This window comes from Micromonospora marincola, assembly GCF_056150385.1.
In genome coordinates this window covers 57,451-103,337 of the sequence record NZ_JAXCFT010000020.1, presented here as the reverse complement: position 1 = coordinate 103,337, position 45,887 = coordinate 57,451, and the positions used below count along the sequence as shown (strand labels likewise).

Here is a 45,887-nt window from a genome sequence, read left to right as displayed (position 1 = left end):
GCGCAAGGCACTCGGGTGGAGAACGCCCGGCGAGGCCCTTAACGATCTGTTATCGTCCACTCAGGACAAATGTGTTGCAACGACTGGTTGAAACCGGTCGGTCACCGCGCCGTCACATCAGTACGCAGGTCGGGCTCGCGGCCGGCACCGGCTCCCCGACCGGCTCCGGCACCCCGGTGCCGGGGTCCACCCGGAATACCCGGATCAGGTCGGCCCGTTCGTCCGCCACGTACAGGTGTCCCCCGGCCAACGCGAAGTGCCGGGGCCACTCACCGCCGGTGTCCACCTCCGCCACCAACTCCGGCGCCGCGCCGCCGAGCGCGAAGACGGCCACCGTGCCCACCCCGCGGTTGCCCACGTAGAGGAAGCGCCCGTCCGGCCCGACCGCCACCTCGGAGGGCTGGACGTGCCCGGTCCGGCCGCTGGCGTCGACCCGGGCCCCCTGGCGCAGCCCGTCCGGCGTCAGGTCGTACGCGGTGACCGTGCCGTCCAGCTCACCGACAAGCCAACAGCGCCGCCCGTCCGGGTGCCGGGCCAGGTGCCGGGGCCCGCTGCCGGCCGGCGTCCGCAGCCGGGGTCCCCGGGGCGCCAGCCGCCCCGAGTCGGCGTCCAGGTCGTACCGGTAGACCGAGTCGGTGCCCAGGTCCACGGCGAGCAGCGGCCCGCCGTCCGGGTCGGGCGACACCATGTGGCAGTGCGCCCGCTCCTGCCGCTCCGGATCGACGCCGTGCCCCTCGTGCCGGACCAGGTCGGTGCGCTCCCCCGGCACGCCGTCGGCGTCCAACGGGAACACCGCCAGGCTGCCGCCGCCGTAGTTGGCCACGAAGAGGTGCCACCCGTCCGGCGCGACCGCGAGATGGCACGGCTCGGCCCCACCGGTCGGGCGTACGCCAAGCGGCGCGAGGTCGCCGTCCGACGCCACCCGGAAGGCGCTCACCCGCCCCTCGGGGAGTTCGTTGACGGCGTACACCACGGGCCGCCCCGGATGCCGGACGAGGAACGACGGCGACGGGGTGACCGCCACGGTCCCGAGTGGCGTCAACGCCCCGGTCGCCGGGTCGCGCCGCGCCGCCACGATCCCGTCCGCCCGCCCGTCCGACTCCGCCGTGTAGCCGCCGATGTGGACGATGTCGTGCTGCCCGGTCAACGCTCCCACCTTCCGCCGTTGCTGCTGCGATCCCACCAGGATCCCACCGGAATCCCCGCGCGACCGGGTCAGCCCACCGGCACCGGCTCGCCGCGCTGCCGGGCCACGTGCTCGACCAGCGAGATCAACACCAGTTTGCCGGACTGCCGGTCCCGGGCGTCGCACAACACAAGCGGAACGTCCGGATCGAGGTCCAGCGCGTCGCGGACCGCCTCCAGGCCGAACCGCCGGGAACCCTCGAAGCAGTTCACCCCGACCACGAAGGGGATGCCCCGCTGCTCGAAGTAGTCGATCGAGGGGAAGCAGTCGGCCAGCCGGCGGGTGTCGGCGAGCACCACCGCGCCGAGCGCGCCGAAGGCCAGCTCGTCCCAGAGGAACCAGAACCGGTCCTGACCCGGAGTGCCGAACAGATAGACCTGGAGATCGTCGTTGATGGTGATCCGACCGAAGTCCATCGCCACCGTGGTGGTCGACTTCTGCTCCACCCCGGAGACGTCGTCGGTGCCCAGACCGGCCCCGGTCAGCACCTCCTCGGTCTGCAACGGGCGGACCTCGCTCAACGCGCTGACGAGCGTCGTCTTGCCGGCGCCGAAGCCACCCGCGATGAGGATCTTCAAAGCCAGCGGCACGGCCGGCTCGCGATCAAAGCGCACGGAGTCCATTGACCACCGCCTTGAGGATGTTGTCGTCGGGCAGGTACGCGGCGGCCGGGGGCCGGTGCACCGCGACGAACCCATGGGCGAGAAGATCACCGAGCAGTACCCGGACCACGCCCACGGCGAGATCCAGGTCGGCGGCGAGGTCGGCGACGGCCTTCGGCCGCCGGGCCAGCTCGACCAGGCGACGGTGCTCCGGCTGGAGACCTGGGACACCGGCCGGCTCGGCCGCCGACGTGGTCAGCACGAAGGCCAGCAGGTCGAAGCCGTCGACAGGCGGGCGCACCCGCCCGCCGGTGAGCGTGTACGGGCGCACCACCGGACCGGCGTCGGCGTCCAGCCACTCGTGCGCCGGGACCGGCGACTCAGCCCGCATCGGTCGGCTCCGCCACGATCCGGGCCGGCGCCGCCAGGTTCTCGCCGACGCGGATCACAAGCATCGCCATCTCGTACGCCACCAGGCCGATGTCGGCCTCGGCGTCGCTGGCCACGGCCAGGCAGGCGCCCTGCCCGGCGGCCGTGACGAACAGGTACGCCGACTCCATCTCGACCACCGTCTGCCGGACCGCGCCGCCGTCCAGGTGCCGGGTGGCCCCCTTGGCCAGGCCGGAGAAGCCGGAGGCAAGCGCGCAGAGGTGTTCCGCGTCGGTGCGGTCCTGGTCGGCGGAGGCGCCGAGGAGCAGCCCGTCCGCCGACAGGACCACCGCCCGGCGCGCGCCCGGCACGCGCTCCACCAGGTCGTCGAGCAGCCAGTCGAGATCGGCGTTCTGCCGCGTCGTGTGCACCACTAGGCGTCCCTCTCTGTCGCGGTTCGTTGGTCCGGCGCCGGCGGGGAGGGCTCCGTTGCCGGCTCCGGCGCGGTGGACGGCGTACCGGTGTCACCCGGCACGTCGGCGGGCTCGTCAGGGCCGGCGCCCCGGATCCGCGCGACAGTCGGACCACCGGCGACGCGCGTGCCGTCCCGACGCCCGCGCGCGGTGCCGGCCTGCAACGCGGACATGGCCCGGCGGGCCTCCTCCGGCGGGCGGAGGGCCGGAGTGTCGGCGGCGACCGCGCGGGGACGCGCCGCCGGGCCGCGCCGCCGCACCCGGCGGGGCAGGCCGTCGTCGTCGGCGGGCGGTTCCACGGTCGAGGCGCGGGCCGCCGCCAACGGGATCACCGTGGACTCCGGGCGCTCCCGGCCCGGCCGGGTGGACCGGCCCCGGGGCACCGTGGTCAGCCGGCTCACCTTGGCCATCCGCCGCCGGTCCGGACCGGCGGTGGCGTCCGAGCCGACCGGCGGCTCGTCGGTGATCAGGTCCGACGGTACGAACACCGCTGCGGTCGTCCCGCCCGGACGTCCCGGTCGGAGCTCCACCCCCACGCCGTGCCGCGCGGCCAGCCGGGCCACCACGAACAGGCCCAGCCGGGCGCTGTCGGTCGGGTCGAACTCCGGCGGGACGGCCAGCTTGCGGTTGGCCGCCGCCATCGTCGGCGGGGACATGCCGAGCCCCCGGTCGGTGATCTCGATGAGGTAGCCGCCCGGCAGGGTGCGGCCGGTGACGTCCACCCGGGTCCCGGGCGGGGAGAAGGCGGTCGCGTTCTCGATCAGCTCGGCGAGCAGGTGGATCACGTCCCCGACAGCGCGGCCGAGCACCCCGGCCGGCTGCGCCTCACCCACGTCGACCCGGTCGTACGCCTCGACCTCGGAGATCGCCCCGCGCATCACGTCCACCGCCGCGACCGGCCGGCGCCACCCCCGCCCGGGCGCGGCCCCGGCCAGGATGACCAGGTCTTCGGCGTGCCGGCGGAGCCGGGTGGCGAGGTGGTCGACCTGGAACAGCCCGGCCAGCTCGTCCGGGTCCTCGGTGCGCCGTTCCAGCCGGTCCAGCAGCGCCAGTTGACGGTGGACCAGCCCCTGGCTGCGCCGGGCCAGGTTGAGGATGACCTCGTTGAACCCGCGGCGCAGGGTGACCTCGTCGGCCGCGGCGCGGACGGCGGTCCGGCGTACCTCGTTGAACGCGCGCGCCACCTGACCGATCTCGTCCCCGCCGTGGTCCAGCTCGGGAGCCTCGCGGGCGACGTCGACCTCCTCGCCCCGGCGCAGCCGGGCGACGACGTCGGGCAGCCGCTGCTCGGCCACCTCGGTCGCGGCGGTGCGCACGCTTGTCAGCCGCTGCGCCAGCGACCGGCCGACCCGCAGCGCCACGAGCACGCAGACCACGATCGCGACCAGGCCGAGCACTCCGGCGACGGCGAGCTGGATCAGGATCCGCGCCGCCATCGGCACGGAACGTTCGGTGAGACGGTCCGCGCCCCGCAGCTCGAAGTCCCGCAGACCCGCCCAGACCTCGGTATGGCTGGTCTCCCAGGCGCGCACGTCGAAGCGGGCGGGCAGGCCGGTGGAGCGGATCAGAGTGTCCTGAAGGGCGCGCAGCCGGAGGAACGCGCCGCCCTCGGTCAGTCGCTGGTAGTCGGCCCGCTCGTCGGGCGGCAGGTCGGCGACCGCGTTCTCGGCCAGGAACCGCTGGTTCTCCACCGTCCGCACGAGCTGTTCGTGCTCGCCCTCGGCGTACCGGCCGGCGGTGACGGCGCCGGCAAGCAGCGCGTCGGCCTGGCCGAGCAGCTCACGGGAGCGCCCCAGCGCGGTGAGCGCGGACGCCTCCCGGTTGATCTGGGCGTCGGGCGTCGCGGCCATGGCGGAGAACGCCTGGAACGCCGAGCCGATCATCCCGCTGTAGAGCCCTACCGCGCCGGCCCGGTCCACCTTCCGGTCGTCGATGAAGACCCGCCCCGCGGGCAGCGCGTCGAGCGCCGCGCCCAGTTGGTCGAGCCGGGCGTCGAGGTGGTCGTCGGCCGCGTCGCGCAACTCCTCGCCGTCGATCCGGCGGCGCAGCTCGGCGACGGCCAGGTCGGTGCGCCCGCGTTGCCCGGCCAGCTCCGGCAGGACGCCGTCACCGGCGAGCTGGACCACCGAGAGCCGTCGTTCCCGTTGCAACTCGGCGACCACGCTCTCCCCCGGCCGACCCAGGTCGTAGAGGAAGGTGCGGGCGGCCAGCAGGTCGAGCGCGGGCCCGAAGGTGAGCGTGGTGGCGAAGATCCACAGTGCCAGCAGCCCGGTCACCGGGCCGATGACCAGCGCGGTCAGCTTGGCGCGGATCGGCCAGTCGCGGGTGTTCAATCAGACCTCGCCCGGGAAGGTTCGCTGGGTGGCTCCGGCAACGGCCGTCCGGTCACCGGCCACGGACGCCGGAGCCCGACCGGACGCCTTGGGCAGGATACGTAATCCCCGGCGGATGCACTACCGGCCGTCTCGACGCTCGCTACCGTCCGAGACGAGCCTGGTGGACGCCGTCAGAGCCCGACTCGTCGCCGGACGGGCGTTTCTTCCACCGCCCCGCTTTTTCCACCCCACCGGGAAAGTGCCCCGGAACGGGATTGGCGATCACCCGCAGCAGGGAATACCAGCTGCTGAAGGAGGAGCCATGTCGCCCACCCAGGTAGTCGTCATAGTCATCGTCGTCGTCATCGTCGCCGCGCTCGTCGCGTTCGCCCTGATCGCGAATCGCCGCCGGGCGCTGCGGCAACGTTTCGGCCCGGAGTACGACCGGGTCGTCGCCGAGCAGGACAGCCGGGGCGCCGCCGAGCGCGAGCTGCGGGAGCGCGAGCGCCGGCACGCCGAGCTGGAGCTGACCCCGCTCAGCCCGGAGTCCCGGGCCCGCTACGCCGCCGCCTGGGAGGAGGTCCAGGTGCGCTTCGTCGACTCGCCGACGGAAACCGTCGGCGAAGCTGACGAGTTGGTCAGCCAACTGATCGCCGAGCGCGGATACCCCACCGGGGACTTCTCCGACCAGATCGCCCACCTCTCCGTCGAGCACGCCCGCACACTCACCCACTACCGCGACGCCCACGAGATCCGGCAGCGCAACGAACGCGGTGAGGCCGGCACCGAGGACCTCCGCCAGGCGCTTGTGCACTACCGGGCCCTCTTCGCCGACCTGCTCGGCGAGGACCCGGTCGCCCAGCACACGCCGGAACAGCGCCACCCCGATCCCGACCCCGAGCACGACGCCACGAGCCGCTGAGGAGCCGCCGCCATGCGCCAGGAAGAGCAGCAGGTCACGCAGGACCACCCCGAGGCCGTACGATCCGCGCCGGTACCGGTCCCGCCACCGGACGGCCACGCCGACGATCACGCCGGCCGGGCCGGAGTGCCCGAGGACGCGCTCGACGACCGGGGCACGTTCGACGACCCGGCCGTGGGTGACGAGCGGGACGCGGAGTCCGACGAGACGCGGGCGTACGACGCCGGCGAGACGGACGACGCGGCCGACCGGTTGGACGACGGCGAGACGCGCGACGACGACGGTCGGCCCACCTTCCACGAGCCGGCGCCGCTGCCGACGGCGTTCGGCGCGGCCACGGTCGGCGACGCGGTGGCCGCCTCGGCGCTGGCCGGCGGCCGTCCGCAGGACGAGCGGGACGCGCGCGGCGAGGACACCGCCGTCCCCGGCGACGGCGCACCGGGCCGCACCGAGCCGCTCGACGACGAGCGGGCCGACCCGACCGCCGGTGACCGGCTGCACGACCGGGACCAGTGGGACGCCGAGCACGCCGACAGCGAGCGGGACGACACGGTCGTCGTCGACGGCACCGACGTCGCCCACGCGGACCGCGACGAGACCCCGGTCGTCGACGCGGACCGGGACGGCGTGCCCGGCTCGGACCGGGACGGCGTGCCCGGCTCGGACCGGGACGGCGTGCCCGGCTCGGACCGGGACGGCGTGCCCGGCTCGGACCGGGACGACGCGGTGGCCGCCGGCGCGGTCGGCTACGGCAGCCCCGAGCCGGGCCTGGTCGACCCCGACGCCGAGCCCGTCGCCGACACCACCGGACGCCACCACGACAGCGGCAACGCGGACACCGCCACCGTCGCGGCGGGTGCGGCGGGCGGCGGCGCGGCGCTTGCCGGCGCCGAGCGGCCCACGCCCGGCGCCGTGCCGGGCGACGCGGCGACGCTGTTCGCCCCGGAGGCCGCGCAGGGCTTCCGGGACCGCTGGCGCGACGTCCAGCTTCGCTTCGTGGACGACCCGCAGGCCGCGGTCGGCGAGGCGGAGTCGCTTGTCGAGGAGGCGATCGAAGCGCTCTCCACGGCGCTGCGGGAGCAGCGCACCCGGCTCGGCGCCTGGCAGGAGTCCGGCTCGTCCGACACCGAGCAGCTCCGGATGGCCGTACGCGGCTACCGCGACTTCCTGGACCGCGTGCTGGGCCGCTGACGCCCCCCACCCGTCACCTCACACGGCTGACCGTGTGAGAAGGGGCCCCTTCTCGACGCCAGGCGTTAAGAAGGGGCCCCTCCTTGCATCAAACCTCGCGATCGGGGTACATCCGGGCGCAGCATGCACCCGGATGAGGGGAGCCACAGGCATGGGCGGCGGCCTACGGTTGAACATGAACGCCTTGGACTATCTGATCCTGGCGCTCTATTTCGTCACGGTGCTCGGGGTCGGCTTCGCCGCCCGGCGCGCCATCAAGACCAGCGTCGACTTCTTCCTGTCCGGGCGCTCGCTGCCCGCCTGGGTCACCGGCCTGGCGTTCGTCTCGGCGAACCTGGGCGCGCTGGAGATCATCGGCATGGCCGCCAACGGCGCCCAGTACGGCATCATGACGGTCCACTACTACTGGATCGGCGCCGTGCCGGCGATGGTCTTCCTCGGCATCGTGATGATGCCCTTCTACTACGGTTCCAAGGTCCGCAGCGTCCCGGAATACCTGCGGCTGCGCTTCAACCGCCCCACCCACCTGCTCAACGCGATCAGCTTCGCGATCGCCCAGGTGCTGATCGCGGGCGTGAACCTCTACGCGCTGGCGCTGATCATGCAGGCGCTGCTGGGCTGGCCGCTCTGGGTCGCGATCGTGATCGGCGCGGCGATCGTGCTGGCGTACATCACGGTCGGCGGGCTCTCCGGCGCCATCTACAACGAGGTGCTCCAGTTCTTCGTGATCATCGCGGGCCTGGTGCCGATCACGGTGATCGGCCTGGTCAAGGTCGGCGGCGTGAACGGGCTGATGGACGCGGTGCGGGGCTCCAAGCTCGGCGAGGCCGGCCTGCACGCCTGGCAGGGCACCGGCAGCACCGACAACCCGCTCGGCGCGCACTGGCTCGGCATCGTCTTCGGCCTCGGCTTCGTGCTCTCCTTCGGCTACTGGACCACCAACTTCGCCGAGGTGCAGCGCGCGCTGTCGGCGCGGAACATGAGCGCGGCCCGGCGTACCCCGATCATCGGGGCGTACCCGAAGCTGCTCATCCCGGTGGTCACCGTGATCCCCGGCCTGATCGCCCTGATCACGGTCAAGGGTCTGGGCGCCGACCAGGGCGACCTGGTCTACAACAACGCCATCCCGCTGCTCATGCGCGACCTGCTGCCCAACGGCGTGCTCGGCATCGCGGTGACCGGCCTGGTCGCGTCGTTCATGGCCGGCATGGCGGCAAACGTCAGCGGCTTCAACACCGTCTTCACGTACGACATCTGGCAGGCGTACTTCCGGCGGGACCGCCCGGACGACTACTACGTGAGGGTGGGCCGGATCGCCACCGTGGTCGCGGTGGTGGTCGGCATCGGCACCGCCTTCATCGCGGCCGGCTTCAGCAACATCATGAACTACATCCAGGCGCTCTTCTCGGTCTTCAACGCCCCGCTCTTTGGCACCTTCATCATCGGCATGTTCTGGCGTCGGATGAGCGCGTTGGCCGGCTTCTGGTCGCTGCTCTCCGGCACGGTGGTGGCGATCGCCACCTACCTGCTCTACAAGATCGACGTGATCAGCTTCAACTCCGACCTGGAGGAGAGCTTCTGGGGCGCGGGCCTGGCCTTCGTCACGGTCGCGGTGGTGGCCGCGATCATCACGCCGCTGACCCGGCCGAAGACCGACGACGAGCTGACCGGCCTGGTGTACGGCATGAGCAACACCACGCTCGCCGACGACTCGCTGGCCGGCGACGCGGCCTGGTACCGCTCCCCGGTGCTGCTCGGCGTCGTCGCCGTGATCCTCGCCGCCCTCTTCTACATCCCGGTCTTCTGAGGAAGGGACCCACGTCATGGCAGACAACGCGGACCGCTACCAGGACGGCGAGGCCCACGACCCGCTTGTCGACGAGACCGAGGACGCCCGGGAGGAGCACTCCGCCGCGGCCCGGCTGTTCGACATCCGCCGGGTGATCGGTGGGCTGTTCGTCGCGTACGGGCTGATCGTCGGGCTGATGGGGCTCTTCGACTCGTCGGCCGAGATCGACAAGGCGCAGGGCGTCCGGATCAACCTGTGGGCCGGCGCGGTGATGCTCGTGTTCGGGCTGCTCATGCTGCTCTGGCAGCGGCTCAGCCCGACCGAGGCGCCGGAGATCCGGTCCGACGAGTCCTGACCCGGCCGCGCGTGTCCCGGGCCGGCCGGCATGGCCGGCCCGGCAGGGGGTAGGCCGGGGGGATCAGCGATGGGGACAGGAGGCAGCAGCATGACCGATCGTGACCCCGGTGGCGAGCGCCCGCTGGAGGAGACCCCCGAGGTGGCCTCGGCGGTGGACGACGACAGCACGGTGCCGCAGTTGCGTGCCGGCGGCGCCGACCCGGACAACCCCTCGTTCACCGAGCCGGACGGCGCGGTGGCCGACACCGGGTCGCCGGACATCCTCGGCGACCCGTACGCGGCCGGGACCGGCGCGACCGGCACCGGCACCGGAGCCGGCGGGGACGACGTCCGCACCGGCGCCGAGCAGCCCTGGGAACCGGAGGACCTGGTGCGGGCGCGTGGTCAGGACGTGACCCCGGAGAACCTGGAGCGGGCGCGCCGCGACCTGGCCGAGCTGGGTCGGGCGGCGATCGAGAAGACGGTGCCCTGACCTGGGGACAGCCGGGGGCCCCTGGTCGACGTGGGCGTCGACCAGGGGCCCGGGGAACCCGCGCGGCGGTGCCTCACTCCCGCCGCGGCGGGTGGTCCGGCCGCGGCTCTACAGCGCCGGGTAGGCGTTCTGCATGAGCTGCGTGAACTGGGCCGGGAAGAACGCACCGGAGATCGGCGCGTCCGGCAGGGCGCCGGACATGCTGTTCCCGTTGCGGGCGTTGCCGGTGTACGTCGGGTCGCACATCCGGTCGAAGCCCTTGCCCTCGTTGTTCGGGATCTCCTTGCTGGAGCCGTCCGACTCACCCGGGGGCTTCACCCAGACGTAGGCGTCGATGCCGGACTCCGGCGCCGCCTTCGGCCGCTCGCCGAGGCCCGCACCAGCCTGGTTGCACCAGTTGCCGGCGTGGAAGCGACGGTCGATCCGACCGCCGTTGACGTAGGCGTCCACGCTCGTCGACGGGCCCGGGCCGGTGGGCCGGGCGGAGCCGCCCCAGCCGTTGCGGGAGGTGTCGATAAGCATGCCGATGTTGCTGTCGAAGCCGATCGAGACCAGCTTCTGCCGGAACGCCTGGGCGAACGACAGCTCGTCGACGTACATGTTCCAGTCGACCCACTTGGACTGCCGCACGGAGGTGCCGTTCACCGAGTCGGTGATCTTGACGTACGGCTCCTTGAGCGCGGAGTAGTTCGCCGTGTTGGTGATGAAGCCCTGCACGTTGTGCACGGTGCTGCCGGACGCGACGGCGGCGGCCTTGAGCTGGTCGGCCACCGGGCCGAAGTTGCTGTCCCAGCCGAGCCAGCCGTGGTGGCCGGCATCGATGTAGTTGTAGACGTTGCCGATCGCGCCCAGCTTGGCGAGCGCGTAGCCCACGCCGTTGACGTACGCGCCGTTGGCCTTGACGGTGTCACACATCACGGTGCCGCCGGCGTTGCCCGAGGTGTTGGTCACCAGGTTGGGCAGCGAGTCGATCTCGATGATGTTGACGATGCGCAGGCTCTTGTACTTCGCGTCGCTCTGGATCGCAGCGATCGGGTCGATGTACTCGGACTTGTAGCGCGGCAGCTCGTCCGGGCCCAGCTCACCGTTCGAGGCGAGCGCGGAGCAGTCCCGGCCGGGCAGGTTGTAGATGACGAACTGGATGTAGCCGGCGCCCTGGGCGAGCGCGGCGTCCAGGTGCGCCTTGACCCCCATCGAGCCGTTGGAGCTGCTGCCGGTGGTGCCGTTGATGGCGGCGATCCGGTCGAGCCATACGGCGGTCGGGTTGTTCGACACCCGGCTACCGCCGGAGACCGACTCGGCCTTGGCCTTCCACTCCGGGTTCACGTACCCCTTGACCCCGACGTAGGGGTTGTCCACCTTCTGCCCGGGCGGGGTGCTGGTGGGCGGGGTGCTCGTCGGCGGGGTGCTCGTCGGCGGCGTGCTCGTCGGCGGGGTGCTCGTCGGCGGCGTGCTGGTGGGCGGCGTGCTGGTGGGCGGCGTACCGCCGTTGCAGACCGTGCCGTTCAGCGTGAACTGGGTCGGCTTCGGGTTGCTGCCGCTCCACGCGCCGTTGAAGCCGATGTTGGTGCTGGCGCCGGTGCCCAGCGAGCCGTTGTAGGACTCGTTCTGCGCGGTGACGTTCTGGCCGCTCTGGGTCCACCTCGCCGACCAGCCCTGCTGCACGCGCTGGCTGCTGTTTCCGAAGGTGAAGCCGAGGTTCCACGAGCTGACCGGGTCACCGAGGTTCTTGATGACCACGTTGGCGGTGAAGCCACCGGCCCAGTCGTTGGTGGTGTAGTCCACGCTGCACTGGGTCGCGGCCTGTGCCGCGGTGACCGGGAGGGTCACGAGCCCACCGGCCACGAGGACGCCGGCGCTGGTGAGCGCCAACGTTCGGCTCCGGCCGGACAGCCTTCTCCACAGATTCATACCACTGATCTCCTTGGGCGAGACCGGATCCGCGTACGGCCCGGCGGAATGGCGGCGGTGGTCGTCCTGCGGGAACGACCGCGCACGCCACGGGTCACTTCGGGGACGCCCGACCCGGACGGGCGTGAGGGTGGTGGTGCCGACCGGTCCGCAGGACCGGCCGTGGGGAGCCGGACGTCGTTCCGGTGAGACCGGCTGCCCTCGACGTCTGAGCTCGCGGTGTGGCTCCCCGAACCGCGTGCAGCGATTCTTACATGGGAGCGCTTCCATGGCAATGCCTCGATACGCCCCCCGACCTTACCCCCGCTCGGGGCACGCCCGGCGAGGGGCGCATTCGTACCACGATCTGCCGCAGGTGGCGCAGACGGTGCCGGGGGCGGCTTCCGACGCGGTAAAGCCACATCATCGGCAAACTTCTAAAAACGAATCTTTCCCCGAATATGTCGCGAAACCGTCTAACGTCGGCCTTAGCTCGACTGACGTCGGGCTCAGGACGAACAGGGATGGAGTGACGCTGCTCATGGCTAAGAAGATGCTCGGGAAGGTCGTTGCGGGTGCCGCGCTCGGCGGTGCCGGCCTTCTCGCGTTCACCCCAGGTATGGCCAACGCGGGCGGGCACGACGACGAGGGCAAGGTCATCGCCAAGCCGCACGTGGTCAAGGCTGGTGACACCGTTGAACTGCTCCAGATCTGCTCCGAACCACAGGAGCACGCCTACGTCTGGTCGAAGGTCACCGGAAAGGTCGACCTCCACCCGGCCCGCGACGGCGAGCACGGCGGCTGGGCCGACAGCGGCGGCTGGGCCGACAGCGGCGACTCGGCCGACAGCGGCGGCTGGGCCGATCGTGGCGGCGAGTGGGCCGGCCAGGGCGAGGACTGGTCCGGCCGGGGCGACGACTGGACCGAGGAGGCCGACCAGGGCCCCGACGGCAAGGACGGGCACGGCGACGACCACGGCAAGGCCCCGGAGGGCAAGGACGACCACGGCAAGGGTCCCGAAGGCAAGGACGACAAGGCCAAGGCCCCCGAGGGCAAGGGCCCCGAGGGCAAGGGCCCCGAGGGCAAGGACGGGCACGGCCCGGGCGAGGCGGGGATGCCGGAGCCGCCGGCCGACCCGAAGCCGGGCGGGGTGGGTGCCGGCATGGCCGCCGACGCCGGCGACGAGGGCCCGGACGAGTACGGCCAGGCCGCCGAGCCGGGCTGGGACGCCGCCCTCTGGGCCGACGACCAGCACGCCAAGGACGCCAAGGACGACCAGCACGCCAAGGACGCCAAGGACGGCAAGGACGCCAAGGACGGCAAGGACGCCAAGGACGGCCACGGCGAGGACGGCAAGGACGCCAAGGACGAGCACGGCGGCGACGAGTACGGCCGCGGCGAGGACGAGGCCGGCTGGGAACACGGGAAGGACTTCGTCTACTACGGCGAGGCCCGCGTCTCCGAGGACGCCCACCCGGGCCGGTACGAGTTGTCGGGCTCCTGCGGCGAGGGCGAACTCGTGGTTCTGCCCCACGGCGGTGTCGACGGCGGTGACGGCGGCATGGCCACCACCGGCATGGACCGCGGTCTCGCGTCTGGAGGTGTCGGCATGATCGGTGCCGCCGCGCTTGGTGGCCTGGTGCTGCTGCGTCGGCGGCGGCGGGCCGGTGACCTGGTCTGATCGGACGACGACCCGGGCCGGCGGCCGTCACGGTAGACCGTGGCGTGCCGCCGGCACGGCGCTCGTCGTCCTGCTCGCCATGGTGGGCTCCGGCCTGATCGGCGCGTCCGTGCGTACCGTCCCGCCGCCCGCCCCGCCGCAGCCGATCGCGCAGGCCGGCACGACGGACCCCGCCGAGCCGGACGCCGATGGAATCCTCCAGGCCGACAAACCGTGGTACGCCCTCTCGCCGGATCCGGTCCCGCCCACGGTGCCGGAGCCGACCGAGCCACAGGTACCGACCGGGCCAGCGGGACCGACGGGTCCGACCGGACCAGCGGGACCAACCGGAACAGCGGGACCGACCGGACCGGCAGGACCGGCAGGACCGACCGGACCATCCGGACCAACCGGGCCGGCAGGACCAACCGGAACAGCAGGTACGACCGGGCCAGCGGCACCGACCGGACCAGCGGTACCCACAGCGCCCGCGCCGACGGGGACACCCAAGGGTCCGCCGGTTCCGACCGGCGGCGCCCCGGCCGGGTTGGCCCGGTCGGCGCCCACCACCATCGTGATCCCTCGGATCGGGGTACGCGCCGAGATCATGACGCTCGGCACCAACCCGGACGGCACGGTGCAGGTGCCCCCGCTGGACCAGGCGATGAAGGCGGGCTGGTACTCCCCCGGCGCCAGCCCCGGTGAGGTCGGCAACGCCGTCGTCGTCGGGCACGTCGACTCCGCCAAGCTCGGCCCGGCGGTCTTCTTCAGCCTCGGGGCCCTGGTGCGGGGGGACACCATCGCGGTCTCCCGGCAGGACGGCTCGACCGCCACCTTCACCGTGGAGGACGTCCGGTCGTACCCGAAGACGGCCTTCCCGGCGGAACAGGTCTACGGCCCGTCCGCCACCCCGGGCCTACGGGTGGTGACATGCGGCGGGGAGTTCGACCGAACCGCCGGCAGCTACCTGAACAACATCGTCGTCTACGCACACATGACCGCGTGACCGGCGCGGCGCTTCGGGTGTTAAGCGGGGCCCCCGCCTCTACCAAATGCGTTAAGCGGGGGCCCCGCCTTACACCTCAGGCCGCCGCGGACGTCCGTACCAGGGTGCGGATCTGCCGCAGCAGCACCGACAGGGCGGACAGGTCGGCGCGGGACTCGTCGAACTCCCCCATCGCCCGGTGCGCCCGGTGGATCGAGGTCGCGTTCGCCTGCTCCCACTCCTGCACCCGTTCCACCGGCGGGAGGCTCTCCGAGGTGGAGCCCAGCACCTCCGCGGTGAGCGCGGCAAGCGCGGCGTACAGGTCGTAGCGCAGCGCCATCCGGGCCAGTGTCTGCCAGCGGTCCTCCCGGGGCAGCAGGGAGATCTTCGACAGCAGGGCGTCCACCCGGAACCGGTCGGAGAGCACGAAGTAGACCGACGCCACCTCGCTCACCTCCCGGCCGGTCGTCTGCGCCGTCTCGACGATGTCGAGCAGGCCGAAGCTGTACATCAGGCGGGTCGCCCGCACGGCCAGCTCACGCGGCAGCCCCCGGTCGGCGAGCGACTCGATGTGCGCCGCGATCGCCTCCCGCTCGGTGCCCCAGAACAGGTGCTCCAGGTCCGGCAGGAGCCGGGCGACACCGTCGCGCAGCCGGGCGATCTCCGCCGGCACGTCGATCGGCGAGCGCCGGTTGGTGACCAGCCAGCGCACCGCGCGGTCGAGCAGCCGCCGGCTGTCCAGGTAGACGGCGGTCTGCAACTCGGGCGAGACCTTGTTGTCAAGCGCACCGACCGCGTTCCACAGGTCGCCCAGCTCGAACACCTCGCGGACCACCACGTACGCCCGCAGCACGTCCGCAGCCGAGGCCGCCGTCTCCTCGACCACCCGGAACACGAACGAGATGCCGCCCCGGTTGATCGCCTCGTTCACGAGCACCGTGGTGACGATGTCCCGGCGCAGCCGGTGCCGGCCCATCCGGTCGGCGAAACGCTGCCGCAGCGGGGTCGGGAAGTAGTTGACCAGGACGTCTGTCGTCCACTCCTCGTCCGCCAGCCCCTCGCTGACGATCTCCTTTTCCAGCACGATCTTCACGTACGCGAGCAGCACCGCGAACTCCGGCGCGGACAGCCCACTCTCGGTGCGTACCGCCAACTCCTCGTCCGGCGGCAGCGCCTCAAGCGCCCGGTCCAGCGCGCCGGACCGCTCCAGCTCGTTGATCACCCGTCGGTGCACCGGCAGCAGCGAGGCGGCCTGGGCCTGGGCGTTGTTGATCGCCCGGGCCTGGTCGTAGTTGTCCCGCAGCACCAGCTCGGCGACCTCGTCGGTCATCTGGGCCAGCAGTTCGTCGCGTTCGGGCCGGTCCAGCTCACCGTCGGCGACCGCCGTGTTGAGCAGGATCTTGATGTTCACCTCGTGGTCGGAGCAGTCCACCCCGGCCGCGTTGTCGATGAAGTCGGTGTAGATGCGACCGCCGCCCGCGGCGTACTCGATCCGGCCCTGCTGGGTGAAGCCCAGGTTGCCGCCCTCGCCGACCACCCGGCAGCGCAGGCCCTTGCCGTCCACCCGGATGGCGTCGTTGGACTTGTCCCCGACCTCGGCGTTGGTCTGCGTCGACGCCTTGACGTAGGTGCCGATGCCGCCGTTCCAGAAGAGGTCGACCGGCGCGGTCACGATCGCCTTCATCAGCTCCTGCGGGCTGAGCTGCGTGACGTCGTCGTCGAGGCCGAGCACCGCGCGCACCTGCGGCGTGATCGGGACCGACTTCGCGGTACGCGGGAAGATGCCGCCGCCGTCCGAGATCAGCTCCGGGTCGTAGTCCTCCCACGACGACCGGGGCATGTCGAACAGCCGCTTGCGTTCCCGGTAGGAGGTGGCGGCGTCCGGGTCCGGGTCCAGGAAGATGTGCCTGTGGTCGAAGGCGGCCACCAGCCGGATGTGCTCCGACAGCAGCATGCCGTTGCCGAACACGTCGCCGGACATGTCGCCGACGCCGACCACTGTGAAGTCCTGGGTCTGGGTGTCGTGCCCCAGTTCCCGGAAGTGCCGCTTCACCGACTCCCAGGCGCCCCGGGCGGTGATGCCCATCTTCTTGTGGTCGTAGCCGGCCGAGCCGCCGGAGGCGAACGCGTCGCCGAGCCAGAACCGGTGCGCGGTGGAGATCTCGTTGGCGATGTCGGAGAACGTCGCGGTGCCCTTGTCCGCCGCCACCACCAGGTAGGGGTCGTCGGCGTCGTGCCGGACCACGTCGTCGGGCGGCACGATCTCGCCGCTGACGATGTTGTCGGTGACGTCGAGCAGCGCGGAGATGAACTCCTTGTAGCAGATCACCGCCTCGTCCCGGTCGCCCGGCTTCTGCTTGAGCACGAAGCCGCCCTTGGCGCCGACCGGCACGATCACCGCGTTCTTCACCATCTGCGCCTTGACCAGGCCCAGCACCTCGGTACGGAAGTCCTCGCGCCGGTCGGACCAGCGCAGGCCGCCCCGGGCCACCGGCCCGAACCGCAGGTGCACGCCCTCGAACCGGGGCGAGTAGACGAAGATCTCGAACTTGGGCCGGGGCGCCGGCAGGTCCGGGATGGCCTGCGGGTCAAGCTTGAACGCCACGTACGGCTTGGGCCGCCCGGCCGGCGGCTTCTGGTAGAAGCTGGTACGCAGCGTGGCCTGGATCAGCGTCAGGTAGGCGCGCAGGATCCGGTCCTGGTCGAGGCTGGCCACCTCGTCCAGCGCCTCGCCGATGGCGTCGACAAGCTCGCCGCTGTGCTGCCGGCGCTCGTCGAGCGTGGCCGCGCCGGGCGCGAACCGGGTTTCGAAGAGCTTCACCAGCAGCCCGGCGATGCGCGGGTACGCGATGAAGGTCTGTTCCATGTACTCCTGGGAGAACACGGTGCCGGCCTGCCGCAGATACTTCGCGTACGCCCGCAGCACCACCACCTGCCGCCAGGTGAGCCCGGTGCGCAGCACCAGCTCGTTGAAGCCGTCCACCTCGGCCTCGCCCCGCCAGGCGGCGGCGAAGGCGTTCTCCACGTGGGGGCGCACCTCGGCCAGGTCCTGGTGCCGCTCGGGCAGCTCCAGCCCGAAGTCGTAGAGCCAGATCCGGCCGTCGACGCGCTCCACCTCGTACGGGTGCTCGTCGACCACCTTCACGCCGAGCGAGTGCAGGACCGGCAGGACGGCGGAGAGCATCATCGGCTCGCCGTACCGGTAGACCTTGAACCGCACGTCCATCGTCTCGTCGGCGTCGTTCGCCCGGCCCGAGTAGGCGCGGGGCGCCAACTGCTTGCGGAACAGGTGCATCTCGAGCTGGCCGGGCTCCTCCAGCAGTTCCAGCTTGGCCAGGTCCTTCATCGCCTCGTACGGCGTGTGCCCGTCCTTGTAGCCCTCCGGGAACGCGTCGGCGTAGCGGCCGAACAGGTGCTTGGCCTGTTCGTCGCCGAGCTTGCGCTCCAGCACCAGCCGGTAGTCGTCGTCCCAGAGCCGGGTGGCGTCGGCCAGTTCCTCGGCGAGCAGGTCGGCGTCGATCTCGCCGGGCGGGCTGTTCGGGTCGGTGCGGACGATGAAGTGCACCCGCGCCAGCATCGACTCGGTGACCCGGGTGGTGTAGTCGACGCCGACGCCGTTCAGCTCACGCAGCAGGATGTCCTGCATGCGGAGCCGGTTCTGGGTGGTGAACCGGTCCCGCGGCAGGTAGATCAGGCAGGAGATGAACCGCCCGTACGCGTCGCGCCGCAGGAACACGCGCAACTGCCGGCGGCCGGCCATCCGCAGCACGCCGATCACCGCGTGGTAGAGGTCGTCGGTCTTGATCTGGAACAGCTCGTCGCGCGGATAGGTCTCCAGGATCTGGAGCAGGTCCTTGCCGGAGTGGCTGCGCAGGCTCAGGCCGGAGCGGTCCAGCACCTCGGCGACCTTGCGTCGGACCACCGGCAGCTCCTGCACGCTGGTCCGGTAGGCGGCGGTGGAGAACAGGCCCAGGAAGCGCCGCTCGCCGACCACCTCGCCGGCATCGTCAAAGATCTTGAAACCGATGTAGTCGAGGTAGGCCGACCGGTGCACGGTGGCCCGCGAGTTGGCCTTGGTGATGATGAGCAGGCGCTTCTCCAGCACCCGCTCGTGCGCCTCCGGGGTCATCGACGCCAGCGACCGGGCCTCCGGCGAGTCGGAGCGCAGGATGCCCAGCCCGGTGCCGAGCACTGCTTCGAGGGCCTGCCCGCCGTCCGTCCCGTCGGTGTCGACCAGGCGGTATTCCCGGTAGCCGAGGAACGTGAAGTGGTCGTGCGCGAGCCAGCGCAGCAGCTCCACCGAGTCGGTGATGTCCTTCTCCGGCACCGGTGGGCGGTTGTCCGAGGTCCGCGCGGCGGCCAGCTCGTCGGCGAGCGCCATCGCCCGCTGGCGCATCTTGGGCCAGTCCTCGACGGCCTCGCGCACGTCGGTGAGCACCCGTTGCAGCTCACGGCGCAGGGCCTCCCGCTCGGCCGGGTCGCGGACCGGGTCGATCTCGATCCGCATCCAGCTCTCGACCAGGTCGCCGGCGATCGCGTCGTCCGGCTCCACGTCCGCGGAGACCTCGGTGAGCCGGCCCAGCGGCTCGCGCCGGACCACCACGAGCGGGTGCACCAGCAGGTGCACGTCGAGGTGGCGGGAGTTCAGCAGCGCGGTGACGGAGTCGACCAGGAACGGCATGTCGTCGGTGACGATCTCGACCACAGTGTGGTGCTGCTCGGCGTCCGGCTCGTGGATGCGCAGCTTCAGCTCGCCCGGGACCCGCTGCTGGGCCAGGTCCCGGTGCGCCCGGGCTGCCTCCAGCATCTCCTCGGCGGTGAAGCCGATCAGCTCCTCGTCCGGCGCGAACCGCCAGAAACGGTCCACGAGCGTGGCCGCGTCGTGGTCGTCGCCGGCGAGCGCGACCGCCTGGGCGACCAGCCGCTCCGCGTTGGGTACCGGCTCGTCCAGCTCGGCGTCCTCCGACTCGTCGACGAGCGCCTGCGTGGGCAGGCCCAGGTCGTAGAGGGTGTCGATGCTGGAACCGGTCATCCCGGTCACTCCTGTGTCGAGGCGGCCGAAACCGTCTCCGTCGGTCTCCGAATCGAAGCCGTCATCGTCCCGGCTGGTGTCAGCCTGCCGGAGGTCGGGTCCCGGTTTGATCGCCGGACGCCGGTCCATCGGTGCCACTCCCCTCGACCCACCGCGTTGTGGGTCACTCTGCCGCCCAGCCTAGGCCCTGCCGTTGTGCGCCTCCGTCGGCGGACCACTGGCCGGACGTCCGGATCGGGACTGTGCCCTTTCACCTGTTGCGGGTGCGTGGTCGGCCAGTCGCGGAATACCCCGGCTGGCGATGTTCATCACACTGTCACACGGTCCTTCTCACACGCGGAGGCGGTGGCGGGACGGTGGGGCGCCGCACGCCGTACTAGCGTGCAGGCCAGTTGCCCACCGGAGGGACCGCTTCATGCCCCTGTCGTACCCCGTCCGCCCCCGCCGCCAATCCCGTCGTCGGCTGCTCGCGGCGCTTGTCGCCGCCCTGCTGACCGCCGGCGCGGTGACCGGGTGCTCCGGCGAGGACGGGCCGGAGCGTGCCGTCGACGCCTTCCTGAGCGGCTGGCGTTCGGGCGACCTGCAACCTGTCGGCTTCATCGAGCCGACCGGCGCGCGACTGCCGGCGGCCGAGGTGACCAAGCGGCTCAAGGCGCTCTCCGGCGAGCTGGCCGCCGCCCCGCCCGACCTGGAACGCACCGGCGACATCAAGGTCACCGGCGACATCGCCACCGCCCGGGTCCGGCTGACCTGGGCGCTGCCGGGCGGCGCCCGCTGGGCCTACGAGAATCCGGTTCGCCTCAAGGGCGGCGGTGACAAGTGGCAGGTGATCTGGGAGCCGGCCGTGGTGCACGAGAAGCTGGAGGACGGCGACCACCTGGCGTTGCGCCGCGAGCCGGCGGAGCGGGCCGGGGTGCTCGACGCCGCCGGCGAACCGATCGTCACGCCCCGACCGGTGATCCGGGTGCAGGTCGCGCCGGCCGAGGTCACCGACGTGCCGGGCCTGGTGCGAAAGCTCGACGCCGCGTTCAAGTCGGTCCGGCCCGCGCTCGACCCCCCGGTCGACCTCGGTGACCTGCCGGCACGCCTCAAGGAGGCGGACGAGGGCGCGCTCGTCGAGGTGGTGACCCTGCGCGAGGAGGCATACCGGCAGATCAAGCCCCGGATCTATGACCTGCCCGGCACCCGGTTCGTCGCCGACAAGCTCATGCTGGCCCCGACCCGGGAGTTCGCCCGGGCGCTGCTCGGCTCCGTCGACCCGGCGCAGGCCGACGACCTCCAGGCCCACCCCGACCGGTACGTCCGCGGCGACCTGGTCGGCCACGGCGGTCTTCAGGGCCGCTACGACGAGCGGTTGCGCGGCACGCCCGGGATCACCGTGATCACCGAACGGCCGGCCGCGGAGGGCGCCACCGAACCCACCGGGACGGAGGTGTTCCGCGACGCGCCGAAGCCCGGGCAGCCGGTGAGGACCACCCTGGACGCGGCCACCCAGAACGCCGCCGACACCGCGTTGCGGGGGCAGACCCGGCGCTCCGCCCTGGTCGCGGTGCGGATCAGCGACGGCGCGGTGCTGGCCGCCGCGAACGGCCCCGGCGCCGCCGGCGAGAACCTGGCCTTCACCGCGCAGGTGCCGCCCGGTTCGACGTTCAAGATGGTAAGCGCGCTCGGCCTCCTCGACCGGGGCGCGGTGACGCCGCAGACCACAGTGGACTGCCCGAAGACCTTCGAGGTCGACGGCCGGAGCTTCAAGAACTCGGACAACTTCGCGCTGGGCAAGGTGCCGTTCGCCACCGACTTCGCGAAGTCCTGCAACACCGCCTTCACCGCGCTGGCCCCGAAGCTCGGCGCGGACGGGCTCGCCCAGGCCGGCCGCACGCTCGGCCTGGAAGCCGGCTGGGACCTCGGCGCGGACGTGTTCACCGGCAAGGTCTCCGCGAACGGCGGGCCCACCGAGCAGGCCGCCGCCGCCATCGGCCAGGGCACCACAGTGGTCAGCCCGCTGGCGATGGCCGGCGCCACCGCGGCCGTGGCCCGGGGCCACTTCGAGCAGCCCAAGCTGCTGCTCGACCCGGCGCCGGGCAAGCCCGCCCCGGCCGGCGCGGCGCTCAGGCCCGAGTCCGTGGCGGCGCTGAAGACGATGATGCGTGGCGTGGTCACCGCCGGCTCCGGCGCCGCGCTTGCGGACGTGCCGGGCGACCCGGTGCACGGCAAGACCGGCACCGCCGAATACGACAACAACCCGGCGCACACCCACGCCTGGTTCGTCGGCTGGCAGGGCGAGGTGGCCTTCGCGGTCTTCGTCGAGCAGGGCGGCTCCAGCACGACGAGCGCGGTGCCGATCGCCGAGCGTTTCCTGCGCGGCCTCGCCCGCTGACCGACGCGGCAGCGACATCAGGCGCACCCAAACGACCCGGGCGCGCTCAGGCGGAGGTGTCGGCGGCCGGAGCCGGCGTGGGGTCGCCCTCCCCGGGCGGGGCCGCCGGCGGACCGATCGGGTCCGTCGCGACGGCGGGCGCGGGCGCGATCACCGGGCCATGCTCCGCGCGGCGCCCGTTGCCCGTGCGGGCCGCCGGGGCGACCGGATCGGCCGGCAGCAACCGGGGCGGCGCGGCGCCCGGGGCGACGACCGGGGCCAGCCCGGCCACCACCGTGTTCACGATCTCCGCCGCGTACCCGCCGTCCGGGTCGTAGTCGGGGTCGAAGACGGTCAGCTCGACGCCGAGGCAGTGCGGGGTGTCGACCAGCCCGGCGAGCAGGATCTCCAGCTCGGCGAAGGCGATGCCGCCCGGGTCGGGCGCGTCGACCGCGGGCATCACCGCCGGGTCGAGCACGTCCACGTCGATGTGCACCCAGTAGCCGGCGCAGTCCACGAGCTGCTCGTGCGCCCACTGGGCGGTCCGGGCCGCGCCCTCGGCACGCAGCGCCGGCACCGGCCGGGTGGTGATGCCGGCGGCCTGGAGGTCGAGGCGGTATTCGTCCTGCGCGCGGATGCCGAGCACCACCACGTCGATGTCGCGGAAGTAGGGTCGTCGCCCCTCGATGGCGGCCAGGTCGGACTGCCCCCGCCCGGTGACAAGGGCCAGGTCCTCCCCCGCCGCCGCGCCGACGTACGAGGCGTTGCCGGGGTGCCGGAAGTCGGAGTGGCCGTCGACGAAGACCAGCCCGATCCGCCCGCCGACCGCCTCCCCGAGCCGGTGCATGGCGAGCGCCGAGCCGAGCAGCACCGAGCAGTCCCCGCCGAGCACCAGCGGGAACTCGCCCCGGTCGATGATCGCGCCGATCCGGTCGGCAAGCGCGGCCGAGTACGCGGAGATCTCCGGCGCGTGGCAGACACCGTCGCCCGGGCGCCAGTCGCCCGGGTCGTACCGGGGCGGGGTGAGACAGCCGGCGTCGCGGGCGCGCAGGCGGGCGAGCAGGCCGTGGTCGCGCAGCGCGCCGGGCGCCTTGCCGCAGCCGGGAACGGAGCTGGCCGTGGGCGGGCGCAACCCGAGGTTCGTCGGCGCGTCGAGGACGGCGATCCGGCGCATCATGAGCTCCCGTCCTCGGTGGTCGGGCGGGCCGGCGGTGCGCCGGCCCGCGCGGGTGTACGTCGGTTCAGAACAAGGCGCTGGCCAGGGCGCGTCGGGCGGAGGCCACGGCGGGGTCGTCCGGGCCGGCGATGGTGAACAGGCCGATCAGGTGCAGGCGTACCCGGTCCCGCTCCTCGCCGGCGGTCCGGCGGACGGTGGCGACAAGTCGCTTGTATGCCTGCTCGGCCAGGCCGCTGAGCACCTCGATGTCGGCGGCAAGCAGTTGCGCGTCCACGTCGTCGGGGTCGGCCGCCGCGGCGTCGAGCGCAGCCTGCGGGTCGGCGCCGGCCACCCGCCGGGCCAGCCCGACCTGGGCCAGGCCGGCCTCCGCCGCCGCGTCCGCGGGTGTCTCGGCGAGGATCTTCCGGTACGCCGCCTCGGCGGCGTCGAGGTCGCCGCTCATCAGCGCGTCGTCGGCCGCGTCGAGCCGCGGGTCCTCCGGCTCGGCCACCGTGACGCCGGCGGCCTTGAGCACGGCCTGGATCCACTGCCGCAACTGCGGCTCGGGCACCACGCCCGGGAAGGCGTCGACCGGCCGCCCGCCGACGATCGCGTAGGTGGTCGGAAGCGTCTGGAGCTGGAACATCTGCGCGAGCCGGGGTTGCTGCTGCACGTCGACCCGGGCCAGGAGCCACGCCCCGTCGCCCTCGGCGGCCAGCCGCTCCAGCACCGGGGCGAACTGGTCGCTCTCCGGGTAGCCGGCGGCGCCGAAGAAGACCACGACCGGTGTGCTGAGCGAGCGTTCGAGCACCTCGGACTGGATGTTCGCCTCGGTCACGTCGATCACGGCGGCCGAGCCGGCGGGGCTGCCCGGCAGCCCGGCGGGCGGGCCGCCCGGTGTCGGTGTGGCGGGAGGGGTGTCGGCCGGTGCGGGGGTGCGCAGCGCGCTGAGGTCGACCGCGCCGCGGGTGAAGATCGACGAGGTGATCCGTGGGTCGCTCATGGTTGTCTAGTCTCGCACGTGTCGCACCGTAGACCGTTCACCCACGAGGTCGACGTTGCGACTCTCACCCCTGCTCAGAGGTGTAAGGCGGGGGCCCTTCTTAACAGACGTCTGTTAAGAAGGGCCCCCGCCTAACCGCTAGAAGCGGGCGGGCTCGCGGTAGACGCCCCACTCGGCGCGCAGCGCGTCGCAGATCTCGCCGAGCGTGGCCTCGGCGCGGACCGCGTCAAGCATCGCCGGGATCATGTTCTCCCCGGTCCGGCCGACCTCCACCATCCGGTGTACGGCGGCGGTGACCGCCGCGTCGTCGCGGACCGACTTCCGCTCGGCCAGCACCCGGCGCTGCTCCAGCTCCACCTCGTGCGAGATGCGCAGGATCTCCAACTCCTTGGCGACCGTGCCGGTGTGGCAGTTGACGCCGACGATCTTCTTGTCGCCCTTCTCCAGCGCCTGCTGGTAGACGAACGCCGACTCGGCGATGTGCCCGGTGAACCAACCGTCCTCGATGCCGCGCAGGATGCCCGAGGTCATCGGCCCGATCTGGTGCGGGCCCTCGCCGCCGAGCTGCCGGATCCGGGCGAAGATCTCCTCCGCCTCGGCCTCGATCCGGTCGGTGAGCGCCTCGACGTACCAGGCGCCGCCGAGCGGGTCGGCCACGTTCGTCACCCCGGTCTCCTCCATCAGCACCTGCTGGGTACGCAGGGCGATCTCGGCGGACTCGTCGGTGGGCAGCGCGAGCGTCTCGTCAAGCGCGTTGGTGTGCAGCGAGTTGGTGCCGCCGAGCACCGCCGCGAGGGCCTCGACCGCGGTGCGTACCACGTTGTTGACCGGCTGCTGGGCGGTCAGCGACACCCCGGCGGTCTGGGTGTGGAACCGCAGCCACTGCGCCTTCTCGCTCGTGGCGCCGTAGACGTCGCGCAGCCAGCGGGCCCAGATCCGGCGGGCCGCGCGGAACTTGGCGATCTCCTCGAAGAAGTCGAGGTGGGAGTCGAAGAAGAAGCTGAGCCCGGGGGCGAAGACGTTGACGTCGAGCCCCCGCGACAGGCCCAGCTCGACATAGCCGAACCCGTCGGCGAGCGTGTACGCCAACTCCTGCGCGGCGGTCGAGCCGGCCTCCCGGATGTGGTAGCCGGAGACCGAGAGCGGCTTGTAGCGCGGGATCTCGGCCGCGCAGTATTCCATCAGGTCGCCGATCAGGCGCAGGTGCGGCTCGGGGTCGAAGAGCCACTCCTTCTGCGCGATGTACTCCTTGAAGATGTCCGTCTGGAGCGTCCCGTCGAGCGTGGACAGGTCGGCGCCCTGCCGCTCGGCGGCCACCAGGTACATGCAGAAGACCGGCACGGCCGGGCCGGAGATGGTCATCGAGGTGGTGACGCCGGCCAGGTCGATGCCGTCGAAGAGCACCTCCATGTCGGCGGCGGAGTCGACCGCCACGCCGCAGTGCCCGACCTCGCCGAGCGACTGCGGGTCGTCCGAGTCGCGGCCCATCAGCGTCGGCATGTCGAAGGCGACGGAGAGCCCGCCGCCTCCGGCGCCGAGGATCATCTTGTAGCGCTCGTTCGTCTGCCGGGCGTTGCCGAAGCCGGCGAACTGCCGGATGGTCCAGGCCCGTCCGCGATAGCCGGTCGGGTGCAACCCCCTGGTGTACGGGAACTCGCCTGGCCACCCGATCCGCTCGAAGCCCGGGTGTGCCGTCCCCTCCGGTGGCCCGTACACCGGGTCGACGGGCAGCCCGGACAGCGTGGTGAAGTCCGCGTCGCGCTTGCGGGCGGCGTCGTAGCGGGCCTGCCAGCGGGCCCGGCCGGCGGCGATCTCGTCAGCGTCCATGCGCGGAGCTCCTCCTCGAGTCCTCTGACTGAGAACCGAGTGTAGAACGCTGTCCTGAACGATCGCTAAGGAGACGCGTACCGGCCGGTAACCCGGGAGCAGGGTCCGTCATGGTCGGCCCGCAGCAGGCAGCGCCGGCCGCCGACCATCCGCAGGTCGCAGAAGACCCGATGACGTACGCCCTGCTCGTCCTCGGCCGACACGGTGGTCTCGCCGGGATCCGCCGAGGCGAGCACCCCCGACCAGCGGGCCACCACCCGGGCCAGGCGCACCGCGCCGGCCAGGTCACCGGCGACGACGGGCAGATGGATGACGAACCGTTCCCGCACCACGATCGCCTCTCGCGTCGAGTGGACTGGAAGGGCGGGTCCGCCCGCCCACCCCGCACGGCGGACCCGCCCCGCCCTGCCACCGCAGCGTCATTCCGCAGTACGGCACCAGGGCAACTCAGCGGCACCGCCTCGACCGAGTGGGACTCAGCCATCAGCGACACGCACCGTGACAAGGAAACTACATTAGTTGACATATGGCCACAAGGCCCTACGGCCAGAAGTTGAGATACCCACGGGGGCACAAGGCTGACGGCATGGCTATCGATCCGCGCTCGCACACGCCGGTCTATGTGCAGCTCGCCGATCTGCTGCGGCAGCAGATCGAGTCGGGCGAGCTACCCGCCGGATCTACCCTGGCCAGCGAGGCGCGGCTCTCACAGGAACACAACATCGGTCGCGATGCCGTGCGCATGGCGATCGCGCTGCTGCGCTCGGAGGGCCTGGTCGACACGAGGCGCGGCCATGGCACCCGGGTTCGGGAAGCGCCTCAGCGTCGGCAGGTCGAACTCGGGGCCGGCAGCTCGGTCATCGCCCGGATGCCGACCGGCAACGAGCGCCGGACGTTGCAGCTCGACGAGGGCGTACCGATTCTGGAGATCCACGGCCCGACGGGCGACGTGGAGCTGCTACCGGGCGACGAGGTGGAGCTGACCCGCCCGCCGAACGCCTGACCCGATCCGGCAGTCCGCTCCGGCGTGCGCGCACAGGTCACGCCCTCCGCCGACGCCCGGGCGAGGTCCGCTTCCCCGCCGGCCCGCGCAGGCGGTCGAGCGGCGGCGTGCCTCGGGTGGGGGGTCAGGGCGTATGCCAGGATTCCGGCTCGTCAGGGGCGGGGCGGACCAATGGCGGCGACGGACCGGGCGTCTGACGTCCATGCCGTTCCACTCGTGACGCTCAGGCCGGGTGAGTGGAACGTCATGGACGTCTCCGCGCCCGTTTGACGTCCGTGCCGTTCCACCCGCCGCTCGCACTGCGCCCCGCGCGGCGGGGTGTTCTCCCGGAGGGGGAGAAAGAGGGGCGGGAGGGTGGGGGCGTCTGTGGGGGCCGGGGCGACGTCAGGTACACCCGAACGACGGGGTCCAAGCGGACGGGCGAACGTCCACAACAGCCGGGCCGGCTCCGGGTCCGGCCGCGAGGCGAAGCCGCCGGTCGACGGGCGTGTACGGGTCGATCCGGCTGGCATCCGTGCGACACGTACCCGAGTCACGCCATCGGAACGCCACCGGCGACGCCAGATCGCCGAAGTGGTGGCTTTGGGGCGGCGACCCACTTTGGCCATCAAGTTTGCAGGCGACGTGCACCCACTCGCGGTCAGCGCACGGATGCGCCGGGGTCACCGATCGCCACGTCGTCCACCCGGATGTTGATCTCGTCGACGCGCAGCCCGTACGCCTCGACGGCCGAGGTGACCGCGGCCCGCACCGCGTCGGTGACCTGCGGGACCGGGTGACCGCCGTCGATCACGATGACCAGGTTGACCACGGCCGCGCCGTTGGTGACGTGGGCCGAGCAGCCGCGCCGGGCGTCGCCGAGCTGCTCCAGCCCGACCCGGTCGAACACGGCGTTGAAGAAGCGGGCCACGTCGCCGCCCAGCTCGGCCACGCCGGGCACCGACTTCGCGGCGGCCACCGCGATCTTCTCCACCACCTCGTCGGCGACGTGGGTCGTCCCGCCCGCCGTCGCGTCCGGCGTCATCGACAGCTCCTGCGTAGCCTCATGCTCCACGCCTGCTCCCCATCCACCCTCGCCCAACCCGACCCCGGGAGCGTACAAGCCCCACCCCCCGACCGTCGATCATGGAGTCAGGTACCGAGCTGGGCCAGCAGCTCGTCCGCCGCGGCGTACGGATCGAGGGCTCCCTCGGCCACCTTGGCGGCGAGCGTCGGAAGCTGCGTACCGTCGCGCAGGGAGCCGATCCGGTCCCGCAGCGCGCCGAGCGCGATGGCCTCGATCTCGGCGGCGGCCCGCGTCTCCCGGCGGCGGCGCAGCTCGTCGTGCCGCTCCAGCCAGTCGCGGTGCTTGTCGATCGCGGCGGCGATGTCGTCGATGCCCTCGGCGCGGGCGGCGATCGCGCGCACCACCTGCGGACGCCACTCGCCCGGCCCGCGCTCGCCGAGCGCGATCATGCCCTGGATGTCGCGGACTGTGGCGTCCACACCGTCCCGGTCGGCCTTGTTGACCACGAAGACGTCGGCGATCTCCAGGATGCCGGCCTTGACCGCCTGGATCGCGTCACCCATACCGGGGGCGAGCAGCACGAGCGTGGTGTCCGCGAGCGAGGCCACCTCCACCTCGGCCTGCCCGACCCCGACGGTCTCGACGAGCACCACGTCGCAGCCGGCGCCCTCCAGCACCCGTACCGCCTGGGGGGTGGCGGCGGAGAGCCCGCCGAGGTGGCCCCGGCTGGACATGGAGCGGATGTAGACGCCGGGGTCGGTGGCGTGGTCCTGCATCCGGACCCGGTCGCCGAGGATCGCCCCGCCGGTGAACGGGCTGGACGGGTCGATGGCCAGCACGCCGACCCGGTGGCCGCGGGCCCGCAGCGCGCGTACCAGCTCGTTCGTGGTGGTCGACTTGCCCACGCCCGGCGAGCCGGTCAGGCCGACCACCTGGGCGTGCCCGGAGTACGGCGCCAGCGCCGCCGCGACCTGGGGCAGCATCTCGTCGCCGGACTCGACCAGGGTGATCAGCCGGGCCACCGCGCGGGGGTCGCCCGCGCGGGCCCGCTCGACCAGCAGGGGTACGTCCCGGCTGCGGCGCACCGGACCGGTGGCCGCGATGTTCACGTCACTCACGCGTCGGACTCGCCGCCCGTCGGCACGTGGATGATCAGCGCGTCGCCCTGGCCGCCACCGCCGCAGAGCGCAGCCGCGCCGGTGCCGCCGCCACGCCGCTTCAGCTCCAGCGCCAGCGTGAGCACCAGCCGTGCGCCGGACATGCCGATCGGGTGACCGAGCGCGATGGCCCCGCCGTTGACGTTGACCTTGTCGGCGCTGATCCCGAGGTCGCGGGTGGACTTGATGCCGACCGCCGCGAACGCCTCGTTGATCTCGATGAGGTCGAGGTCGTCGAGGCTGAGACCGCCCTTCTTCAGGGCGTGGTTGATCGCGTTGGACGGCTGCGAGTGCAGGGAGTTGTCCGGCCCGGCCACGTTGCCGTGCGCGCCGACCTCGGCCAACCAGGTGAGCCCCAGCTCCGTCGCCTTGGCCTTGCTCATCACGACCACCGCGGCGGCGCCGTCGGAGATCGGCGAGGCGCTGCCCGCGGTGATCGTCCCGTCCTTGCTGAAGGCGGGACGCAGTCGGCCCAGCGACTCGACTGTGGTGTCCGGCCGGATGCCCTCGTCCTCGCTAATCACCAGCGGGTCGCCCTTGCGCTGCGGGATGATCACCGGGGCGATCTCCTCGGCGAAGTGGCCGTTCTTCTGGGCGGCGGCGGCGCGCTGGTGGCTGGCGGCGGCGAAGGCGTCCTGCTCCTCGCGGGTGATGCCGTGCTTCGCGCCGTGGCGCTCGGTGGACTCGCCCATCGAGCAGCAGTCCCAGGCGTCGGTGAGCCCGTCGAGGGCCATGTGGTCCTTGATCGTCACGTCGCCGTACTTGTAGCCGGAGCGCTGCCCGAGCAGCAGGTGCGGGGCGTTTGTCATGGACTCCATGCCGCCGGCCACCACGATGTCGAACTCGCCGGCCCGGATGAGCTGGTCGGCGAGCGCGATGGCGTCCAGGCCGGAGAGGCAGACCTTGTTGATGGTCAGCGCCGGGGTGGACATCGGGATGCCCGCGTCGACGGCGGCCTGCCGGGCCGGGATCTGCCCGGCGCCCGCCTGGAGCACCTGGCCCATGATCACGTATTGCACCTGGTCGGGTGCCACGCCGGCGCGCTCCAGCGCCGCCTTGATCGCGATGCCGCCGAGCCTGGTCGCCGGAAGATCCTTGAGGTTGCCCAGCAGGCGCCCCATCGGGGTCCGCGCGCCGCTGACGATCACCGATGCCATGCCTGCCTCCGAGGGGGTGCCGACCTGTACGCCTTAACGATTGTTCGGTCAGACTAGCGTCATGGCTGAGAACTCCTCCGTCGAGCCCGCTGCCGAGTTTGTCACAGACATCGGCCTGCGCCGCATCGACCACGTCGGGATCGCTGTCGCGGACCTGGACGCCGCGATCGACTTCTACCAGCGCACCTTCGGCATGCGCTGCGTGCACACCGAGACGAACGAGGAACAGGGCGTACGCGAGGCGATGCTGGCGGTCGGCCCGGACGCCTCCGGCGGCATGGTGCAGTTGCTGGCCCCGCTCTCGCCCGACTCGACGATCGGCAAGTTCCTCGACAAGCGCGGGCCGGGCATCCAGCAGGTCGCGTACACGGTGACGGACATCGACGCGACCTGCGCGGCGTTGCGGGAGCGCGGCGTCCGGCTGCTCTACGAGACCCCGCAGCGCGGTACGTCGGACTCCCGGGTCAACTTCGTGCACCCGAAGGACGCCGGCGGCGTGCTGATCGAGTTGGTCCAGCCCGCCTTACACCTGCCGCGCATCGGGCGATGCAGTTTTTCACACGGGGCTTCCGCACCTTAGCTACCGTTCAGTAACGTTCGGCCGGACAGGAGCGCGACCGGTGCCGGATGTGTCGATCGCCGACATGGCGGTCCCGTCGCACCGCGCCGACGATGGCAGCACCCCGGCCCCCGGTGTGGGTGCTGACGAACGGGAGGTCACCGTGCAGGACATCCTTGAAGCGATCATGGCGGCGGAGGGCTCGGCGCAGCCCGAGCGGGACCTCGCCGGCCTCGCCGGCCTGCCGGTGCCGGAGAGCTACCGCGGCGTGGTGGTCCGCGCCGAGGACACCCACATGTTCGCCGGCCTGGCCACCCGGGACAAGGACCCGCGTAAGGCGCTGCACGTCCAGGAGGTGCCCACCCCCGAGCTGGGCCCGGGTGAGGCGCTCGTCGCGGTGATGGCCAGCGCGATCAACTACAACACGGTGTGGACGAGCATCTTCGAGCCGCTGCCCACGTTCACGTTCCTCAAGCGCTACGGCCGGCTCTCCGAGCTGACCCGCCGGCACGACCTGCCGTACCACGTGGTCGGGTCGGACGCGGCCGGCGTGGTGCTGCGGACCGGGCCCGGGGTGACCAAGTGGAAGGCCGGCGACGAGGTGGTGGCGCACTGCCTGTCGGTCGAGTTGGAGGACGCCGCCGGCCACGACGACACCATGCTCGACCCGCAGCAGCGGATCTGGGGCTTCGAGACCAACTTCGGCGGCCTCGCCGAGCTGGCCGTGGTCAAGGCCAACCAGCTGATGCCGAAGCCGCGTCACCTGAGCTGGGAGGAGGCCGCCAGCCCCGGGCTGGTCAACTCCACCGCCTACCGGCAGCTCGTCTCGCACCACGGGGCCGACATGAAGCAGGGCGACGTGGTGCTGATCTGGGGCGCCTCCGGCGGCCTGGGCGGCTATGCCACCCAGATGGCGCTCGGCGGCGGGGCGATCCCGGTCTGCGTGGTCTCCTCGCCGGAGAAGGCCGAGCTGTGCCGGAAGATGGGCGCCGAACTGGTCATCGACCGCACCGCCGAGGGCTTCCGGTTCTGGTCCGACGAGCAGACGCAGGACCAGGACGAGTGGCGTCGCTTCGGCGAGCGGATCCGCGAACTGACCTGCGGCGAGGACCCGGACATCGTGTTCGAGCACCCGGGCCGGGAGACCTTCGGCGCCAGCGTCTACGTCGCCAAGAAGGGCGGCACGATCGTCACCTGCGCCTCCACCAGCGGCTACCTGCACCAGTACGACAACCGCTACCTGTGGATGCACCTCAAGCGCATCGTCGGCAGCCACTTCGCCAACTACCACGAGGCGTGGCAGGCCAACCGCCTGGTGGCACTCGGCAAGGTGCACCCGACCGTGTCGAGAACCTACCCGCTGGAGCAGACCGGCCAGGCCGCGTACGAGGTGCACCGCAACGCGCACCAGGGCAAGGTGGGTGTCCGCTGCCTGGCCCCGACCGACGGGCTCGGCGTCCGGGACACCGTGCTGCGGTCCCGGCACGAAAGCGCGATCAACCGGTTCCGCGGGCACTGACCGTACGGTGGCCCCGGATTGCCTTTTTGGCCGACCGTGACGCCATTCGACTGTCGCCGAGACAGTCGTCAAGACAGACGTGATGACAAAGGGCCACGGGTCGGCGCCCGTGGCCCTTTGTCATCACCGTCCCGCCGCCGCCCGCCCCGCCCGGGAGCTGCCAAGATCGTGGGTCGGCCCGGTCCCCCCGCTCGCCTGAGTTGACCATGTAAAGAGGACGCGAAAGCTGCCGACCACTCTTGCGAACCACCCTGGGGAGTCTGCGAGTATGTCCCAATGCCCCAGCAGCAGTCCTCCCCTCTTGCGTTCTTCGATAACGCGAACTCACAGCCCGATTTCACTGTTGGCCTGCGCGGATACAACACCAACCAGGTCGACGACTTCATCGGCCGGCTGACCGCCGCACTGAGCCAGTCCGAGCAGGCCCGCGCCGAGGCCGAGCAGCGGATGAACGACGCCCAGCGCCGCCTCCGGCAGGCTGAGCAGCGTCAAGGCGCGCTCGAGCAGAAGCTCACCGAGACCAACAAGCAGCTCGAGGAGAACAGCCGGCCGACCCTCTCCGGCCTGGGCACCCGCGTCGAGCAGATCCTCCGGCTGGCCGAGGAACAGGCGAACGACCACCGCAACGAGGCCAAGCGCGAGTCGGAGGGCATCCTCTCCGCCGCCCGCCTCGAGGCCCGGGAGATCACCGACAAGGCACGCGCCGAGGCAGCCGCCATGAAGGCCACCGCCGAGCGCGAGGCCGGCAGCGTCCGCACCGCCGCCGAGCGCGAGGCCGCCGAGGTCCGCGTCCAGGCCCGCCGGGAGGCGGACACCCTGCGCGCCGACGCGGACCGGGAAACCAAGCAGCTGCGTACGGTCACCGCGCACGAGGTGGCCGAGCTGAAGTCGACGGTCGAGCGGGAGGTCGCCACCCTGCGCGCCACCGCCGAGCGGGAGATCACCCAGCAGCGCGCCAAGGCCGCCCGGGAGGCCGAGGAGAAGCGGGCCGAGGCGACCAAGCTGCTCACCGACGCGCGCGACAAGCGCGACAAGGACCTCCAGGCCCTGGAGCTCCAGCTCGCCGAGCGGCGCGAGAAGGCCGAGCGCGAGGAGTCGGCGCGACACGCCGCCCAGGTCACCCAGACCCAGAAGATGGTCAACGAGGCCGAACAGCGGGCCCGTGCCGCCCAGGAGCGGGCGAAGGAGATCGAGCAGCGGGCCGAGTCCCGTCGGGTCGAGTCCGAGCGCACCGCCAACGACACTGTCGACAAGGCCAAGGCGCTCGCCGACAAGACGCTCAACGAGGCGCGGGCCGAGTCGCAGCGGGTGCTCAACGAGGCCCGCACCGAGGCCGAGCTGACCACGCAGGCGGCCCGCCGCGAGGTCGAGGACCTGACCCGCCAGAAGGACGCGGTCACCTCGCAGCTCGGGCAGATGCTCTCCGGCCTGGCCGGCATCGTGCCGGGCGTGCCGGCGGGCGGCAACAAGGCCGAGGCGCCGAATGCCGACGCCTCCGGCCGGAAGGTGACGGCCGAGTCGGCCGGCTGAGCCACCGACCGCTGACGGGGCATGAGCCACGGCGCGGGGTGACACCGGGTTACCGGTGCCACCCCGCGCCGTCATGCTTTCTCCGGCCCGTTTCGCCGCGAGGGTGAAGTAGGTCCCAGAAGGGGCGTCCGTATCGCCCCCACAGAGCCGGATGCGTGTGAGGATGGGGGCATGTCGCACGGCGAGGAACTGTTCGCGCTCGGCGGGGACGTGACCACGGAACCCAGCTTCGAGTCCGCGCTGCGGGGATATGAGAAACGTCAGGTCGACCGCTACGTCGCCCGCGCGGAACACGAGATCGCCGCGCTGACCACCGAGCGGGAACAGGCGTACACCCAGATCCACAAGCTGGCGGGTCAGGTCGAGGTGCTCCAACGCGACCTCGCCCAGGTGCGCAAGCAGGTGGGCGTGGTCGACCGCGCCTCGTTCCGGCACCTCGGTCCCCGGGTCGAGCAGATCCTCACCATGGCCGAGGAGCAGGCCGACGACATCCTCGCCGCCGCCAACGAGGAGATCGAGGCCCGCCGGGCCGCCGCCGAGCACATCGTCGAGGAGGCCCGGGAGCAGGCCGCGCACGCCTTCAAGGACTTCGAGATCGCGCTCGCCGCCCGCCGGGCCGAGGAGGAGCGGCACACCGCCGCCCGCAAGGCCGAGGCGGAGGCCACCCTGAAGGCCGCCAAGGACGAATCCACGAAGCTGCGTACGGCCGCCCAGGACGAGGCCGAGAAGTTACGCCGGACCGCCCAGGACGCGCTGGCCAAAGCCCAGCAGGAAGCCACCCAGCTACGGGACACCGCCAAGGAGATCCACTCCCGGGCCCAGCAGGAGGCCGCCCGGCTGCGCGAGAGCGCCAAGGAGGCGGTGGCCAAGGCGCAGCAGGAGGCCAACCAACTGCGCGAGGCGGCCAAGGAGGTGCACGCCAAGGGTCAGCAGGAGGCGAAGCGGCTCACCGACGCCGCCGCCGAGGCCGGCCGGGCCACCCACGCCAAGGCGCTGGCCGAGGCCAAGAAGATCGTGGACGACGCGGAGGAGGCCGCCAAGGGCACCCGCGGCCGGGCCCGCACCGAGGCCAACCGGCTCACCGCCGACGCCGCCGAGGCCGGCAAGCGCAACCGCGCCGAGGTCGACGCGTACGTGCAGCGGATGCGCACCGAGACCGAGACGTACGTGCAGCAGTCCCGTGCCCAGACCCAGCAGGAGCTGGGCGCCTGGCGGGCCGGGGTGGAGAAGGAGGTCGCCGGGCAGCGGGAGAAGGCGGAGAAGGAGCTGGCCCAACGCCACGCCGCCGCCGAGCAGGAGTTCGCCAAGCGCCGCGACGAGCTGGAGAAGCAGCACACCGGCCGGCACCAGGAGCTGGAGCAGGCGTACGCGACCCGGCGGGACGAGATCGAGCGGAACGCCGCGAGCGTCCGGGAGGCCGCCGAGTCCGACGCGCTCACCATGCGGCAGCAGGCCGAGCTGGAGGCCGCCGAGTTGCTGCGCCGCGCCGAGGCGGACGCCACCGAGCAGCGCCGCAGGGCCGACGAGCACGTCGCGGCCTCACGCCGCCAGTTCGAGGAGTACGCGGCCACGACCCAGCAGCACCTGGCCACCACCCAGCAGCACCTCGCCGCCACCCAGCAGGAGGTGGCCGCGGGCCGGCAACAGCTCGCCGGGGTGATGCTGGAGATCGCCAAGGCGCAGCAGGAGCTGGCCGACCTGCGTACCGCGACGTGGAAGTCCCGGCAGGAGTCCGACGACCTGCAGGACCGGCTCACGACGCTGCGTCGGGACGCCGAATCGGCAGGCATCTCGGCCACCCCGGTCGACCCGGGCGACCTCACCACCGCGGCCAACGGCACCCTGGTGGGCAGCGGCGCGGCGAAGGGCACGGCCGCGGTGACCGCGAACGGCGCCGGGCCGGACAACGGCGGGAACCGATCGAGCGGCGAGCCGGCGGAGGCCGGGCAGGCGAAGCCGATCGCCGAGCCGGTGACCACGATGGACTCGGCCGCCGGCGCGGGCGTCGACGGGGAGCCCACCGTGGCCGCCGTACCGGGCGAGGGCGGTCGGGGTGCCACCCCCACGAAGATCACCAGCACCGGTGAGAACGGCAAGCGCCCGACCAAGCCGACCACCGACGAGCGCAGCGCCAAGCCCAGCGCGGTCACCGTCGACAAGGACTGACCCGGCGCCCCGCCACCGGCCGCGTTGCCGGTGGCCCCCGAGATCTTGGTACGAAACGGCCCCCAGAGGGGCCGTTTCGTACCAAGATCTTCACCTTCCCTGGCGCCGCCGGCCGGCCACCGCGTCCACCACATTCCTTGACGCGATGGAGACGGCCCACGGGCATCCACCCGGCAGCGGGACGGCGGGAAGTGGCGGCGGGATGGTCGGCGCACGCGGCGGCGGCTACCCTGCGGGCAGAGGGCCAGGGCGTCGGCGACGCGCGGCCCGTCACGAGTCGCTCCGACACGCCGATCGGGGCGACGGGGAGCCGGGAGGGTACGGGTGTCGCAGGAGGGATCCGCAGCCCCGGACGACGACGACCCGTTCGAGGCGCTGCGCCCGGAGCCGGAACTCACCGGCCCCGACCACACGCCGGCACCGCCCGACGGGGCCGGCCCGGCGGGCGCCGCTCCCGCCCGACCTCCGGGTTCCGGCGGAACCCGCGACGCCCGCACCGGCCCCGGCCCGGTCCCCCCGCCCGGAAGCACCGACACCGGAAGCACCGACACCAGACGCACCGGCAGCGGCACCGGCGCGAGGAGCACCGACACCGGAAGCACCGACACCAGACGCAGCGGCAGCTCCGTGAGCGCGCCCACCGGCGACGCCGCGACCGCCGGCGACGCGGGCGTCGACGTCACCGACATCGAGCCGGGTGAGTTCGAGCCGTCGGGGCGGTTCGGGGTGCCCGGGCGGCCACTGCGACGCAACAGCTTCCTGGTCGGCTTCACCGGCGCGCTCGGCGTGCTGCTGGCGTACGCGGTGTTCCTGGGCGTGCGGAACGCGGCCGGCATCCTGGTGCTTGTGGTGATCGCGCTCTTCCTCGCGGTGGGCCTGCACCCGGCGGTGGTCCGGCTGCGCGGTTGGGGGTTGCCGCACGGGCTGGCCGTGGCGGTGGTGTCGCTGACCGTGGTGTTGCTGATCGTGGGCGGGCTGCTGGCGCTGGTGCCCCCGGTGGTGACGCAGTCCGGGCAGTTCGTCCAGCAGTTGCCCGGCTACGTCGAGGACCTGCGCCGTAATCCCACCGTGAACGATCTCGTGGTCCGGTACGACGTGATGGAGCGGGTCCGGTCGGCGGCGAACGCCGACACGATCGGCCGGGCGCTCGGCGGTGTGCTCGGCGGCGCCCAGTTGATCTTCGGCACGATCTTCCGGGTGTTGACCGTGCTGGTGCTGACGATCTACTTCCTGGCCTACTTCGACAAGCTGCGCGACCTCGGGTACGCGCTGGTGCCGCGCTCCCGCCGGGAGCGGGTACGGCTGATCGGCGACGAGATCCTGACCCGGGTCGGCGCGTACATGGTCGGTGCGCTTGCCATCGCGGTGCTGGCCGGGGTGAGCACGTTCGTGTTCGCGCTCGTGGTCGACCTGCCGTACCCGTTCGCCCTGGCCGTGGTGGTCGCGGTGACCGACCTGATCCCGCAGATCGGGGCGACCCTGGGCGCGGTGGTGGTGACCCTGGTCGGCCTGGCCACCGACCTGCCGGTGGGCATCGCCTGCCTGGCGTTCTTCCTGATCTACCAGCAGGTGGAGAACTACCTGCTCTATCCGAAGATCATGCGCCGGGCGGTGTCGGTGAACGAGGTGGCCGCGCTGCTCGCGGCACTGCTCGGGGTGTCGCTGCTGGGCGTGGTGGGCGCGCTGATCGCGATCCCCACGGTGGCCGCGTTGCAGCTGATCCTCCGCGAGGTGGTGCTGCCCCGGCAGGACGCGCGCTGACTGTTACCCGGCGTTCCGCTGCTCCGGCCCGGGGACCGGGGTGTCGGCGAACGCGGCCACCGTGCGGTCGGCGTACGCGCTGACGTCGCCGGTCTCCATCGGGCCGTCCCAGGTGGTCGGCAGCGGCAGCGGCACGGCCGGGGCGACCCGCCGGACGATCTCGTCGAGCACCTTCTCCGCGTCGCCGACCCAGAGGTGCTTGGCGCCGTCCACGCCTACCACCTCGGCCTGCGGGATCGCGGCGAACCGCCGCCGGGCCTCGTCGGGGCGCAGGTAGTCGTCGAACTCCGGGACCAAGGCGATGAGCGGCCGGCCCGAGTCGGCCCAGACCTGGAGGTCTTCCGGGGCGGAGTAGCGCAGCGGCGGGGAGAGCAGGATCGCGCCGGCCACCGCCGGGTCGCAGCCGTGCTTCAACGCCAGGTCGGTGCCGAAGGACCAGCCCACCAGCCAGATGTTCGGCAGCTCGTGGAATTCGGCGTACTCGATCGCGGCGGCCACGTCGAACCGCTCGTCGACGGCGTTGTTGAACGCCCCTTCGCTGGTGCCACGGACGCTGCTGGTGCCCCGGGTGTTGAACCGGAGCACGGCCAGGTCGGCGAGCGCGGGCAGCCGCCAGGCCGCCTTGCGGAACACGTGGCTGTCCATCATCCCGCCGTGGGTGGGCAGCGGGTGCAGGCAGACCAGGGTGCCGACCGGCGCACGATTCACCGGTCGGGCCAGCTCGCCGACGAGCGTCAGCCCGTCGGCGGTGTGCAGCTCGATGTCTTCCCGGCGGCCGGGCAGGATCGACGAGGCCCGAATCGGAGTGCTCACCGTTCCAGTCTCCCGCGTCGCCCGCCCCGCCGCCCGCCGGGGCCCGAACCTGGTGATCCAGATCGCTCAGCCGTGGCGGGGGGCGCCGCGGCCCCGCTGGAGGTTCGGCTGGCGCCGGTCCCGGGCCCGCCAGCAGCCGCTGTGCCAGTGCCGGCGGTCGGTCAGGTCACCCCGGTCGTCGGCCGGCCAGGCCACCAGGTGCGCCACGCCGGGCCGGATCTCCTGGTCACAGCCGGGACAACGGTACGTCTTGGCGGACGCCCCACCGCTGACCGCGCGGACCTGCCAGTCGCCGTCGCGCCACTGCTGCACGGTGGACACGCCGTGCCGGGCTCGTTCGGCGTCCAGGCCGGTGCTGTCATCCCGGCGGGGCCGATTGCGACGGGGGCTCACGGTAACCAAGCGTACGGCCCCCCACCTGCCCCGGACCGAGGGCCCGGACCCGAGCAGTCCCGCCCGTCAGGCGCCGGTCAGGGCCACGTCTTCGGGTCGGTCGGGTCCTCGGCCAGTCGGGCGCCGGCCAGCAGCGTCCCCGCCTCCGCCTCGGTGAAGCCGGGCGCCGCCGAGCCGATGGTGGCCTTCAGCTCCACCTTCGGGATGCCGACCAGGTCGAGCGTCCACCCCTTCGGCGCCACGTACGCGGGCCGGCCGGCGTACGTCCGGTTGGACTGGGTGCTGGTGCCGGCCTGCGCCGCGTACCGGTACCAGACCGTCATGACCTCCCCGTTCCGCTCCACCGAGAACTGGGCCAGGCGCAACAGGGCCGGGCCCCGGCTGCTGACGTACTCCTCGAAGGTCACACCCTCACCGACGCCGTCACCGGCGCGGGCCGTTGACCCGCTCAGCGAGTGGTGTGGTCGCGGAACCCGCGACCGGTCTTGCGTCCCAGGTAGCCGGCGGTGACCAGGTGCTCCAGCAGCGGCGCCGGGGCGAAGCCGGGCTCGCGCAGCTCCAGGTACAGCTCCCGCTGGATGGCCAGCGCGACGTCCAGGCCGACCACGTCGAGCAGTTCGAACGGGCCCATCGGGTAGCCGCAGCCGAGCTTCATCGCGTGGTCGATGTCGTCGGCGGTGGAGTAGCTGGCCTCCAGCATCCGCACCGCGTCGTTCAGGTACGGGAAGAGCAGCGCGTTGACGATGAAGCCGGACCGGTCGCCGCAGACCACAGCGGTCTTGCCGAGCGCCGCGCAGACCGACCGGGCGGTGGCCGAGGTCTCGCCGGAGGTGCGGATGGTCCGCACGACCTCCACAAGCGGCATCACCGGCGCCGGGTTGAAGAAGTGCAGGCCGACCACGTCGGCCGGGCGCTGGGTGGCCATCGCCACGTCGATCACCGGCAGCGACGAGGTGGTGGTGGCGAGCACGACGCCCGGCTTGCAGATCTCGTCCAGGCTGGCGAACAGCGCCTTCTTGACGCTCAACTCCTCGACCACGGCCTCGACCACCAGGTCGACGTCGGCGAGGTGTTCAAGCGTGGCGGACCAGGTGACCCGGCCCAGCGCGGCGTCCCGGTCGGTCTCGGCGAGCCTGCCCCGGACCACGCCCTTGTTGAGCGACGTCTTGACCGCCTCGCAGACCTTGGCGGACTTCTCCGCGCCCCGGGTCACCGAGATGACCTCGTAGCCGGCCTTGGCGAAGACCTCGATGATGCCGGTGGCCATGGTCCCGGAGCCGACGACACCAACCTTCGCGACGGCGCGGGCGCCGTCGGCGAGCGCGGCGTCCGCGGCCACCGGCGTGTGCTCGTCGGGTACGACCTTCGGTGAGCCCGGCCGCTCGTAGGTGTAGAAGCCGCGCCCGGACTTCCGGCCGAGCAGCCCGGCGGTGACCATCTGCTTGAGCAGCGGGGCGGGGGCGTGCCGGCGGTCCCGGCCGCCGCGCCGGTACATCGTGTCCAGGATCTCGTACGCGGTGTCCAGCCCGATCAGGTCCATCAGCGCCAGCGGGCCCATCGGCAGGCCGCAGCCGAGCTTCATGGCGGCGTCGATGTCCTCGCGGGTGGCGTAGCGGGCCTCGAACATGCCTACCGCGTGGTTGAGGTAGCCGAACAGCAGCGCGTTGGCGATGAAGCCGGCCCGGTCGCTGATCGTCACGTCGACCTTGCCGAGCCGCGCGCACAGCGCCTCCACGTCGGCCACCACGTCGGCCGAGGTGACCACCGTGCGGACCACCTCGACAAGCTTCATCACCGGCGCCGGGTTGAAGAAGTGGATGCCGATGACCTGGTTCGGCCGGGTGGTGGCGACGGAAATCTCGGTGACGCTCAGCGACGACGTGTTGGTGGCCAGGATGGCCTCGGGCTTGCAGACCCGGTCCAGCTCGGCGAAGATCCGCTGCTTGAGGTCGAGGTGCTCGGGCACCGCCTCGATCACCAGGTCCACGTCGTGCAGGGCGTCCAGCCCGACCCGGAAGTCGACGCGCGCCATCAGGGCGTCCCGGTCGGCCTCGGCGAGCTTGCCCTTGGCCACGGCGCGGTCGGTGGAGCCGGTCAGGGTGACCCGGCCCCGCTCCAGCGCGGGCTCGGAGATCTCCACGGCGGTCACGTCGAGTCCGTTGCGGGCGAACACCTCGACGATGCCGGCACCCATGGTGCCCAGACCCACCACGCCCACCCGGGTGAACTCGCGCGCCACGACCGGCCTCCCTCGGTTGCCTCCGCCGTTGCCGACTTGAACGGCCGCTAAGGTTATGCGCCGGAGTCTGCCATGTGACGTTGCGTTGTCGAGACACCGTGGGATATTTCACGCACCACGCCTCAGGCGGGCGCGGCCGTCCCGGTGAGCGCCAGCAGTTCGGCGACGAACTCGACCGGCCGTTCCAGGTGCGGGCTGTGCCCGCAGCCCGGCAGCGCCACCTCCCGATACGCCCCGCCGGCCGCCGCGTACCGGTCCAGCACCGCGCGGGTCTGCCCCACCATCGGCTGCGGCGGGCACTCGTCGGCGCCGGGCCAGCCGGGCACCACGCCGAGCTGACCGAGGTACGCCAGATCGAACAGCGAGGTGTCCGAGACGATCACGTCGGCGTCACCGCGTACCCAGGTCACCGGCGGTTTGACCGGCACGGCGACCAACTCGTCGGCGAGCCGGAAGTGGGCCGGGGCCAGCGTGTTGAGCACGCCGCGCCGCCCGGCGGCGGTCTTCGGCCAGTGGGCCGAGGCGACCGCCGTGCCGGGGTAGTTGTCGTCCCCGGTGGCGGTGGTCAGCATGCTCTCCAGCAGCAGGTCCTCGTGCTCGCCGAGCGACGCCGGATCGGCCACGTACGCGGCGCGCAGCACGGCGCGCGGGCTGGTCGGGCCGTCCGCCCCCCGGTCACCGGCGGCGAGCCGGGCCACGAAGTCGGGGTTCGCGCCGCCCGCACCGGTGCCGGCGAAGTCGGGCGTGGTGGGGGTGCCGTCGAGGTCCCGGGTGCCGCCGAAGCCGTACGGGGAGACCGGCGCCTCCAGCAGCAGCCCGGCCACCCGTTCCGGGTGGTCGACGAGCAGCCGCATCGCCACCCCGCCGCCGAGGGAGTGCCCGACCACCACCGGCCGGGCCCCGGGCGCGAACAGCCCGGGAGTGTCGAGCAGTGCGGCCACGTCGTCGGCGAACTCGCCCAGCCCTCGGATGGCGTCGACCGGGGCGGTGTCGGTCTCGCCGTATCCGCGCAGGTCGGGAGCGACCACCCGGAGCGTCTCCGGCAGCCGGGGCAGCAGTGGCTCCCAGAAGGCCGACGACGAGACGTTGCCGTGGATCAGCAGCACGGGCACGCCGTCCGGCGGCCCGGCCACCCGGACCGCCTGGGTGATGCCGTTCGCCTGGACCGTGTGCCGCGCGCTCCGCATCCGCGCACCCTGACACACGCTCCGTGCCGGATTCCATGTGCCCACCCCACACACCCCGCCCCACTCCCCTGTTTCTGGGAAGCGAGCGCGCGTGGCGCGTGCGGTCAGCCTGCGTCGACCGGCTGTGGCGCGCGGGCCTCGATCGGGTGCCTGGGCGCCGGGACCGGCAGCGGCAGCGTGGGCCGCTGGTCACGGCGCGGCCGGCCGAAGTTCATCCCGACCGGGTCGGTCAGGGCCACGCCCGGGTCGTAGAGTCGCAGGTCGGTGCGGCCGAGCCGGATCACGTCCCCGTCCGAGATCGGCACGCTGCCGGTGACCCGCGCGTCGTTGAGCCAGGTGCCGTTCGTCGAGCCGAGGTCGGTGAGCAGCACCCCCTCGCTGGTGGCCTGGACGCTTGCGTGCCGCCGGCTCAGGTGCGCGTCGGCGAGCACGACGTCGGCTTCCGGCGCGCGGCCGATCACCTGCACGCCCCGGCCGACCCGGAAACTGAGCCCACGCATCGCCCCGCCCGACACCGTCAGCAACGGCATCAGCTCAGGATGCTCCTCCATCGACAAGTCGACCTCCACCCCACATCGCCCCGCGGCCAGCCTGCCACGTCACCGTAGTGGCTCCCCACCACCGCGTGGTCACCCCCGTGACCCCGGCCGGTCATCTCCCGTTCGCCGTTCGGCTGGCCGGGAAGGGCGCGATCGGCTATCACACGCGTCGATATGATGAGCATCGGTACGCCGAGCGTGCGCCACCCGCGACACCTACCGGTGAGTAATATTCGGGTTTACACTGCGGCCATGACCGCTGTGCATGTCCCCGGAACCCCGCTCATCGAGGCCGGTCGACTGGTATCGACCAGCCCGGCGACCGGCGCGGAGGCCGGGCGACTCCCGGTGGCGACCGAGGCGGACGTGCGCGCCGCCGTCGACCGGGCCCGCGCCGCCGCCGACTGGTGGGCCGGGCTCGGCTTCGCCGGCCGCCGGGACCGGCTCCAACGCTGGCGCGGCGTGCTGGCCCGGCGCATCGAGGAGCTGGCCGACCTGATGCACACCGAGGGCGGCAAGCCGGTCGGCGACGCCGTGGTCGAGATCCTCACCGCGCTGGAGCACATCGACTGGGCCGCCCGCAACGCACGGCGGGTGCTCGGGCCCCGGCGGGTCCGCTCCCGGCTGATCCTCGCCGAGTTCACCGGCCACCTCGAATACCAGCCGTACGGGGTGGTCGGCGTGATCGGCCCGTGGAACTACCCGGTCTTCACCCCGATCGGCTCCGCCGCGTACGCGCTTGCCGCCGGCAACGCGGTGGTGTTCAAGCCGAGCGAGTACACCCCGGCCGTGGGCCAGTGGCTTGTCGACCGGTTCGCCGAGGTGGTGCCGGAGCGGCAGGTGTTCCAGGCGGTGCACGGGTTGGGTGACGTCGGCGCGGCGCTGTGCCGCTCCGGGGTGTCGAAGGTGGCCTTCACCGGCTCGACCGCCACCGCGAAGAAGGTCATGGCGGCCTGCGCCGAGACGCTCACGCCGGTGCTGCTGGAAGCCGGCGGCAAGGACGCCATGATCGTGGACGCGGACGCCGACCTGGACGCCGCCGCCGAGGCGGCCGTGTGGGGCGGGCTGACAAACGCCGGTCAGACCTGCATCGGCATCGAGCGGGTCTACGCGGTCGACCAGGTCTTCGACGCCTTCGTCGACAAGGTGACGGCGAGGGCGGGCCGGTTGACAGTCGGCGCAGACGGGGCCGACCTCGGCCCGATCACCATGCCGTCCCAGATCGACGTCATCCGCCGGCACATCGACGACGCGGTCGCCCGGGGCGGCCGGGCGGTCCTCGGCGGCCCGGAGGCGGTCCAGCCGCCGTACGTGCACCCGACCGTGCTCGTCGACGTGCCGGAGGACTCGGCCGCCGTACGCGAGGAGACGTTCGGCCCGACGCTCACCGTCAACCGGGTCCGCGACGTCGACGAGGCCGTCGAGCGCGCCAACGCTTCGCCGTACGGCCTCGGGGGTTCGGTCTTCGGCCGGGCGCGGGCGGTGGCCGTGGCGCGGCGGCTGCGCTCCGGGATGGTCTCGGTCAACTCGGCGCTGACCTTCGCCGGCATGTCGACGCTGCCGTTCGGCGGGACCGGCGAGTCCGGCTTCGGCCGGATCCACGGCGAGGACGGGCTGCGCGAGTTCGGCCGCGCCAAGGCGGTCACCCGGCGTCGGGCGCGCTCGTTGCTGCCGTCCATGACGTTCGAGCGCACCCCGGCCGACGTCGCGCGCCTGGTCAAGGTGGCCAAGCTGATGTACGGCCGGGGGCGTTAGAACAGCGTCAGCTCGTCGCGTTCGATGCCGCGCAGCTTGTCGTAGTCGACCACCACGCAGCGGATGCCGCGGTCGGTGGCGAGCACCCGGGCCTGCGGCTTGATCTCCTGCGCGGCGAACACGCCGGTGACCGGCGCGAGCAGCGGGTCGCGGTTCATCAGCTCCAGATAGCGGGTGAGCTGCTCCACGCCGTCGATCTCGCCGCGCCGCTTCACCTCGACCGCGACCGCGCCGGCGTTGGCGTCCCGGCAGAGCAGGTCGACCGGGCCGATCGCGGTCATGTACTCCCGCCGGACCAGGGTGAAGCCCTCCCCCAGCGTCGTCGGGTTGGCCGCCAGCAACTCCTGGAGGTGCGCCTCCACGCCGTCCTTGCGCAGGCCGGGGTCGATGCCCAGCTCGTACGAGGTGTCCTGGAAGATCTCCTCCAGGGTGATGCGCAGCTCCTCGCCGGCCTTGTTGACCACCCGCCACACGCCTGGCGCCTCCTCCAGCCGGCATGGCGGGCTCATCCAGTTCAACGGCTTGTAGGCCCGGTCGTCCGCGTGGATCGACACCGAGCCGTCCGCCTTCACCATGAGCAGCCGGGTCGCCGGCGGCAGGTGGGCCGAGAGTCGTCCGACATAGTCCACCGAGCACTTCGCAATGACCAACCGCACCCGACGAGGGTAGCCGAGCCCCCGGCCGGCGCCGACGAGCGCCACTGGCGTACCGGTGCCATATTGAGATCGTGCTCGAAGTCCTCACCGGTTCCGGTCTCGCCGCCTCGGCGGGCCTCAACGCCTACATCCCGCTGATGCTGATGGGCCTGCTGGCCCGCTACACCAACCTGATCGAGCTGCCCGGCGGCTGGCAGTGGCTCGGCAACGGCTGGGTACTGCTGATCCTCGCCGTGCTGCTCGCGGTCGAGGTGGTCGCCGACAAGGTGCCGGTGGTCGACCACGTCAACGACATGGTGCAGACGGTGGTCCGGCCGACCGCCGGCGGCCTGGCCTTCGGCGCCGGCTCCGGTTCGGAGACGGTCACGGTTAGCGACCCGGACACGTTCTTCTCCACCCACCAGTGGGTGCCGGTGGTGGTCGGCGTACTCATCGCGCTCGGCGTGCACCTGCTCAAGGCCGCCGCCCGGCCGGTCGTCAACGCGGCCACGGCCGGCTTCGGCGCGCCTGTGGCCAGCACCGCCGAGGACGCCACGAGCGTGGTCATGTCGGTGGTGGCGATCCTGCTGCCGGTGCTGGTGCTGGTGTTCGCGGTCGGCCTGGTGGCCTTCGTCATCTGGCTGGTGCGCCGCCGCAAGGACCGGCGGCGCGAGCGTGCCGCCGCCCGCGCGGCCGGGTTCCGGGTCTGACCACGCGCCGCTTCAGCGGCTGCGGTACGTCATGCAGTCGGCCATGTCCATGTCCGGGCCGACGGTGATGGCCGGGGCGTGGCACTCCAGGTCGGCGTTGTGCTGGCAGTCGGCGCGTGAGCAGGCGCCGACCTGGGCGGTGAGCTGTTCGATGCCACCGCGCACGGGCATGT

The 45,887-nt window shown here is 72.4% G+C and carries 38 protein-coding genes (1 of these 38 running past the window's edge); 16 read left to right on the top strand and 22 right to left on the bottom strand.

The features are described 5' to 3' along the window. Positions 1-112: 112 nt before the first annotated feature. The 5 genes from SM450_RS27405 to SM450_RS27385 all read right to left on the bottom strand — a co-directional run bounded on the left by SM450_RS27405 (position 113) and on the right by SM450_RS27385 (position 4,963). A complete protein-coding gene (locus SM450_RS27405; protein ID WP_474622661.1) occupies positions 113-1,147 on the bottom strand; it encodes a lactonase family protein in 1,035 nt (344 codons plus the stop codon). 68 nt (positions 1,148-1,215) lie between these two features. Further along, positions 1,216-1,809 (bottom strand): GTP-binding protein, encoded by a 594-nt coding sequence (locus SM450_RS27400; RefSeq protein WP_282284365.1) that lies wholly within the window; start codon positions 1,807-1,809, stop codon positions 1,216-1,218. After that, entirely contained in the window at positions 1,790-2,179 is a 390-nt protein-coding gene (locus SM450_RS27395; RefSeq protein ID WP_474622660.1) for a DUF742 domain-containing protein, read from the bottom strand. The genes SM450_RS27400 and SM450_RS27395 overlap by 20 nt, the downstream gene beginning before the upstream one ends. Next, the gene (locus SM450_RS27390) at positions 2,169-2,591 is read right to left on the bottom strand and encodes a roadblock/LC7 domain-containing protein (RefSeq protein ID WP_474622659.1); all 423 of its coding nucleotides are present in this window, start codon (positions 2,589-2,591) and stop codon (positions 2,169-2,171) included. Before SM450_RS27390 ends, SM450_RS27395 begins: the two co-directional genes overlap by 11 nt. Continuing rightward, the gene (locus tag SM450_RS27385) at positions 2,591-4,963 is read right to left on the bottom strand and encodes a sensor histidine kinase (RefSeq protein WP_474622658.1); all 2,373 of its coding nucleotides are present in this window, start codon (positions 4,961-4,963) and stop codon (positions 2,591-2,593) included. The genes SM450_RS27390 and SM450_RS27385 overlap by 1 nt, the downstream gene beginning before the upstream one ends. A 304-nt stretch (positions 4,964-5,267) precedes the next feature. Here SM450_RS27385 and SM450_RS27380 point away from each other — a divergent pair, with 304 nt between their 5' ends. The 5 genes from SM450_RS27380 (at position 5,268) to SM450_RS27360 (ending at position 9,676) form a co-directional block, all read left to right on the top strand. Further along, a complete protein-coding gene (locus SM450_RS27380) occupies positions 5,268-5,867 on the top strand; it encodes a hypothetical protein (protein WP_474622657.1) in 600 nt (199 codons plus the stop codon). 12 nt (positions 5,868-5,879) lie between these two features. Further along, entirely contained in the window at positions 5,880-7,058 is a 1,179-nt protein-coding gene (locus SM450_RS27375; protein WP_474622656.1) for a hypothetical protein, read from the top strand. A gap of 175 nt (positions 7,059-7,233) precedes the next feature. After that, on the top strand, positions 7,234-8,865 hold the full coding sequence (locus tag SM450_RS27370) for a sodium:solute symporter family protein (protein ID WP_474622655.1): 1,632 nt from the start codon (positions 7,234-7,236) through the stop codon (positions 8,863-8,865). A 16-nt stretch (positions 8,866-8,881) separates the two neighbouring features. Beyond that, positions 8,882-9,202 (top strand): hypothetical protein, encoded by a 321-nt coding sequence (locus SM450_RS27365; protein WP_474622654.1) that lies wholly within the window; start codon positions 8,882-8,884, stop codon positions 9,200-9,202. A gap of 90 nt (positions 9,203-9,292) precedes the next feature. Next, a complete protein-coding gene (locus tag SM450_RS27360) occupies positions 9,293-9,676 on the top strand; it encodes a hypothetical protein (RefSeq protein WP_474622653.1) in 384 nt (127 codons plus the stop codon). Positions 9,677-9,784: 108 nt separating this feature from the next. Here SM450_RS27360 and SM450_RS27355 read toward each other — a convergent pair whose 3' ends face one another. Then, a complete protein-coding gene (locus SM450_RS27355) occupies positions 9,785-11,587 on the bottom strand; it encodes a glycoside hydrolase family 6 protein (RefSeq protein WP_474622652.1) in 1,803 nt (600 codons plus the stop codon). Between the two features lie 520 nt (positions 11,588-12,107). On the opposite strand from SM450_RS27355, the gene SM450_RS27350 reads away from it, so the two are divergent. Next, the gene (locus tag SM450_RS27350; RefSeq protein ID WP_474622651.1) at positions 12,108-13,247 is read left to right on the top strand and encodes a collagen-like domain-containing protein; all 1,140 of its coding nucleotides are present in this window, start codon (positions 12,108-12,110) and stop codon (positions 13,245-13,247) included. A gap of 250 nt (positions 13,248-13,497) precedes the next feature. Further along, a complete protein-coding gene (locus SM450_RS27345; protein ID WP_474622666.1) occupies positions 13,498-14,232 on the top strand; it encodes a class F sortase in 735 nt (244 codons plus the stop codon). A 76-nt stretch (positions 14,233-14,308) separates the two neighbouring features. On the opposite strand, the gene SM450_RS27340 is transcribed toward SM450_RS27345, so the two are convergent. Further along, the gene (locus tag SM450_RS27340; RefSeq protein WP_474622650.1) at positions 14,309-19,372 is read right to left on the bottom strand and encodes an NAD-glutamate dehydrogenase; all 5,064 of its coding nucleotides are present in this window, start codon (positions 19,370-19,372) and stop codon (positions 14,309-14,311) included. Positions 19,373-19,658: 286 nt separating this feature from the next. Between SM450_RS27340 and SM450_RS27335 the strand changes: the two genes are divergently transcribed. Then, entirely contained in the window at positions 19,659-21,620 is a 1,962-nt protein-coding gene (locus SM450_RS27335; protein WP_474622649.1) for a penicillin-binding transpeptidase domain-containing protein, read from the top strand. 46 nt (positions 21,621-21,666) lie between these two features. On the opposite strand, the gene SM450_RS27330 is transcribed toward SM450_RS27335, so the two are convergent. The 4 genes from SM450_RS27330 to SM450_RS27315 form a co-directional block, all read right to left on the bottom strand. After that, a complete protein-coding gene (locus tag SM450_RS27330; protein ID WP_474622648.1) occupies positions 21,667-22,776 on the bottom strand; it encodes an arginase family protein in 1,110 nt (369 codons plus the stop codon). Between the two features lie 64 nt (positions 22,777-22,840). Further along, positions 22,841-23,758 (bottom strand): tetratricopeptide repeat protein, encoded by a 918-nt coding sequence (locus SM450_RS27325; protein ID WP_474622647.1) that lies wholly within the window; start codon positions 23,756-23,758, stop codon positions 22,841-22,843. 138 nt (positions 23,759-23,896) lie between these two features. After that, positions 23,897-25,585, bottom strand: a complete 1,689-nt coding sequence (locus SM450_RS27320; protein WP_474622646.1) for an acyl-CoA mutase large subunit family protein — start codon at positions 25,583-25,585, stop codon at positions 23,897-23,899. A 65-nt stretch (positions 25,586-25,650) separates the two neighbouring features. Then, a complete protein-coding gene (locus SM450_RS27315; protein ID WP_474622645.1) occupies positions 25,651-25,914 on the bottom strand; it encodes a hypothetical protein in 264 nt (87 codons plus the stop codon). Positions 25,915-26,171: 257 nt separating this feature from the next. Between SM450_RS27315 and SM450_RS27310 the strand changes: the two genes are divergently transcribed. Next, positions 26,172-26,588, top strand: a complete 417-nt coding sequence (locus tag SM450_RS27310; protein WP_474622644.1) for a GntR family transcriptional regulator — start codon at positions 26,172-26,174, stop codon at positions 26,586-26,588. A 640-nt stretch (positions 26,589-27,228) separates the two neighbouring features. On the opposite strand, the gene SM450_RS27305 is transcribed toward SM450_RS27310, so the two are convergent. The 3 genes from SM450_RS27305 to SM450_RS27295 form a co-directional block, all read right to left on the bottom strand. Beyond that, positions 27,229-27,642: an Asp23/Gls24 family envelope stress response protein gene (locus tag SM450_RS27305; RefSeq protein WP_474622643.1), complete on the bottom strand. Its 414-nt coding sequence runs from the start codon at positions 27,640-27,642 to the stop codon at positions 27,229-27,231. 77 nt (positions 27,643-27,719) lie between these two features. Continuing rightward, positions 27,720-28,703, bottom strand: a complete 984-nt coding sequence (gene meaB, locus SM450_RS27300; RefSeq protein ID WP_474622665.1) for a methylmalonyl Co-A mutase-associated GTPase MeaB — start codon at positions 28,701-28,703, stop codon at positions 27,720-27,722. A 5-nt stretch (positions 28,704-28,708) separates the two neighbouring features. Then, positions 28,709-29,908, bottom strand: a complete 1,200-nt coding sequence (locus SM450_RS27295; protein WP_474622642.1) for an acetyl-CoA C-acetyltransferase — start codon at positions 29,906-29,908, stop codon at positions 28,709-28,711. 61 nt (positions 29,909-29,969) lie between these two features. Between SM450_RS27295 and mce the strand changes: the two genes are divergently transcribed. From mce to SM450_RS27270, 5 genes are all read left to right on the top strand, one after another. Next, on the top strand, positions 29,970-30,488 hold the full coding sequence (gene mce / locus SM450_RS27290) for a methylmalonyl-CoA epimerase (protein ID WP_474622641.1): 519 nt from the start codon (positions 29,970-29,972) through the stop codon (positions 30,486-30,488). A 142-nt stretch (positions 30,489-30,630) separates the two neighbouring features. After that, positions 30,631-31,986 (top strand): crotonyl-CoA carboxylase/reductase, encoded by a 1,356-nt coding sequence (ccrA, locus tag SM450_RS27285; RefSeq protein WP_474622664.1) that lies wholly within the window; start codon positions 30,631-30,633, stop codon positions 31,984-31,986. Between the two features lie 276 nt (positions 31,987-32,262). After that, positions 32,263-33,516: a DivIVA domain-containing protein gene (locus SM450_RS27280; RefSeq protein WP_474622640.1), complete on the top strand. Its 1,254-nt coding sequence runs from the start codon at positions 32,263-32,265 to the stop codon at positions 33,514-33,516. Between the two features lie 171 nt (positions 33,517-33,687). Then, a complete protein-coding gene (locus SM450_RS27275) occupies positions 33,688-35,682 on the top strand; it encodes a hypothetical protein (protein ID WP_474622639.1) in 1,995 nt (664 codons plus the stop codon). Between the two features lie 687 nt (positions 35,683-36,369). Continuing rightward, positions 36,370-37,443, top strand: a complete 1,074-nt coding sequence (locus SM450_RS27270) for an AI-2E family transporter (protein ID WP_474622663.1) — start codon at positions 36,370-36,372, stop codon at positions 37,441-37,443. Positions 37,444-37,446: 3 nt separating this feature from the next. On the opposite strand, the gene SM450_RS27265 is transcribed toward SM450_RS27270, so the two are convergent. The 6 genes from SM450_RS27265 to SM450_RS27240 form a co-directional block, all read right to left on the bottom strand. After that, positions 37,447-38,256, bottom strand: a complete 810-nt coding sequence (locus tag SM450_RS27265) for an alpha/beta hydrolase (protein ID WP_474622638.1) — start codon at positions 38,254-38,256, stop codon at positions 37,447-37,449. 66 nt (positions 38,257-38,322) lie between these two features. Then, the gene (locus SM450_RS27260) at positions 38,323-38,649 is read right to left on the bottom strand and encodes a hypothetical protein (protein WP_474622637.1); all 327 of its coding nucleotides are present in this window, start codon (positions 38,647-38,649) and stop codon (positions 38,323-38,325) included. A 77-nt stretch (positions 38,650-38,726) separates the two neighbouring features. Further along, a complete protein-coding gene (locus SM450_RS27255) occupies positions 38,727-39,056 on the bottom strand; it encodes a hypothetical protein (RefSeq protein WP_474622636.1) in 330 nt (109 codons plus the stop codon). A 41-nt stretch (positions 39,057-39,097) separates the two neighbouring features. Further along, positions 39,098-40,888, bottom strand: a complete 1,791-nt coding sequence (locus SM450_RS27250) for a 3-hydroxyacyl-CoA dehydrogenase family protein (protein WP_474622635.1) — start codon at positions 40,886-40,888, stop codon at positions 39,098-39,100. A 122-nt stretch (positions 40,889-41,010) separates the two neighbouring features. Further along, positions 41,011-42,075, bottom strand: a complete 1,065-nt coding sequence (locus SM450_RS27245) for an alpha/beta fold hydrolase (protein WP_474622634.1) — start codon at positions 42,073-42,075, stop codon at positions 41,011-41,013. Between the two features lie 104 nt (positions 42,076-42,179). Continuing rightward, positions 42,180-42,626, bottom strand: coding sequence for an FHA domain-containing protein (locus SM450_RS27240; RefSeq protein WP_474622633.1), 447 nt, complete (start codon positions 42,624-42,626; stop codon positions 42,180-42,182). A 240-nt stretch (positions 42,627-42,866) separates the two neighbouring features. Here SM450_RS27240 and SM450_RS27235 point away from each other — a divergent pair, with 240 nt between their 5' ends. Next, a complete protein-coding gene (locus SM450_RS27235; RefSeq protein WP_474622632.1) occupies positions 42,867-44,369 on the top strand; it encodes an aldehyde dehydrogenase family protein in 1,503 nt (500 codons plus the stop codon). Here SM450_RS27235 and nucS read toward each other — a convergent pair. Next, positions 44,366-45,025, bottom strand: coding sequence for an endonuclease NucS (nucS, locus tag SM450_RS27230; protein ID WP_474622631.1), 660 nt, complete (start codon positions 45,023-45,025; stop codon positions 44,366-44,368). The genes SM450_RS27235 and nucS overlap by 4 nt on opposite strands. A 71-nt stretch (positions 45,026-45,096) precedes the next feature. Between nucS and SM450_RS27225 the strand changes: the two genes are divergently transcribed. Further along, positions 45,097-45,714, top strand: coding sequence for a DUF4126 domain-containing protein (locus tag SM450_RS27225; protein ID WP_474622630.1), 618 nt, complete (start codon positions 45,097-45,099; stop codon positions 45,712-45,714). A 12-nt stretch (positions 45,715-45,726) separates the two neighbouring features. Here the strand turns inward: SM450_RS27225 and SM450_RS27220 are convergent, their stop codons facing one another. Next, positions 45,727-45,887: the 3' portion of a DUF1540 domain-containing protein gene (locus SM450_RS27220; protein WP_474622629.1), read on the bottom strand. The gene runs 136 nt beyond the window's last position; the window shows 161 of its 297 coding nt (coding positions 137-297); the start codon falls outside the window, past its right edge; it ends in the stop codon at positions 45,727-45,729.

Coding starts and splice junctions, on each gene's coding strand:
- SM450_RS27310 (WP_474622644.1), top strand. CDS start 26,172: ATGGCTATCGATCCGCGCTCGCACACGCCGGTCTATGTGCAGCTCGCC.
- SM450_RS27375 (WP_474622656.1), top strand. CDS start 5,880: ATGCGCCAGGAAGAGCAGCAGGTCACGCAGGACCACCCCGAGGCCGTA.
- SM450_RS27370 (WP_474622655.1), top strand. CDS start 7,234: ATGAACGCCTTGGACTATCTGATCCTGGCGCTCTATTTCGTCACGGTG.
- SM450_RS27235 (WP_474622632.1), top strand. CDS start 42,867: ATGACCGCTGTGCATGTCCCCGGAACCCCGCTCATCGAGGCCGGTCGA.
- SM450_RS27380 (WP_474622657.1), top strand. CDS start 5,268: ATGTCGCCCACCCAGGTAGTCGTCATAGTCATCGTCGTCGTCATCGTC.
- SM450_RS27320 (WP_474622646.1), bottom strand. CDS start 25,585: ATGGACGCTGACGAGATCGCCGCCGGCCGGGCCCGCTGGCAGGCCCGC.
- SM450_RS27275 (WP_474622639.1), top strand. CDS start 33,688: ATGTCGCACGGCGAGGAACTGTTCGCGCTCGGCGGGGACGTGACCACG.
- SM450_RS27340 (WP_474622650.1), bottom strand. CDS start 19,372: ATGGACCGGCGTCCGGCGATCAAACCGGGACCCGACCTCCGGCAGGCT.
- SM450_RS27350 (WP_474622651.1), top strand. CDS start 12,108: ATGGCTAAGAAGATGCTCGGGAAGGTCGTTGCGGGTGCCGCGCTCGGC.
- SM450_RS27395 (WP_474622660.1), bottom strand. CDS start 2,179: ATGCGGGCTGAGTCGCCGGTCCCGGCGCACGAGTGGCTGGACGCCGAC.
- SM450_RS27335 (WP_474622649.1), top strand. CDS start 19,659: ATGCCCCTGTCGTACCCCGTCCGCCCCCGCCGCCAATCCCGTCGTCGG.
- SM450_RS27295 (WP_474622642.1), bottom strand. CDS start 29,908: ATGGCATCGGTGATCGTCAGCGGCGCGCGGACCCCGATGGGGCGCCTG.
- SM450_RS27280 (WP_474622640.1), top strand. CDS start 32,263: ATGCCCCAGCAGCAGTCCTCCCCTCTTGCGTTCTTCGATAACGCGAAC.
- SM450_RS27365 (WP_474622654.1), top strand. CDS start 8,882: ATGGCAGACAACGCGGACCGCTACCAGGACGGCGAGGCCCACGACCCG.
- SM450_RS27240 (WP_474622633.1), bottom strand. CDS start 42,626: ATGGAGGAGCATCCTGAGCTGATGCCGTTGCTGACGGTGTCGGGCGGG.
- SM450_RS27360 (WP_474622653.1), top strand. CDS start 9,293: ATGACCGATCGTGACCCCGGTGGCGAGCGCCCGCTGGAGGAGACCCCC.
- SM450_RS27400 (WP_282284365.1), bottom strand. CDS start 1,809: ATGGACTCCGTGCGCTTTGATCGCGAGCCGGCCGTGCCGCTGGCTTTG.
- SM450_RS27355 (WP_474622652.1), bottom strand. CDS start 11,587: ATGAATCTGTGGAGAAGGCTGTCCGGCCGGAGCCGAACGTTGGCGCTC.
- SM450_RS27330 (WP_474622648.1), bottom strand. CDS start 22,776: ATGATGCGCCGGATCGCCGTCCTCGACGCGCCGACGAACCTCGGGTTG.
- SM450_RS27245 (WP_474622634.1), bottom strand. CDS start 42,075: ATGCGGAGCGCGCGGCACACGGTCCAGGCGAACGGCATCACCCAGGCG.
- mce (WP_474622641.1), top strand. CDS start 29,970: ATGGCTGAGAACTCCTCCGTCGAGCCCGCTGCCGAGTTTGTCACAGAC.
- SM450_RS27325 (WP_474622647.1), bottom strand. CDS start 23,758: ATGAGCGACCCACGGATCACCTCGTCGATCTTCACCCGCGGCGCGGTC.